This window comes from Thalassospira lucentensis MCCC 1A00383 = DSM 14000 (genome assembly GCF_000421265.1).
GTDB classification, from domain to species: Bacteria; Pseudomonadota; Alphaproteobacteria; order Rhodospirillales; family Thalassospiraceae; genus Thalassospira; species Thalassospira lucentensis.
In genome coordinates, this window is sequence record NZ_ATWN01000001.1 from 749,361 (window position 1) to 807,031 (window position 57,671).

At 52.6% G+C, this 57,671-nt stretch carries 53 protein-coding genes, 3 tRNA genes and 1 riboswitch (2 of these 57 cut by a window edge); of the genes, 37 read left to right on the forward strand and 19 right to left on the reverse strand.

The annotated features are described in order from the left end of the window. Nucleotides 1–14 carry the beginning of a DUF4198 domain-containing protein gene (locus K355_RS0103575; RefSeq protein ID WP_022730742.1) on the reverse strand. The gene continues 772 nt to the left of window position 1, outside the view, so the window shows 14 of its 786 coding nt (coding positions 1–14); it begins with the start codon at nt 12–14; its stop codon lies beyond the left edge, outside the window. A gap of 213 nt (nt 15–227) precedes the next feature. On the opposite strand from K355_RS0103575, the gene K355_RS0103580 reads away from it, so the two are divergent. Continuing rightward, nucleotides 228–1,709 (forward strand): hypothetical protein, encoded by a 1,482-nt coding sequence (locus K355_RS0103580; protein ID WP_022730743.1) that lies wholly within the window; start codon nt 228–230, stop codon nt 1,707–1,709. 150 nt (nt 1,710–1,859) lie between these two features. Beyond that, complete coding sequence (locus K355_RS0103585; RefSeq protein ID WP_022730744.1) at nt 1,860–2,297, forward strand: MerR family transcriptional regulator; 438 nt, start codon at nt 1,860–1,862, stop codon at nt 2,295–2,297. 91 nt (nt 2,298–2,388) lie between these two features. On the opposite strand, the gene K355_RS0103590 is transcribed toward K355_RS0103585, so the two are convergent. From K355_RS0103590 to K355_RS23030, 6 genes are all read right to left on the reverse strand, one after another. Then, nucleotides 2,389–5,079: a bifunctional acetate--CoA ligase family protein/GNAT family N-acetyltransferase gene (locus tag K355_RS0103590; RefSeq protein WP_022730745.1), complete on the reverse strand. Its 2,691-nt coding sequence runs from the start codon at nt 5,077–5,079 to the stop codon at nt 2,389–2,391. Nucleotides 5,080–5,298: 219 nt separating this feature from the next. Further along, the gene (locus K355_RS0103595; RefSeq protein ID WP_022730746.1) at nt 5,299–5,616 is read right to left on the reverse strand and encodes a hypothetical protein; all 318 of its coding nucleotides are present in this window, start codon (nt 5,614–5,616) and stop codon (nt 5,299–5,301) included. Between the two features lie 73 nt (nt 5,617–5,689). Continuing rightward, nucleotides 5,690–5,765, reverse strand: a tRNA-Asn gene (locus tag K355_RS0103600). A gap of 451 nt (nt 5,766–6,216) precedes the next feature. After that, a tRNA-Asn gene (locus tag K355_RS0103605) sits at nt 6,217–6,292 on the reverse strand. A 4-nt stretch (nt 6,293–6,296) separates the two neighbouring features. Further along, nucleotides 6,297–6,370 (reverse strand) — tRNA-Cys (locus K355_RS0103610). Nucleotides 6,371–6,539: 169 nt separating this feature from the next. Beyond that, nucleotides 6,540–8,984, reverse strand: a complete 2,445-nt coding sequence (locus K355_RS23030; protein ID WP_022730748.1) for a methyl-accepting chemotaxis protein — start codon at nt 8,982–8,984, stop codon at nt 6,540–6,542. 501 nt (nt 8,985–9,485) lie between these two features. On the opposite strand from K355_RS23030, the gene K355_RS0103625 reads away from it, so the two are divergent. The 10 genes from K355_RS0103625 (at nt 9,486) to ribB (ending at nt 21,013) form a co-directional block, all read left to right on the forward strand. Beyond that, nucleotides 9,486–10,139 (forward strand): protein-L-isoaspartate O-methyltransferase family protein, encoded by a 654-nt coding sequence (locus K355_RS0103625; protein ID WP_022730749.1) that lies wholly within the window; start codon nt 9,486–9,488, stop codon nt 10,137–10,139. A gap of 68 nt (nt 10,140–10,207) precedes the next feature. After that, nucleotides 10,208–10,531, forward strand: coding sequence for a rhodanese-like domain-containing protein (locus tag K355_RS0103630; RefSeq protein WP_022730750.1), 324 nt, complete (start codon nt 10,208–10,210; stop codon nt 10,529–10,531). A gap of 144 nt (nt 10,532–10,675) precedes the next feature. Further along, nucleotides 10,676–12,028, forward strand: coding sequence for a TolC family outer membrane protein (locus tag K355_RS0103635; RefSeq protein WP_022730751.1), 1,353 nt, complete (start codon nt 10,676–10,678; stop codon nt 12,026–12,028). A gap of 93 nt (nt 12,029–12,121) precedes the next feature. After that, nucleotides 12,122–12,781, forward strand: coding sequence for a DUF2497 domain-containing protein (locus K355_RS0103640; RefSeq protein WP_022730752.1), 660 nt, complete (start codon nt 12,122–12,124; stop codon nt 12,779–12,781). 90 nt (nt 12,782–12,871) lie between these two features. Continuing rightward, nucleotides 12,872–15,538: a valine--tRNA ligase gene (locus K355_RS0103645; RefSeq protein ID WP_028791285.1), complete on the forward strand. Its 2,667-nt coding sequence runs from the start codon at nt 12,872–12,874 to the stop codon at nt 15,536–15,538. Nucleotides 15,539–15,761: 223 nt separating this feature from the next. Continuing rightward, nucleotides 15,762–17,150, forward strand: a complete 1,389-nt coding sequence (gene pabB / locus K355_RS0103650; protein WP_022730754.1) for an aminodeoxychorismate synthase component I — start codon at nt 15,762–15,764, stop codon at nt 17,148–17,150. Further along, on the forward strand, nt 17,147–17,755 hold the full coding sequence (locus K355_RS0103655; protein WP_022730755.1) for an anthranilate synthase component II: 609 nt from the start codon (nt 17,147–17,149) through the stop codon (nt 17,753–17,755). The genes pabB and K355_RS0103655 overlap by 4 nt, the downstream gene beginning before the upstream one ends. After that, nucleotides 17,740–18,603 carry an aminotransferase class IV gene (locus K355_RS0103660; protein ID WP_022730756.1) on the forward strand — a complete coding sequence of 288 codons (864 nt, stop codon included), beginning with the start codon at nt 17,740–17,742 and terminating at the stop codon, nt 18,601–18,603. The genes K355_RS0103655 and K355_RS0103660 overlap by 16 nt, the downstream gene beginning before the upstream one ends. 57 nt (nt 18,604–18,660) lie before the next feature. Beyond that, a complete protein-coding gene (locus K355_RS0103665; RefSeq protein WP_022730757.1) occupies nt 18,661–19,938 on the forward strand; it encodes an EAL domain-containing protein in 1,278 nt (425 codons plus the stop codon). 118 nt (nt 19,939–20,056) lie between these two features. Next, a riboswitch (FMN riboswitch) is annotated at nt 20,057–20,212 on the forward strand. 132 nt (nt 20,213–20,344) lie between these two features. Continuing rightward, nucleotides 20,345–21,013 (forward strand): 3,4-dihydroxy-2-butanone-4-phosphate synthase, encoded by a 669-nt coding sequence (ribB, locus tag K355_RS0103670; RefSeq protein ID WP_022730758.1) that lies wholly within the window; start codon nt 20,345–20,347, stop codon nt 21,011–21,013. A gap of 125 nt (nt 21,014–21,138) precedes the next feature. Here ribB and xth read toward each other — a convergent pair whose 3' ends face one another. Beyond that, nucleotides 21,139–21,918 carry an exodeoxyribonuclease III gene (gene xth / locus K355_RS0103675; RefSeq protein ID WP_022730759.1) on the reverse strand — a complete coding sequence of 260 codons (780 nt, stop codon included), beginning with the start codon at nt 21,916–21,918 and terminating at the stop codon, nt 21,139–21,141. A 97-nt stretch (nt 21,919–22,015) separates the two neighbouring features. Next, nucleotides 22,016–22,357: an iron-sulfur cluster insertion protein ErpA gene (erpA, locus tag K355_RS0103680; protein ID WP_022730760.1), complete on the reverse strand. Its 342-nt coding sequence runs from the start codon at nt 22,355–22,357 to the stop codon at nt 22,016–22,018. Nucleotides 22,358–22,597: 240 nt separating this feature from the next. On the opposite strand from erpA, the gene argS reads away from it, so the two are divergent. The 14 genes from argS to K355_RS0103750 all read left to right on the forward strand — a co-directional run bounded on the left by argS (nt 22,598) and on the right by K355_RS0103750 (nt 35,648). Further along, nucleotides 22,598–24,349 carry an arginine--tRNA ligase gene (argS, locus tag K355_RS0103685; RefSeq protein ID WP_028791287.1) on the forward strand — a complete coding sequence of 584 codons (1,752 nt, stop codon included), beginning with the start codon at nt 22,598–22,600 and terminating at the stop codon, nt 24,347–24,349. 3 nt (nt 24,350–24,352) lie between these two features. Next, the gene (locus tag K355_RS0103690) at nt 24,353–25,228 is read left to right on the forward strand and encodes an SPOR domain-containing protein (protein WP_022730762.1); all 876 of its coding nucleotides are present in this window, start codon (nt 24,353–24,355) and stop codon (nt 25,226–25,228) included. Beyond that, entirely contained in the window at nt 25,215–26,285 is a 1,071-nt protein-coding gene (gene nagZ / locus K355_RS0103695; protein ID WP_022730763.1) for a beta-N-acetylhexosaminidase, read from the forward strand. Before K355_RS0103690 ends, nagZ begins: the two co-directional genes overlap by 14 nt. After that, a complete protein-coding gene (locus K355_RS0103700) occupies nt 26,282–26,965 on the forward strand; it encodes a site-2 protease family protein (protein WP_022730764.1) in 684 nt (227 codons plus the stop codon). Before nagZ ends, K355_RS0103700 begins: the two co-directional genes overlap by 4 nt. Before the next feature lie 37 nt (nt 26,966–27,002). Beyond that, nucleotides 27,003–27,875: a segregation and condensation protein A gene (locus K355_RS0103705; RefSeq protein ID WP_022730765.1), complete on the forward strand. Its 873-nt coding sequence runs from the start codon at nt 27,003–27,005 to the stop codon at nt 27,873–27,875. 17 nt (nt 27,876–27,892) lie between these two features. After that, nucleotides 27,893–28,663: an SMC-Scp complex subunit ScpB gene (scpB, locus tag K355_RS23035; RefSeq protein ID WP_028791288.1), complete on the forward strand. Its 771-nt coding sequence runs from the start codon at nt 27,893–27,895 to the stop codon at nt 28,661–28,663. A 133-nt stretch (nt 28,664–28,796) separates the two neighbouring features. Beyond that, nucleotides 28,797–29,840 carry an ABC transporter ATP-binding protein gene (locus K355_RS0103715; RefSeq protein ID WP_022730860.1) on the forward strand — a complete coding sequence of 348 codons (1,044 nt, stop codon included), beginning with the start codon at nt 28,797–28,799 and terminating at the stop codon, nt 29,838–29,840. 164 nt (nt 29,841–30,004) lie between these two features. Then, on the forward strand, nt 30,005–30,241 hold the full coding sequence (tatA, locus tag K355_RS0103720; protein ID WP_022730766.1) for a twin-arginine translocase TatA/TatE family subunit: 237 nt from the start codon (nt 30,005–30,007) through the stop codon (nt 30,239–30,241). 35 nt (nt 30,242–30,276) lie between these two features. Next, nucleotides 30,277–30,690 carry a Sec-independent protein translocase protein TatB gene (gene tatB / locus K355_RS0103725; protein WP_022730767.1) on the forward strand — a complete coding sequence of 138 codons (414 nt, stop codon included), beginning with the start codon at nt 30,277–30,279 and terminating at the stop codon, nt 30,688–30,690. A gap of 2 nt (nt 30,691–30,692) precedes the next feature. Then, the gene (gene tatC, locus K355_RS23040) at nt 30,693–31,688 is read left to right on the forward strand and encodes a twin-arginine translocase subunit TatC (RefSeq protein WP_425425735.1); all 996 of its coding nucleotides are present in this window, start codon (nt 30,693–30,695) and stop codon (nt 31,686–31,688) included. 100 nt (nt 31,689–31,788) lie between these two features. Beyond that, nucleotides 31,789–33,066, forward strand: a complete 1,278-nt coding sequence (serS, locus tag K355_RS0103735; protein ID WP_022730769.1) for a serine--tRNA ligase — start codon at nt 31,789–31,791, stop codon at nt 33,064–33,066. A gap of 11 nt (nt 33,067–33,077) precedes the next feature. Further along, complete coding sequence (gene surE, locus K355_RS0103740; protein ID WP_022730770.1) at nt 33,078–33,845, forward strand: 5'/3'-nucleotidase SurE; 768 nt, start codon at nt 33,078–33,080, stop codon at nt 33,843–33,845. Then, nucleotides 33,842–34,495 carry a protein-L-isoaspartate(D-aspartate) O-methyltransferase gene (locus K355_RS0103745; RefSeq protein ID WP_022730771.1) on the forward strand — a complete coding sequence of 218 codons (654 nt, stop codon included), beginning with the start codon at nt 33,842–33,844 and terminating at the stop codon, nt 34,493–34,495. The genes surE and K355_RS0103745 overlap by 4 nt, the downstream gene beginning before the upstream one ends. 97 nt (nt 34,496–34,592) lie before the next feature. Then, a complete protein-coding gene (locus K355_RS0103750; RefSeq protein WP_022730772.1) occupies nt 34,593–35,648 on the forward strand; it encodes a M23 family metallopeptidase in 1,056 nt (351 codons plus the stop codon). Nucleotides 35,649–35,705: 57 nt separating this feature from the next. Here the strand turns inward: K355_RS0103750 and K355_RS0103755 are convergent, their stop codons facing one another. Beyond that, nucleotides 35,706–36,569 carry an ATP-binding protein gene (locus K355_RS0103755; RefSeq protein WP_022730773.1) on the reverse strand — a complete coding sequence of 288 codons (864 nt, stop codon included), beginning with the start codon at nt 36,567–36,569 and terminating at the stop codon, nt 35,706–35,708. A 235-nt stretch (nt 36,570–36,804) separates the two neighbouring features. Here K355_RS0103755 and yajC point away from each other — a divergent pair, with 235 nt between their 5' ends. From yajC to K355_RS0103780, 6 genes are all read left to right on the forward strand, one after another. Further along, nucleotides 36,805–37,185 carry a preprotein translocase subunit YajC gene (gene yajC, locus K355_RS0103760; protein ID WP_022730774.1) on the forward strand — a complete coding sequence of 127 codons (381 nt, stop codon included), beginning with the start codon at nt 36,805–36,807 and terminating at the stop codon, nt 37,183–37,185. 142 nt (nt 37,186–37,327) lie between these two features. Beyond that, entirely contained in the window at nt 37,328–38,902 is a 1,575-nt protein-coding gene (secD, locus tag K355_RS0103765) for a protein translocase subunit SecD (RefSeq protein ID WP_028791291.1), read from the forward strand. Nucleotides 38,903–38,921: 19 nt separating this feature from the next. Continuing rightward, nucleotides 38,922–39,851: a protein translocase subunit SecF gene (gene secF / locus K355_RS0103770; RefSeq protein WP_022730776.1), complete on the forward strand. Its 930-nt coding sequence runs from the start codon at nt 38,922–38,924 to the stop codon at nt 39,849–39,851. 136 nt (nt 39,852–39,987) lie between these two features. Then, the gene (locus tag K355_RS26020) at nt 39,988–40,245 is read left to right on the forward strand and encodes a hypothetical protein (protein ID WP_245562899.1); all 258 of its coding nucleotides are present in this window, start codon (nt 39,988–39,990) and stop codon (nt 40,243–40,245) included. Next, nucleotides 40,238–40,897, forward strand: a complete 660-nt coding sequence (locus K355_RS24825; RefSeq protein WP_245562900.1) for a DMT family transporter — start codon at nt 40,238–40,240, stop codon at nt 40,895–40,897. Before K355_RS26020 ends, K355_RS24825 begins: the two co-directional genes overlap by 8 nt. A 51-nt stretch (nt 40,898–40,948) precedes the next feature. Beyond that, entirely contained in the window at nt 40,949–41,329 is a 381-nt protein-coding gene (locus tag K355_RS0103780) for an Mth938-like domain-containing protein (RefSeq protein ID WP_022730777.1), read from the forward strand. Here the strand turns inward: K355_RS0103780 and K355_RS0103785 are convergent. Beyond that, nucleotides 41,326–42,684, reverse strand: a complete 1,359-nt coding sequence (locus K355_RS0103785) for an NAD(P)-binding protein (protein WP_022730778.1) — start codon at nt 42,682–42,684, stop codon at nt 41,326–41,328. The two genes, K355_RS0103780 and K355_RS0103785, sit on opposite strands and share 4 nt — an antisense overlap. Nucleotides 42,685–42,794: 110 nt before the next feature. Here K355_RS0103785 and K355_RS0103790 point away from each other — a divergent pair, with 110 nt between their 5' ends. The 3 genes from K355_RS0103790 (at nt 42,795) to K355_RS0103800 (ending at nt 45,538) form a co-directional block, all read left to right on the forward strand. Continuing rightward, nucleotides 42,795–43,967: a mechanosensitive ion channel family protein gene (locus K355_RS0103790; protein WP_022730779.1), complete on the forward strand. Its 1,173-nt coding sequence runs from the start codon at nt 42,795–42,797 to the stop codon at nt 43,965–43,967. Between the two features lie 5 nt (nt 43,968–43,972). After that, nucleotides 43,973–44,818, forward strand: coding sequence for a phytoene/squalene synthase family protein (locus K355_RS23050; protein ID WP_022730780.1), 846 nt, complete (start codon nt 43,973–43,975; stop codon nt 44,816–44,818). A gap of 147 nt (nt 44,819–44,965) precedes the next feature. Continuing rightward, nucleotides 44,966–45,538, forward strand: a complete 573-nt coding sequence (locus K355_RS0103800; RefSeq protein ID WP_022730781.1) for a hypothetical protein — start codon at nt 44,966–44,968, stop codon at nt 45,536–45,538. A gap of 60 nt (nt 45,539–45,598) precedes the next feature. On the opposite strand, the gene trmFO is transcribed toward K355_RS0103800, so the two are convergent. Further along, entirely contained in the window at nt 45,599–46,945 is a 1,347-nt protein-coding gene (gene trmFO, locus K355_RS0103805; RefSeq protein ID WP_022730782.1) for a methylenetetrahydrofolate--tRNA-(uracil(54)-C(5))-methyltransferase (FADH(2)-oxidizing) TrmFO, read from the reverse strand. Between the two features lie 197 nt (nt 46,946–47,142). Here trmFO and K355_RS0103810 point away from each other — a divergent pair, with 197 nt between their 5' ends. Continuing rightward, nucleotides 47,143–48,117 carry a hypothetical protein gene (locus K355_RS0103810; RefSeq protein WP_022730783.1) on the forward strand — a complete coding sequence of 325 codons (975 nt, stop codon included), beginning with the start codon at nt 47,143–47,145 and terminating at the stop codon, nt 48,115–48,117. A gap of 42 nt (nt 48,118–48,159) precedes the next feature. Here the strand turns inward: K355_RS0103810 and uvrA are convergent, their stop codons facing one another. From uvrA to K355_RS0103845, 7 genes are all read right to left on the reverse strand, one after another. Next, nucleotides 48,160–50,988, reverse strand: a complete 2,829-nt coding sequence (gene uvrA, locus K355_RS0103815; protein ID WP_022730784.1) for an excinuclease ABC subunit UvrA — start codon at nt 50,986–50,988, stop codon at nt 48,160–48,162. A 196-nt stretch (nt 50,989–51,184) separates the two neighbouring features. Next, on the reverse strand, nt 51,185–52,264 hold the full coding sequence (gene fbaA, locus K355_RS0103820) for a class II fructose-bisphosphate aldolase (protein ID WP_022730785.1): 1,080 nt from the start codon (nt 52,262–52,264) through the stop codon (nt 51,185–51,187). 20 nt (nt 52,265–52,284) lie between these two features. Further along, a complete protein-coding gene (locus K355_RS0103825) occupies nt 52,285–53,352 on the reverse strand; it encodes a Gfo/Idh/MocA family protein (protein ID WP_022730786.1) in 1,068 nt (355 codons plus the stop codon). Between the two features lie 42 nt (nt 53,353–53,394). Beyond that, on the reverse strand, nt 53,395–54,531 hold the full coding sequence (nagA, locus tag K355_RS0103830; RefSeq protein ID WP_022730787.1) for an N-acetylglucosamine-6-phosphate deacetylase: 1,137 nt from the start codon (nt 54,529–54,531) through the stop codon (nt 53,395–53,397). Continuing rightward, nucleotides 54,531–55,574, reverse strand: a complete 1,044-nt coding sequence (locus K355_RS0103835; protein ID WP_028791293.1) for an SIS domain-containing protein — start codon at nt 55,572–55,574, stop codon at nt 54,531–54,533. Before K355_RS0103835 ends, nagA begins: the two co-directional genes overlap by 1 nt. Nucleotides 55,575–55,617: 43 nt before the next feature. Continuing rightward, complete coding sequence (locus K355_RS0103840; protein ID WP_022730789.1) at nt 55,618–56,379, reverse strand: GntR family transcriptional regulator; 762 nt, start codon at nt 56,377–56,379, stop codon at nt 55,618–55,620. Then, nucleotides 56,376–57,272: a glucosamine kinase nucleotide-binding domain-containing protein gene (locus K355_RS0103845; RefSeq protein ID WP_022730790.1), complete on the reverse strand. Its 897-nt coding sequence runs from the start codon at nt 57,270–57,272 to the stop codon at nt 56,376–56,378. Before K355_RS0103845 ends, K355_RS0103840 begins: the two co-directional genes overlap by 4 nt. A 260-nt stretch (nt 57,273–57,532) precedes the next feature. Here K355_RS0103845 and K355_RS0103850 point away from each other — a divergent pair, with 260 nt between their 5' ends. After that, nucleotides 57,533–57,671, forward strand: partial view of an N-acetylmuramic acid 6-phosphate etherase gene (locus tag K355_RS0103850; RefSeq protein ID WP_022730791.1) — the 5' end (the start) only. Its footprint extends 749 nt past the window's final position; 139 of the gene's 888 nt are visible here — the first part of the coding sequence; the start codon lies at nt 57,533–57,535; its stop codon lies off the right edge, out of view.

The following is a 57,671-nucleotide window of genomic DNA, read 5'->3' on the forward strand; positions in this document are numbered from 1 at the left end:
CTGGGCAGGGACATTGTGCAATCCTTTGTTATGAAGTCTTTTACGCGAACAATTTCAGATCGTTCTATGCCCTTTGAAATAAAGTAAGTCATACAAAAACGCAAAAGGTATGAATCGTTATTTTGCAAGGTAGCCGTCATTGCCGCGCATCAATCACGCTTTGCATTCGGTGGTTTTACGGTATCGTGCTTGCAAAATCACAGGATGTGCTGCGAAAAGGGAATTGTATGAGGATTGTATATGTGTCGCCAAACGCGCAGGAATGCTGGATTGACGCCGCATGGCGACCGACCAAATCCCTTGATGTGGCGGTCAAGGACAGCATGCCGGGCGACCTGCTACGGCTTGTTGCAGGGGATTACCCCCTTTCCGAGCCATTGGTCTTCCCGCGAAGCGGTCACGAAGGTGCCCCGATCATCCTGCGCGGGGATACCGGATCGCAACTAAAAGTGAATAATCAGCCAGATTATTCAGTTTCAGCGAATAATCCCGGACGCGACCGGTTCGCGGCATTTAAGCTGATTGACGTGGCTCATATCCGGATCGAGAACCTGTCGATCATCCGCTCCTGGCCAAGTGCGGTCTATATCGAAAACAGCCATGATCTATGCTTCACCGGGCTTGATATCACGGCGGGCACCTATGCGGTGTATGCCAACGGTGCCACAACGCAAGCTATTGAAGTTACAGAATGTTGTTGGACACAAGATGAAACCATCTGGCGCAGCATTCGCTGGGATGACATCCATGACAGCGATATTCACCCGGATGGAAAAGCCCCGTTTCGCTATCTCAATGGCGCGTTTTTCGGGGCCGATGACATCACAGGCAACGTCCTGATCGCGCGCAATGACATCCGTGATTGTTATAATGGCGTCCGGATGGATGTGTCCGCCGAAAACCTTGCTGCCCCCATCGGCAGTTTTAACCGCGACGTTCGAATTTTTGATAATAATTTCAGTTATATACGCGACAATCCGGTCGAACCTGAAGCCACCGCAGTTGGCTGGTGGATTGGGCGCAACCGGTTTTACAATTGCCACAAACTGTTTTCACAAGACGGTGTGCACGGCGGATTCTGGTACTATTTTGGCAATATCTGCTGGTTTGATAGCCGCCCGGGACCCGAAGGCGATGAAAATAACGGCGGGGCGGTGTTTAAGCTGGGTAAGGGCGGTTCAGTGCCGCAGCCTGACTTCATATCCGCCTGTTTTCACAACAGCTTTTTCCTGCGTCAGAAATACATCAAGAAGGGCACAACACGCGGTTTGATCAATGCGCGCAACGCGATTGAACATGCCGATCCATCTGCCTTACCAACCGACTTCATGCCAGCCGATCAGCCGTTTTTTGGCGATGCCGATGGCCTTCAACTGTCTGCATTGGGTCCTTTGCCGGTAACATTTTCCGGCGATCTTGCGAACCATGCGACCTATCCGGCCGTTTTTGACAGCTATCCGGGCGTGCTTGCCGATCCAAGACGTGCGCAAACGCCGCTTTTTGAGGATGGTTTGGCCGGGCGGTTTGATCTGCGCCGCGCATATCAGACACCATATGACAGCAACCTTGCGATCCCGATGCCCGATGGAACCGTTTGGACAGGTCATCAGGATCAGTGGCCCGGCGCGATCACAGATCGGAAACGCTATGAAGGACCGGATTTTGTTACCGTCAATCTTGAATATGTTCGCGAACTTTTAAACACGTAGGATTAAGACAGCGCCATAGATGGCCAGAACCACGACGTTGCCGTTAGGGCCGTCATCGGGCGTGTCATGGTGACGTAAGCGTAAATAGGTTGACTGGCATGTCCGAATGTTGCGATGGTGTCGTATGGTCTTTAACAAACAAGAAAAATCATGAACGATAAGCTTTATAGTATTACCGAGCTGGCCGAAGAGTTTGACATCACGCCGCGCGCAATCCGTTTTTACGAAACCAAGAACTTGCTTGCCCCGCAGCGTGCAGGAGCCACCCGCGTATACAACTACCGTGACCGGGCGCGTTTGATGCTGGTTTTGCGCGGCAAACGGCTTGGCTTTTCGCTTGAGGACATCAAGGAATACATCGATCTTTATGATGCCGAGCGGAGCGGGACCGAGCAACTAGCGCATTTGATGCTGGTCGGGCGTCGCCGTATTTCCGAGCTTGAACAGCAGCTTGATGATGTTCAAACAACGCTGGGTGAACTCCGCAAGATTGAGCGTGAGGCGGCAGATGCCCTGACGCAAAAGGGCATCGATCCGGAAAAGGCGCTTTTGGATATCCGGTCTAAATTGGCGATGGAAACCGCATAAGCAGATCCAAGACAAACGCATTTAGCGATCTGTCCGATACGTAAAAAGCCCGGCATTTGAGCCGGGCTTTTATGTTTGGGCGGCAGTCTTTCTATTGCGGGTCACGCTGCAAGGGCAGGGTGACTTCAAAGACTTCTTCATCGGCCAGATACTTGCGGCTAAAGCCCAACTTTTCACACAGTGTCAGCATGCGCCGGTTGTTGGGGAGGACCTGACCAATAAAGGTTTCGGTACCCTTGCGGCGGCAAAACTCGATCATCTGTTCCATCAATACCCGGCCAAGACCACGCCCCTTGATGTCGGAGCGCACCATCACGGCGTATTCGGCATGTTCGTTGTTCGGATCAATCACAACCTGCACCATGCCGTGGATTTGGCCCTTTTCCGGGCCATCGGGTACGATGGCGAGAAACGCCATGTCACGGTCGTAATCAAGCTGTGTCTGGCGGGCCATTTCGGAATGGGGCAACTCACGCACCGACCCGAAGAAACGGAAATGAATGTCTTCGGGGGTGAGTTTTGACATGAACTCATAGTGCGCCGGTTCGTCTTCTGGTTTGATCGGACGCAGCAAATAGGTCGTGCCGTCATCAAGCACCAGTTCCTTTTTCAGGTGCCGTGGATAGGGATGAATGGCCAGACGCTTATCATCGCTGATGACTTTTGGTGTGACCTTAATCCGCGCATCAAGGGCGATGACACCGTCCTTATCAGCGAGCAACGGGTTCATATCAAGTTCGAGGACTTCGCCAAGGTGCACCACAAGCTGTGACAGCTTGACCAGCGTCATATAGAGGTCTTCAAGGTTGACCGCCGGGACGTCGCGGTAACCTTTCAGGAGGTTATAAATCCGTGTGCCTTCAACAAGTTCGCGGGCAAGCTTCATGTTTAACGGTGGCAGAGCCATCGCGCGGTCACGCACGACTTCGACTTCAACCCCACCATGACCAAACAGGATCACCGGGCCAAAAATCGGATCGGTGGTCATGCCAACAATCAATTCGCGCGCACCGGATCGCTTGACCATTTCCTGTACGGTAAAGCCGCGAACCCGCGCGGTCGGGAAGGTCTTTTCAACGGTACGCAGCATTTTGGTCGCCGCGGTTTTAACCTCGTCACTGCTGTCAAGGTTGAGCGCCACACCCCCGATATCTGATTTATGGCTGATGTCATCTGACAGGATTTTAAGGGCAACCGGGTAGCCAATGTCGTCGGCCGTTTTGACAGCATCTTCGACAGAGGTGGCCGCGAGTGTTTTAACCGTTGGGATGCCGTAGCATTCCAAGACAGCCTTGGCTTCGGGTTCGGTCAGCATGTCGCGCCCGGCGTGAATGGCGGCATGAATGATTTGCCGGGCCTTGTCGATTTGCGGGGTAAAGTCGCGCGGCATCGAGGGCGGCGTTTCCATCAGCAGGTCTTGCAGTTTGCGGTAATTGACCATGTGCTGGAAGGCGGCGACGGCATTTTCCGGCGTGCGATATGTTGGAATGCCCGCGGCATAGAACATGTTGCGGGCTTCGGCGACGGTGGCTTCGCCGACCCAGTTGGTCAGAATGTTTTTCTTGCTGGTTTTAATAACGTCAATTACGCCCTGCGCGACTTCCACCGGATCGGTAATCGCGGTTGGGGCATGCATGACCAAAAGGCTGTCGATGTTGCTGTCTTTTAAAACGCACTCAATTGTTTTGGCATAACGCTCGCCCGGTGCATCCCCAATGATATCGACCGGGTTGGCGTGCGACCATGTGCTGGGCAAAACACCATCAAGTGCGGTGATGGTGTCGTCACTCAACTGTGCCAGATGGCCATGGCGTTCAATCAGGGCATCGACGGCCAAAACCCCGATGCCGCCACCATTGGTGACAATGCCAAGTTTATCGCCCCGGAACGGGCGCATGCGCGACAGTGTCTCGGCGGCTGAGAACATTTCGCTGACGGTGTAAACACGCAAGACACCCGCACGCTTGATCGCAGCATCAAACACATCATCCGCCCCGGCCAGCGCGCCCGTATGAGATGCGGCAGCCGCCGCACCCTCGGCAAAGCGGCCAGACTTGATGCATAGGATCGGCTTGTTGCGGGATGCGGCACGGGCGGCCGAGATAAAGCTTCGGCGTTCATGAATGGATTCGATATAAAGCATGATCGCACGGGTTTGTGGATCAGACCCGAGATAGTCGATGACATCGCCAAAATCGACATCGTCGCATTCACCCAAAGATATGAAATGCGAAAAGCCAATGCCGCGCGCGGCCGCCCAGTCAAGCACAGCGGTACACAGCGCACCGGACTGTGACACAAAGGCGATTTTACCATTTTCAATGCTTTGGTGGCTGAAGCTGGCGTTTAGACCAATGCCCGGAACCATAAGGCCGAGACAGTTCGGGCCAAGAAGACGCATTTTGCGGCTTGCGGCAATGTCGAGCATTGCCTGTTTGATGCTGCGCGTCTCATCAAAGGGTTCCGCGCCAAGCCCTGCGGTCAGGACAATTGCCGCAAGGCATCCTTTGTCGGCAAGGCATTCCATCGTTGGCACAACGGCCTTTGGCGGTACGCAAATAACCGCAAGTTCCGGTGTCACCGGCAGGCTGTTGACATCAGGGTAGGCCAGAACACCGCCAATCGATTGACTGTGCGGATTGACCGGCATGATCGGCCCTTTAAACCCACCAGCCAAAAGATTCCGCATCATCACTTGTCCCACAGAATGGGGGCGGTTTGATGCGCCAATGACGGCAACAGATTTGGGTTTAAACAAATGGTCGAGGTTGATCGTGCTCATGGCCGTGTTCCCGCGTTATGTCTGGGGCCGGTTCAGTGCATCCGCCAATGCGTCTATGGTCGTGACGGCGTTTTGACCGATGCTATTGTTTCAGCTGCGAGAGATTATGTCAGGCCAAATTATATTGATTTGCTTTGCATCAATAAAGCACTGAAGTCACAAAGTTTTTATGGAGTTGTCACATATCTGTCCGAGCGGGTCAGGTGCTACGTGTGCTCATCAGTGCATATGACCACGATGGCTGTCGTCGTCATAACGTTCCGATTGCTCGATCCATTGTTCGACTTCATCGGCACTTTGCATCGCCAGTGCGATTTCAAGATCATTTTGAACATGGGCAAGATTGTCAAACATCGGGCACCAGCCAAAGGCCTGAATGCGGGGATCGGTATTGGATGAAATCGTAAAGAGTTCACCGTCAATCGGATGAACCATGCCATGAATGACGTCTTGTTCACCGATAATCAACCAGCCCTGACTGGCACCAGACAGCGTGCCGAGCTTGACTTCACGCAGTTCAATTTTCACTGTTTTCATGGTGATGCGTTCCCGTAAGATCAGACGGCTAAAAACAAAAGGGACCGAACATAAAGTTCGGTCCCTTTTTAATTGGCTCCGGCAGCAGGACTCGAACCTGCGACCCAATGATTAACAGTCATTTGCTCTACCAACTGAGCTATGCCGGATCAGGTACTCACCCCGTTTCAAGCGCGTGGCAGGTGTATAATCAAACGACCCAAACCCTGCAAGACCTTTTTTACGAAAAAAGGGCCAATTCTTTGTCTTTTTGCGATTCTTCACCCCTATGACGCGCCGGGGTTAATCCGCTGACATTTATATGTCGAAATATGGTTGAAACCAATTAAGGAGGCGATGGCGCGACATCGTATTAACGATGGCACTTAAGGCTGTTTTTGCCTGAAGGAAGTGCTGTTAAGCACGTACCCTATGAATGCGGTGCCAAAGGCCGGGCATCGGCCCACTGTAGTTCAATTTGATCAAACCTGAATGTATAACTCACGGGGATATGCAGCACACATGCGCACGAACAAAGTCGGGTAGGGTGTGTTTTGAAACAGCAAAGCGCTGTTTTGGTCCAGAATGCAAAAAACCCCGGAACAAAGTTCCAGGGTTTTTTGGCTCCGGCAGCAGGACTCGAACCTGCGACCCAATGATTAACAGTCATTTGCTCTACCAACTGAGCTATGCCGGATCAGTGGAGGCGCGAGCCGGAATCGAACCGGCGTGCAAGGATTTGCAGTCCTCTGCGTAACCACTCCGCCATCGCGCCTTAGCGTTGGCTGGCCGGTGTATAGCCCCATCGAATACGACCCGTCAAGCACCCAATTCCAGATTTTTCGACCAGCGTGTTGATTTCATGCTCAAAACAGAAAAAAGCGCCCGGAAAGCAATCCCGGGCGCCTTGAATGACATCGTCATCGTTGTTGGCGATTGCGTGTTTATTTTTCCGTGCTGCTGCCAAAACGTTGCTTTAGCCATGGGGCGAGCTTGTCTTCGCGGTCTTTGCTTGGCGCGAAATCAAGGTTGGCAATCGTATCAAGAACGTTTTCAGCTTCGAACGGAAGGGTGACATTCGGGCCGTCGATTTTGATCTGACCTTTCGCGCCTTGCGGGATCGTTTCAGCCAGACTGACTTTTGTCCCACCGTTGGAAAGATCGATTGTCTGACCTTTAATGGACTTACTGCCAACGGTCACTGTAACGGCAAGCTGAACATCGAACCGCGGGTCTTGACGACGGTTAACTTCCGGCGTTGCCGTGCGTACGATTCGAACAAGTGTTTCACGAAGTTCGGCGATGCTTTCTTCGACTTCCTCGGCAATCTTGTTCATTTGTGCTGCACGTTTGAGGTTTTCCTGGGCTTCGCTTGCGACGTGCCCAATCTTTTCGGTTACCTCGTTGGAGGCTTCGGCGGTCTGGACAACGTTGCGCGCAATTTCCTGGGTTGCATCATCTTGCTGACGCACATTAATCGCGACGTTTGAGGCAACCTCATCAACCCGGCGGATGCTTGCCGTCATTTGCTGAACTGTAGAGACAACAGATCCGGTGACATTCTGAATTTCACCCAGCTGACGGGTGATTTCATCGGTTGACTTGGCTGTTTGATTGGCAAGGTTTTTGACTTCCTGGGCAACCACGGCAAAACCCTTGCCGGCGTCACCGGCGCGGGCCGCTTCGATCGTTGCGTTCAGCGCAAGCAGATTGGTTTGTGCCGCGATATCACCGATAAGCTCGGCAACCTCACCAATGCGGTCAACACTGTCTTTGAGTGAGCTTACTGTTTGTTCGGCACTTTCACCCGCCGCGTTGGCCTCTGCGGTAAGGGATGTTGCTTCTTCGATCTGGCGGGTGATTTCGCGGATGGATGCGGCGAGTTCTTCGGACGCGCCTGATACAGTTTCCGCGTTCGCCAGTGCTTCGTGGGCTGCTGCGGCAACACTTTCAGAGTTTGCCGATACTTTTTCTGACGATCCGGCCATCTGACCTGCGGATTCATTCAGGCGCTGGGTTTGGTCGATAATGGCCTGTACGACTTTTTGCAGTTCTTTTTCAACTGTTTCAGCAAGACCGCGCAAGGCGCCAACCCGCTGGGTGGCTGCTTTGCTTTCATTTTCTTCACGTTCGAGTTTTGCATAGCAAAGTTTGGCGTGCAGCGCGCGCAGTTGCTGTGTGACAGGTTTAAAATCGGTCACGGTCGGGAGATCAATCAGATGAGAGGTATCTGTTCGGGCAATGGCATCGAAATGTACTTCCATTGCTTCGAGCGGCTGGCGAAGCTTTCTGATTAACCATGCACCATAAATGACAGCCAGCGCAATTGCGAAGCAGACCAATACGAGTTGCAGAACCACAGTAAAGACGAACTGTTCTCCAGCATCGTCAACGTTGGTTGAGGCAATATCGTTTTGCAGAATTGACAGGTTACCGATCAGTTCCGTTAGCGGATCAATTTTTTGATAGAGTTCGTCCTTCACCAGTGCATCAAGAGCTGTTGTGTCCTTGTCTTCAAAAATACCGCGCAGACGGGCAATCAATTCATCCGCGACGGGGAGCATCTGTTTGATGTCGTTAACGATCGGGGCTTCGGTAGGGCCAAGATCGTGGGCAAGATATTTATCAAGGTTTTCCTTGATGCGGTTTTCAGCCAGATCAAGGCTTTCAATGCCTTCTTGCCAAGTGAAGTTGCCGTTTCGAACCTTATGAGAGGCATCGACGACAAAAACAGCATAGTCATCCGATATCTGTTTGAGCATGTTCAGCGGACGAATACGATCACTGTATAAGCTTTCCAGTGACTGTTCCGTTTTATACTCACCCCAGATGCCATATCCGCCAATCACTGCAATGAGTAAAACCATGGTGCCGAACGCCAAGGTCAGACTTCCTTTGATGCCAGCAAAGAATGTCTTGAACCGCGCTGCGGGGCCGGTTTCAACAATTTCACCTTGTTCAAGGCCGATGTTCTGTGCCGTGCCGTTGCGCAAGTCTGCATAGACTTGTTCAGCGCGTTTCTTGTCGGCTTCGGATGGTTTGGTCCGGATTGACACGTAACCCGAGACAGCACCATTTTCGATCATTGGGGTAACGTTGGCGCGGACCCAGTAATGGTCGCCATTTTTTGATCGGTTTTTGACGAGGCCCTGCCAGGGAAGGCCGGACTTGATGGTTTCCCAAAGGTTAGCGAATGCCTCTTTGGGCATGTCGCGATGGCGAACAGTGTTGTGTGGTGCGCCAATAAGTTCGTCTTCGTCAAAGCCGCTGATATCAACAAATGGTTTATTCGCAAATTGGATGCGACCGCCTGTATCTGTACCCGAAACAAGGATATCCTTGTCTTTCATCAGGACTTCGCGGTTTGTCACCTGCCCATTGTCACGCATGGTGTGGATGCCCCCTACAAAAATTATCAAGCGTCCCAACGGCACATCGTGGGAAACGTGATTGTGTCGTCGTTTGGCTGCTGTCACCAAACCTTGATTGGTATGGTGGTCAGTATATAATTACTATACTAACGGTTATTTTTATCAAGTGTAAGATCAGTTGCAAATTGTCATGTTGTTGCACGCAAATCGCTTTACAAGTCTGACATTCCTATATTTTGCAGCAAAACCGATGTGATTGAAGTTGGATGTAGGCCGCCAAAATTTCGAAATTTCGGCATCGGCTAAATTTTCGAAATTTGATGGGGTTGAATGCATGTTAGGCGCGCCGCGACGTACGTATATTGTGGTTTTTATTGCGCAATCGCTGCTTTGCCATTGATCGGATGTTGTCAGGTGCTTATGTGCTGACTATAAACAGGGCAATGATCGCAAGCGGCTTTGGGGACGATAAAGACGGTTGCGGTGTTTTTCTCGCGAGAATTTTCAGGTCAGATAAACATGGATTACCAAATCGCGCGCCATAACATGGTGGAAAATCAGGTTCGGACCAACAAGGTCACCGATCCCTTGGTCATTGCTGCGATGGAGGAAGTTCCTCGCGAACTGTTCCTGCCCGAAGCAAAACGCGGCGTTGCTTATGTCGACGAAGATATTGCCGTTGGCCGCGGTCGTTATGCAATGGAGCCGATGGTTATCGCGCGCCTGATGCAGTGTGCCGAAATTGCCGAGACGGATGTCGCCCTTATTATTGGTGCAGGCTACGGTTATGGCGCGGCACTTCTTTCACGTGTCGCAGAAACGGTTGTTGCTGTTGAAAGCGACAAGGATATGACCGCTTCGGCCGAGGCGACCTTCCAGAGTGCCAACTATGACAATGTCATTGTTGTCGAAGGCGATCTGGCTGCAGGGTACCCTAAGCAGGCACCTTATAACGTGATCGTGTTTGACGGTGCGGTAACGGAAGTTCCAGCAGGCGTTCTTGAGCAGGTTTCAGAAGGCGGTCGTCTTCTGGCGGTTGTGCGCGCCGAAGGAAAAGTCGGGATTGCGCGTCTTTATGAGCGCGAGAACGGTGTTATTGGTCATCGTGATTTGTTTGATGCCAACATCCCGTATCTTCCGGGATTTGAGCCGACCGAGAGCTTTGTGTTCTAATTTGATATTCGGAATGCCCGGCTTTGGTCGGGCATCTCTTTTTGCGTATGTACAACAGGTTGTCGTAAATGGTCCGAGACATAAGTTGTCGTGAACTTGCTGCCAGCCTTTCGGGTGAACAGCCTTTGGACGTGTTGGATGTACGTGAAGAGTGGGAAGTTGAAATTTGCATGATTGACCGTGCCCGGCATATTCCACTATCGGAGTTGCAGGTCAGGGTCGGGGAGTTGTCGCCAGAAAAACCACTGGCGGTGATTTGTCATCATGGCGTTCGCAGTCGCCATGCAGGCATGCTCCTTGAAGAATGTGGATTTAAAGATGTTTTTAATGTTAGTGGCGGTATAGATATCTGGGCGCTTGAAGTAGAGCCGGATATGACACGCTACGATTGATGGTCGTGACGACGGAAAAAAGAGGCAAAATACTTTTTTTGGGTACAAGCGCCTCTTTTGTTGGAAATTTTTCGTTCCGTCGTTACCATACGTGAAACTGCGCCGGGGTCGGGACTTGGTGTTGGATTTTACAAGGGTAGATAAATGATAAAACGGTTCTTGCTGACCTGCAGTATTTTGGCAACCGGGGGACTGGTTGCGCATGGCGCATCTGCAGAAAGCCTCGAGGACGCTCTTATTAAGGCATACCAGAGCAACCCGACACTTGAATCCGGTCGTGCTGCCTTGCGCTCGACCGATGAAGAAATTTCGCAGGCGCTGTCGAACTGGCGTCCCAGCGTGTCGCTGAATGGTGATGCCGGTCTTCGTGAAAACGAAACGGAAGTCAACGGGACGGAGACGGATAACAGTCTCACACCTTATACCGTTGGTCTGAATGTGACGCAGCCGCTGTATCGTGGTGGGCGGACGACTGCTGAAACCGACCGTGCAGAATCGCGTATTCAAGCGCAACGTGCGTCGCTTCGCTCGACCGAGCAGGATGTGATGTTGCAGGTCTCAACGGCGTATTTCAATGTGCTGCGTGATACTGCTGTTGTTGAACTGAACCAGAACAATACGCGCGTTCTTGATCGTCAGCTTGAGGCGACCCGTGATCGTTTTGAAGTTGGTGAAGTGACACGTACGGACGTATCGCAGGCCGAGGCACGTCTTGCCGGGTCCAAAGCCGATCTGATTTCCGCACAGGGTGCATTGGCAAATACGCGCGCGCAGTATGAGCGTCTGGTGGGGAACCCGCCGTCCAATCTTGAAATTCCAAACTCGCTTGCGGGCTTGCCGACCAGTGTTGCCGATGTTTTGGCAATTGCACAGGATCAGCATCCTGATGTGTTGCAGGCCATTTATACCGAAGAAGCAGCAAAATCAGATATCAGTTTGAGCGAAGGTTCGCTGTATCCGGAAGTCAGTCTTTCGGCTGGTGTCGAACGTGCATATGAATCCTCGACCGAGGATATGACCGTTGACAGTGCGGACATCATCGCATCGGTTTCGGTTCCGCTGTATCAGCAGGGGGCTGTTTATTCTTCTGTCCGTGCCGCCAAGCAGACCGCTGGTCAGGCGCGTGTGCAGGTGGATGAAGCCCGCCGGGCTGTGATTGAAAATGCGACCAGTGCGTGGGAAACGCTTGTGACTGCGCGTGCACGGATCGAGTCCCAGCAGGCGCAGGTTTCTTCGGCTGAAGTTGCTCTTGATGGTGTTCAGCGCGAAGCCTCTGTTGGGTCGCGTACGGTTCTTGATGTCCTTGATCAGGAACAGGAACTTTTGCAGGCACGTGTTGATCTTGTTGGATCGCGCCGTGATGCGGCCGTTGCCGAATTCCAGGTTAAGGCAGCCATGGGCGCATTGAATGCGCAGGTGCTTGGCTTGCCTGTGGATGTTTATGACACTGAGTCCAACTATAATAAAGTCAAGGACCAGTGGTGGGGAACAGACTGACCTGTTAGGGCGCCAGGACGGGATGCTTCTGTATCCCGTCCGCACCAGGGGACGGATTGGTCTGGGTAATGACACTAGTGCGGAAGTTTAATTATGAGTGACGGGCAACAAGAACCTTCAATGGAGGACATCCTCCAGTCCATCCGCAAAATTCTTGCCGATGAGGGGGATGAAGAAAAACAGGAAGCCGCTCCTGAACCCGAACCAACGCCAGAGCCGGAACCAGAACCGGAGCCCGAACCCGCGCCAGAACCCGAACCTGAGCCGGAAGAAGAAATTGACGAGCTCGTGCTTGATGAAGAGCCCGAAGAGCTTGAGTTTGACGAAGAGCCCGAAGAACTTGAACTTGACGAGCCCGAAGAAGAGCTTGAACTTGATGATATGCTCGATTTCGATGAGACTCCGCTTGATGACGAGCCGGAGCCTGATCCCTTCGAAGACGAGTTTGAAGAACCAGAGCCAGAGCCATCGATCCCGGCTGTCTATGATGACGAAGACGATGAAGAGCCGCTTATTTCCAATTTGACGGAATCAACGGCCACCGGGACCATTTCGGAACTGGCGCAAGCTGTTGCAAAGAAACGCGCAGTTGCTCTTGGGCTTAACGCAGGTCACATCACGCTTGAAGATTTGGTGCGCGATATGCTGCGCCCGCTTCTTAAGGAATGGCTTGACGAAAACCTGCCCTATATGATCGAACGCCTTGTGAAAAAAGAAATCGAGCGGATTGTGAACCGCGCCGAAGACTTGTAGGCGAGCCGATATTCGAATTTAAGCGGCGCGCCCAAGGTGCGCCGCTTTTTCTTTGTAAGATTGATGAAAACCCGCAGCGGACAAAAGACCATGTTGGAGAAGACCTACAGCCCGGCCGACGTTGAAGGCAGACTTTACGATAAATGGGAAAAATCGGGGGCGTTTGCCAGCGATTCGGCGTCAAAAGCCGATCCCTATGTCATCATGATGCCGCCGCCCAACGTGACCGGTAGCCTCCATATGGGGCATGCGCTGACCTTTACGCTTCAGGACATTCTTGTGCGTTATAACCGTATGAACGGTAAAGATACCCTGTGGCAGCCCGGCACCGACCACGCAGGCATCGCAACCCAGATGGTTGTTGAGCGCCAGCTTGGCGAACAGAACGTGACGCGCCATGATCTTGGCCGTGAAAAGTTCATCGAAAAAGTCTGGGAATGGAAAGAACAGTCGGGTGGCACCATCACCAATCAGCTGCGCCGCCTTGGCGCGTCGCCTGATTGGCAGCGTGAACGTTTCACCATGGACGAAGGCCTTTCGGCGGCTGTGCGCAAAGTGTTCGTGACTTTGCACAAACAGGACCTGATTTACCGTGACAAGCGTCTGGTGAACTGGGATCCGAAGCTTCTGACGGCGATTTCCGACCTTGAAGTCGTTCAGAAAGAGGTCAAAGGCCATTACTGGCACTTCAAATACCCGATCGAAGGCCGGGACGGTGAGTTTATCACTGTTGCCACCACGCGCCCGGAAACCATGCTCGGCGATACCGGTGTTGCGGTTCATCCCGATGATGAGCGTTATCAGGACCTGATTGGTCAGTATTGCATTCTGCCAATCGTTGGCCGCCGGATTAAAATCGTTGCCGACGAATATGCCGATCCTGAAAAAGGGTCCGGTGCGGTGAAAATCACCCCGGCGCACGATTTCAATGACTTTGAAGTTGGCAAGCGTTGTGGCCTGGAAAAGATCAACATCCTTGATGACCATGCGTGCATCAACGACGAAGCACCAGAGGAATATCGCGGTCTTGACCGGTTCGAAGCACGCAAGCTTCTTGTCGCGAAGATGGATGAGCTGGGCCTGCTTGAGAAAATCGAAGACACCGTTCACATGGTGCCCTATGGCGACCGTTCAAACGTTGTGATCGAGCCGTATCTGACCGACCAGTGGTTTGTGAATGCCGAAGTTCTGGCCAAGCCGGCGACCGAAGCAGTTGAAGACGGACGTATTCGGTTTGTGCCGAAAAACTGGGAAAACACCTATTTCGAATGGATGCGCAACATCCAGCCGTGGTGTATTTCGCGTCAATTGTGGTGGGGACATCGTATCCCGGCATGGTTTGGCCCGGACGGCGAATTCTTTGTTGAAGAAACCGAAGAAGAAGCGATTGCGGCAGCCAAGGCCCATTACGGCAAAGACGTTGAACTGACCCAGGAAACCGACGTTCTTGATACGTGGTTCTCATCCGCCTTGTGGCCATATTCGACGCTTGGCTGGCCGGATAAAACCCCGGAGCTTGATAAATATTATCCGGGTGACGTTTTGGTGACCGGGTTTGACATCATCTTCTTCTGGGTTGCCCGCATGATCATGATGGGCATGCATTTCATGGATGGGAAAATCCCGTTCAAGGATATCTATATCCATGCGCTGGTGCGCGATGAAAACGGCCAGAAGATGTCCAAATCCAAGGGCAACGTCATCGACCCGCTGGAACTCATTGACGAATATGGCTGTGATGCACTGCGCTTTACCCTGACGGCTTTGGCCGCACAGGGGCGTGATATCAAGCTTGCGGCATCGCGGGTTGAGGGATACCGCAACTTTGCGACCAAGCTTTGGAATGCCGCACGCTTTGCCGAGATGAATGAATGCAAGCCGGTGGATGGTTTTGATCCGGCGAACGTGAAATCGACCCTTGGCCGCTGGATCGTTGGTAAAACGGTTGAAGCATCCAAATCGGTTGGTGCAGGTATTGAAGCCTACCGCTTTAACGAAGCAGCCAGCAGTGCCTATCAGTTCGTCTGGGGTTCTTTCTGTGACTGGTATCTGGAACTGGCCAAGCCGGTTCTGATGGGCGATGACGAAGAGGCCAAGGCCGAAATCCGTGCGGTCACCGCATGGGTTCTTGATCAGATCCTTCTGATTTTGCATCCGGTCATGCCCTATATCACTGAAGAACTGTGGGACAAGATTTCTGATAACCGCAGCAGCATGCTGATGTCGGCAAGCTATCCGAAGTTTGACGAGACCCTGATTGATCGGGCGGCCGAGGCCGAAGTTGATCTGTCGATCCGTCTGATCGGTGACATCCGTGGTGTGCGTTCTGAAATGAATGTACCCCCGGGGGCGGAGGTGCCGATCTATCTGGTGGATGCCACCGATGCGATGAAGGCTGCGGTAAGCGCGCAAGAAGCACAGGTTAAGCGTCTGGCGCGTGTTGCCGAAATCGGCTTCAAGGGGCAGGGCGATATCGAAGCCATCGCCAAGGGGGCCATCCAGACCGTGGTTGACGGTGTGACCGTGTTTGTTTCGGTTGCTGATTTCATTGATGTGGCGGCTGAAAAGTCCCGTCTGGAAAAAGAAATCCAGGGCAAGGCCAAATACATCAAGGGTCAGGAAGGCAAACTGTCGAATGAAAACTTCGTCAGCCGCGCGCCAGACCACATTGTTGCGACCGAAAAAGCCAAGCTTGAAGAAGCAAAAGATACGCTTGCCAAGCTGAACGAGGCATATGATCGTATTGCAGCAATGTAATGCGGCTTAAATAACGCGATGAAGAAGGGGCAGCCGAGTGGGGCTGGCCCTTTTTTCTTGGCTTGAATTGGCACCTTGCGCGCTGTGATAAAAATCTTCCCCTGTGCGGTGACGAATCGCATAGATTATCGCCAACGTTATGCAAACGGTCCCGCGTCTTGGCTGATTTTTGGCTTTGGGTGCTGATCGTTGTTCCATCACTCCCGCAAGACTGCCGCGTGCCATGCTGATTGAAGAATGTCCCTTTATTGAACCGGTTGATGCCTATGGGGCTTTTGCACCCTTTGCCGATAGCCATTTTCTCGATTCCGGAGACAGGGACCGCTATGCCTATATCGCGGTATCACCGTTTCATAAGCTGACAGCCAAAAACGGGCAGGTGACCCTTGATGGTTTTGCTGTGCCGGGCAACCCGTTTGATGTTTTGGGCGATCTCCTTGCACGGTATCGCCGCGAAAAGCAGGAAGACCTGCCTCCGTTTCAGGGCGGCGTGGTCGGGTACTTTGGCTATGAACTGGCCCATCAGACCGAAACGCTTCCTGTTGCCGATGACGACTGGCTGGAAATGCCCGATATGGCCGTTGGTATTTATGATCTTGTGATTTCATTTGATCTTCACCAGCGTCGCATGTGGTTGATTTCAACGGGGATGCCTGCACAAGGAAACCAAGCACGCGCCCAACGTGCAGCAGAGCGCATGACCATGTTGCGCAAGTATTTGCGGTTGGCCCGTCCGCTTTTTGATGTGCCTGATGTGCCGCATCAACCAGATATCACCACATGGGCGTCCAACTTTGATCAGGATGCATATCAGCATGCTGTGGGTAAAGTGATTGAGTATATCTTTGCCGGGGACATTTTTCAGGCAAATCTGTCGCAAAGTTTTCGGGCGGAATATGCCCAAGGTTCCATTCCGGAACGGTTCGGACTGTATCGCAGGTTATCGAGCATGAGTTCCGCGCCGTTTGGGGCCTTCCTGAATTTTGGCGATGTTGCGGTTCTGTCGAACTCGCCAGAACGGTTTTTAAAGGTGACGGACGGCGTTGTTGAAACGCGCCCGATCAAGGGAACCCGCGCGCGCGGGGATACCCCCATTTTAGATGCCGAACTGGCACAGGAATTAATGTTATCTGCCAAAGATCGTGCAGAGAACGTTATGATTGTTGATCTTCTAAGGAATGATGTTTCCAAGGTCTGTAAGCCGCATTCAGTCAAAACACCGACGATTTGCGCGCTTGAAAGCTATGCCAATGTGCATCATCTGGTATCGACTGTGACTGGCGAACTTGATGACGATGCAACGGCAATCGATCTTTTGGCTGCCTGTTTTCCCGGTGGCTCCATCACTGGTGCGCCAAAAATACGTGCGATGGAAATCATCACCGAACTTGAACAAACCACACGCGGTGCATACTGCGGGGCGATTGGCTATATCGGGTTTGATGGCAGCATGGATACCAACATCGCCATTCGAACCATTTGCATGAACAAGGGCAGAATGGCATTTAACGTTGGTGGCGGCATTGTTGCGGACAGCCAACCGGACCATGAATATGCCGAAACCATGGTCAAAGCCGCCAAAATGTTCGAAGCGCTGGGGATCGTCCGATGATCCTTTTGATCGACAATTATGACTCGTTTGTTTTCAATCTCGCCCGTTACCTGCGCGAGCTGGATCAGGAGGTTGAGGTCGTCCGCAACGATGAAATCACTACCGATATGGTACGCGAACGCTGTCCGGATGCGCTGGTGTTTTCGCCCGGTCCTTGTGGGCCAGATGAGGCAGGTAACAGCCTTGCGCTGATCCGGGATCTGGCCGGGGAGTTTGTCATGCTGGGCGTGTGTTTGGGGCACCAGTCGATTGCACAGGCGTTTGGCGGAAAGGTCACGCGCGCCAAAAGACCAGTACATGGCATGACATCGGATGTTGACCATGATGGTGATGGCATTTTTAACGGCTTAAAGCAGCCGTTGCGTGTGACGCGCTATCATTCCCTGATTGTCGATTTGCCAGATGATCGCAGTCTGGTGCAAACTGCGACAGGGCCGGACGGTGAGGTGATGGCGTTCGCCCATAGGGCGTTGCCAATTTATGGTGTTCAGTTCCATCCAGAAGCGGTCCTGACCGAACAGGGGCATGACTTGCTGGCCAATTTCCTTAAACTTGCGGCAGATCACAGAGCCACAAAGCGGAGTGCCATATGCAAGTCTGGTTGAATGGCGCATATTTAAACGCGCAAGATGCGGTTATTCCTGCAACGGATCGCGGGTTTCTTTTGGGGGATGGTTTTTTTGAAACCATGCGTGCCTATCGTGGCACGGTTGCCTGGCTTCATGCGCACATGGAACGGCTGGCAGCACATGCAAATGTGATCGGGCTGTCGTCACAGATGTTGCCATCTGGTGATGATATTGCCAAAATTATTGCCACGCTGTGTCAGGGCAATGGATTGCAAAGTGCGGTTGTTCGCCTGTCTTTGTCGCGCGGAAGTGGTCAACGCGGCTTGTTGCCGCCGGAAAACCCAACGCCAACCATCATGGTGACAACAGCACCCTTTACGCCAGCTCCGTCATCTGACGGGTTGACGTTGATAACGGCGCAAAAAATCCGCCGTAATCCGTGGTCGGTTGCCGGAACAATCAAGAGCCTGAATTATCTTGATAACATCGTTGCCAAACAGGAGGCCCAACAGGCCGGGGCAGATGACGCATTGATCATGTCGGTGGACGGTTCTGTGGCCGAAACCACGATTGCAAACCTGTTTGGGATCAAGGATGGGGCGCTTTGGACCCCGGACGGTACTACTGGTATTCTGTGCGGGCTGGCGCGTAGCTTTGTGATCAATTGTGCCAAGGCAAACGGCGTTGAAACCCGTTTTGACCCGAGAACACCACTTGAGCTGACCGAGATGGATATGCTGTTTACGGCCAATGCGTTGCAGGGAATGAGGCCGGTCATGGCCCTGGATGGGGCACCGATCGGGAATGCCAAACAGCCCCAAGATATCTTTGCCATGCTGACACGAATGGTGGAGGGCAATCTATGCAATGGTATAAGAGTTTAGAGTAAGTTAATAAACGGCTGTCAGTATCGCGTCCTTGCCTTAAGTTCAGGATTGCCGATGACCGCCCAAGCTGCCAAACCCGCCGTCCCCCTGAGTCGTTTTGTTGATAGCCTGCGCAAGCATGCGGCAAATGGAAAAAAGCTGCATCTCGGGATTCTTAATATCCCGATGGATTTGCGCTTGGGCACAGAAGATTATCGGGCGATTACCCGTGATGCATTTCACCATTTGCCAGAAAACACGCAGGTCCATCGTCTTGAAAACGGGATGGTTGCCTTTGTGCGTGGCGGGAAATGGGCGGAAGGTGACGATAACTTTGTCGACCATGTTCGTGAAACTCTTTCCGATGTCATTGAACGGCAAGGTCTTGGCCATATACCCGACACGCTTTGGAACCGGTTCCAGTGGCCAATTGACGAGAAACAGGTCTTGGAATTACTGGGGTTGCCAGCCATCGGGCATTTTTCAAACGAGCCTTCCCAACGATTTGATATGGCGGAAATGCTGCGTGGTGCCGTGACGGTAGATGCGGTTTTCGATTCCTGCCGTCGCCAAGCCATCGTTGGCGTCCACGACAACAGTCGCGAAATTCTCGGCCATGAACTTTATTGTTCGCTTGATTATTTGCGTCAGCACCACCTTGCAAGTTTTCTGCTTGAAGGTCCCGGAGAGCTTGAAATCCTGTCGCGGGTTCTCGATGAAAAGGTCATGGATGTGACGCAATCGATTGCGTCGTCGATTTTCCCGGACCGGCTGCATTTGAATATGCAGGTGCAAACGGTCTTGAGCGAAACATTCAGTGATTTTATCGGATCGGGGAATGGCAAGCTGATTGAGAATTTGGCAGTTGAGTTTTCGATGGAAAATGCGATTGCCAATTGGTGGGAGTTCGAAGATGCCTGCGCGTTTCTTAAATCAGTTGGGATTCGTGTTGGCCTAGATCGCATTACACTTCCGGCACTTGAATTTTTGTCGCCCAGAAAAATGAATGTCGATTTCGTCAAGGTGATCTGGGATCAGAACATTATCGGGTCACGCCGCACAGAAGTTACCGAGCGGCTGCGGGAATTTGCCAATCTGTTTGTTGATCAGAGCCTGATCCTGACGCGATGTGATAGCCGCACAGCCCTTCGTATGGGGCGCAGTCTTGGCGTTGAAGCGTTTCAGGGAACCTACATCGATGCGGTGCTTGGCCCGTATCTTAAGCAAGAATGCAAAACCCCAAAACGATCATCAGACAAACGCTGCGCGGTTTGCCAATGGGCACCGCGTGAGGCCCGTAAAAACGGATGCGATTTCCATTTCCGGCTGGGGAAGGTTCTCTCAGAAATCTAAACCGTGTGTTTAGGATGCGTTTGTTCGCATTTTAACAGGTTTGACAAGCGCGCAGAGCTTTTCTAAAGTGCGCGCGTGCATGATCAATTTTTGATCAGGTTTGTCGTTGAAACACGGCGCTTATTCTCAGGGCAGGGTGCAAGTCCCTACCGGCGGTAAATTCAGGAAACTGAAAAGCCCGCGAGCGCCTGTTGATCCATCTGGGTCAGCAGGGTCAGCAGATCCGGTGTAAATCCGGAGCCGACGGTAATAGTCCGGATGGGAGAGGATAAAGCGTGACAGGCAAGATCACCCGGTTGGGTGTGAATTGCTTTTTGTCTACGACCGGTATCTGGTGCAGTGTGCCAATATGCCGGGCCTTTCTTTTGTGCCCTGATTCGTAAGCCGCCATCCGAGGAGGACGGTTATGAATCAGAGTGTTCATCAGGAATCAGGTCTTTCGACCTTTGGCGATCCGCAAGAGCGTTTAGAACGCGCACTTGCTGACATCCGCCAAGGCAAAGGTGTTCTGGTTGTCGATGACGAAGATCGCGAAAACGAAGGCGATCTTATTTTTTCCGCAGAAAATCTGACAAACGAACAGATGGCGATGCTGATCCGCGATTGCAGCGGCATTGTGTGCCTGTGTCTGACAGACGAAAAGGCCACGGCACTTGATTTGCCGCCGATGGTTGCGGATAACACATCAAGCATGGGGACGGGCTTTACCGTCACGATTGAGGCCAAGGTCGGTGTAACGACCGGGGTTTCAGCGGCGGATCGTGTGACCACAGTGAAAACAGCAATTGCCGATGGTGCAAAGTCATCCGATCTTGCGCGTCCGGGCCATGTGTTTCCGCTGCGTGCGCGGGCAGGTGGTGTTTTGGAACGTCGTGGCCACACCGAAGGTACGGTTGACCTGATGCGTTTGGCCGGGCTTAAGCCATCCGGCGTGTTATGTGAGGTCACAAACCCTGACGGAACGATGGCGCGCCTGCCGGAGCTGATTTCCTATGCCAAACAGCATGACATGGTTGTGATCAGCATCGAAGATATCGTTGCCTATCGCACCGCCATGCAAAAGGCCGCGGAATAGAAGCTGCACGCCAGTCTGGCGATTGGCGAAGATAAAGACAAAACACAAAGGGCAGCCCGGTTTCGGTGCTGCCCTTTGTGATGTTTAACAGTGGTTTTGGCGCCGTATGGTGCCAGCCAAAGACGTCAATCGTCGATCATGCACCAGACCGGGGTGTGATCGGATGCCTTTTCCTTGCCACGTGGGTCACGGTCAATGTCCGACGCACTCAGGCGATCTGCGGCAGCCGGGGTCAGAAGCAGGTGATCAATGCGCAAACCATTGTCCTTGTTCCACGCACCCGCGCGGTAATCCCACCAGCTGTATTGATGGCCTTTTGGGTTGAAGGTTCTGAACGCGTCGGTGTAGCCCATGTTCATCATGGTGCGCAGACGTTTGCGCTCAGTTGTCGAACATAAGACCGCTTCATGCAGTTTTGCCGGATCATAAACATCCGAATCGTCCGGCGCGATATTGTAATCGCCCCCCATGACCGCAGCTTCGCCTTCTGCGCGAATTTTTTCAAACCGCGTGATCAGGCGATCAAGGAAGTTCAGTTTGTAGTGGAACTTTTCATCGCCAACAGCCGTTCCCATCGGGACATAGATGGACGCGACCCGCACCGGATGGGGGGAACTGATCGTCGCTTCGATGTAGCGGGCTTGTTCGTCGTCGTCATTGCCAGGCAGGCCGCGTTCAACATCCTCGATCGGATATTTCGACAGGATGGCAACCCCGTTATAGGTTTTTTGGCCGTGAATCGCGATGTTGTAGCCAAGATCCTCGATTTCCATTGCCGGAAAACCGTCATCAACCGTCTTGGTTTCCTGTAACAGGACAACATCGGGTTTGGCTTCTTGCAGCCACTCAATAACATTGGGCAGGCGGGCCTTGATTGAATTGACGTTCCAGGTAGCGATTTTCATTCAGGCCTCGATTCCAATGGGATCAGATGAGTTTGGTCAAACAAAACGGGGTTCGCAATAACGAACCCCGTTTTATAAATCGTTTTGTCGGTACGGATCAAATCGAGAAACTCGATCCGCAACCACATGATGACGTGGCGTTTGGATTGTTCACACGAAATGCGGACCCAACCAACTCGCGGACGTAATCAATTTCGGCACCGCCCAGAAGATCGAGCGAGACTTCGTCAATCACCATTTTCGCACCGTGATTTTCGAAAACGCAATCTTCGTCAGTGGTGTCAGCATCCAGTGAGAATTCGTACTGAAAACCGCTGCAACCGCCGCCGGAAACCTGCAAGCGGAGCATCGTGTTCGATGCACCTTCGCTTACGATCAGTTCCTGAATACGATTTGCAGCACTTTCGGTCATCTGGACTTGCTGTGAAGCTTCGGTCATTCAACACTCCTTGATCTTCAACCCGCCAGATTTATGGCGGGGGTCGTTATGATCCTTGGCGACATCATAGCACGGTCAGATCATAGTATTTAAGTCACTATTTAGCGTGCATGGCTGAAATGTCAAAACCTGTAGGCATTCGAAAGACCCGTTGCTTGCCTTTTGGTCGGAAATGTCCCAAAACAGCCGCAGTCACATGGTCCGATTGACCACAAACAAAAATATGCAAAGACCAAAGTTATGAATGTTTTCAGCCTGTTGAAAAGCGACATCGAGAAACAGCTTCTCGCCCTTGAGAATGATGGTGTTCTTCCGAAGGGAAGTGACACCGCGCGCGTGACGGTAGAGCCGCCGCGCGATGCGTCTCATGGGGATGCCGCGACCAATGCCGCCATGCTTCTGTCAAAGGCTGCGGGCATGAAGCCACGCGACCTTGCCGAAAAACTGGCTGAAAAACTTCGATTGCTTGATCACATCGACACGGTCGAAATCGCGGGGCCGGGCTTTATCAACTTGCGCATGGCCGATCAGTTCTGGCTGTCACAGGTGTCCGAAGTGCTGAAAGTTGGCACCGGATATGGCAGCAGCGATCTGGGCAAGGGCGAAAAAATCAACGTCGAGTATGTTTCAGCCAACCCGACGGGGCCGATGCATGTTGGTCATTGCCGTGGGGCTGTGGTCGGGGACGTTTTGGCCAATCTTCTGGCCAAGGCGGGCTATGCCGTTACCAAGGAATATTACACCAATGATGCCGGCGCACAGGTTGATGTTCTCGCACGGTCGCTTCATATGCGGTACCGCGAAGCACTTGGCGAAGACATTGGTGAAATTCCGCAAGGCCTGTATCCGGGCGATTATCTGGTGGCGCCGGGCAAAAAACTGGCCGAGCGCGAGGGTGATAAATGGGTCAATGCCGCCGAACAAGACTGGCTTGAGCAGTTTCGGGCCTTTGCCATTGTCGAAATGATGTTGCTGATCAAGGAAGATTTGCGTCTTCTGGGTGTCGCACATGATGTCTTTACGTCCGAAGATGGATTGGTCAAGGCGGGCAAGGTTCAATCGGCCTTTGAACACCTTGAGAAAAAGGGTGATATCTATGTCGGCGTCCTTGAGCCGCCAAAGGGCAAAACGCCTGAAGATTGGGAACCGCGCCCGCAAACCTTGTTCCGGGCAACCGATTTTGGTGACGATGTTGACCGGCCGTTGAAGAAATCCGACGGCAGCTGGACCTATTTTGCATCCGACATCGCGTATCACTTTGATAAGTATGAGCGCGGATTTAACCTGATGATCGACGTGTTTGGTGCCGATCACGGTGGTTATGTCAAACGCATGAAAGCAGCAACCAAGGCGATTACCGGTGGCGAAGGCGATCTGGACGTGAAGCTTTGTCAGCTTGTTAGCCTGTTTGATAAGGGCGAGCCGGTTAAGATGTCCAAGCGGGCCGGGACGTTTGTCACGCTGCGTGATGTTGTCGAACGTGTTGGTAAGGACGTTGTCCGTTTCATCATGCTGACGCGCAAAAATGATGCGTCGCTTGAATTTGATTTTGCCAAAGTGACCGAACAGTCCAAAGACAACCCGGTATTTTATGTTCAGTACGCGCATGCACGGGTAAGCTCGGTCTTCCGTCAGGCCAAAGAAGCCTTCCCGGGGCAGGATTTTTCAGTGGCAATGCTTGAGACGGCAGACCTGTCGTTGTTGTCTTCAGACGAGGAAAAGATTCTTGTGCGCCGGATGGCAGAATGGCCGCGTATTGTCGAGCAGGCCGCAACCGCGCATGAACCCCATCGCATTGCCTTTTTCCTGACAGAAATTGCAGCTGAATTCCATGCATTGTGGAACAAGGGACGCGACAATACCGAGCTTCGCTTTATCATCGCCGATGATTTGGCGACGACATTGGCGCGTCTTGCAATGATCCGTGCTGTGGCTACTGTCATTGCATCGGGTCTTGATGTGATTGGTGTCACGCCTGTCGAGGAGATGTAAAACATGAACGAAGAACACGGTAACAACCTTCATGCCGAGCGCGAAGCACACTACGACGCCGAGCCGGGTGCTGGCAAAAGCAAGTTGAAGGGAATTATGACCGTGTTCTTCGGGGCGGCTGTTGTGATCGGCGGCCTTGGCGGCGCAGGTTACTGGTTTTACAATCAGGGGCAACCCATTCAGGATGATGGGAAATTACCCATCCTTCTGCCTGATCCAGCGCCGATCAAGCTACGGCCCGAAGATCCGGGCGGTATGGAAGTACCCCACCGAAATACGACGGTCTATGACCAGCTCAGCGACGTTGATCCGGACGCGGATGTCGTGCTTCAGGAACTGCCAGATATGCCGCGCACGCCGGATGTGATGCCAACAGCACCGAAATCTTCGGATACGGTGGCATCGAATGATGGCGATTCTGGTGACGGAGAAGTCGAACCTGAAGCCGAGAGCCCTGCTGCTGATGTACCGGATGCGGCGGATACGTCTTCGGGCATGGCCGCGCCGGAAATTAAGGCCCCAGATACGATGAGTGACGCGCAAAAGGCGATTGCCGCGGTTGATGCGCGGGCCAAAGAAACACCGCAAGCAGCGTCCCCGGAAAAACCGCAAGAGAAACCCGCGGCAACCGGAGATTTCCGCATTCAGCTGGCATCGCTTCGTGAGGAAGACAAAGCATCGGCGGAATGGAAAAGATTGTCGTCGAAAAACAAAGACTTGTTGGGTAACCTTCAGATGTTCGTGCAGCGTACCGAGATTGAAGGCAAGGGGGTTTACTATCGCCTGCAGGCAGGCCCTATTCCCGATGCCTCGGCGGCAGAAAAGCTGTGTGGTGATTTGAAACAACGCAAAGTGGGGTGCCTGATTGTCCGGCCTTGAAGTTAAAAAGCCGCGCGCCTGTATCCTCGGGATTGGCGGAACGGAACTGAGTAATTGGGAAAAGGGCTTCTTTCGCGAAGCCGATCCTTATGGCTTTATCCTGTTTGCGCGAAATGTCGAAGACCACAATCAGATACGCACCCTGACCGATCAGCTGCGCGATGTTGTTGGCAAAAACAACGTCCCGATCCTTGTCGATCAGGAAGGTGGCCGTGTGATGCGGCTTAAGCCACCCCATTGGCGTAAAATCCCGGCGGCCGGTGTGTTTGGCGAGTTGGTTGATAAATCCCCCGAAGACGCCCGTGAAGCGGCCTATATCAATGCCCGTTTGATGGCGATGGATTTGCGCGAAGCCGGGTTTAACACCACCTGCGCGCCGGTTCTTGATCTACGTTTTCCGGGCATGAGCGATGTTGTCGGTGATCGTTCTTATGGGGCGGATGTGGCCCGCGTTGTGGTTTTGGCCAGTGCGGTTGCCGCCGGGTTGCTCGACGGCGGGATTGCACCGATCATTAAACATATCCCCGGACATGGCCGTGCTGCGGTCGACAGTCACAAGGACCTGCCGATTGTCAGTGCCACACGTGCCGAGCTGTCCGAGCTTGATTTCGCACCGTTCCGTCAGATGAAAGACGTTATGGCGGCGATGTCGGCCCATTTGCTGTTTACCGCGATTGATGATCAACGTCCCGGCACGGTGTCCGCGACGATTATCAATGATGTTATTCGGGGTGATATCGGCTTTGAAAACCTTTTGATCAGTGATGATCTGTCGATGGAGGCACTGGGTGGTTCGATTGCAAGCCGCACCCATGAATGCCTAAGTGCGGGCTGTGACATTGCGCTTCATTGCAATGGCAAACGCACCGAGATGGAAGAAGTTGTTTCCATGACGCCGTTGTTGAGCGGTGCGGCACTTCTGCGGTCGCAAAACTTTACCAATCAGATTTCCAGTTTCAAAATCGACAAACCATCATCAAGCCAACTGACAGATTGGCGGATGCGTCTTGCCGATCTTCTTGCGCCTGTTTGGCAGGCTGAGGATACCGGCACGTGAGTAACGCGATTGAATTTATTATCTCGGCATCAACGTGGGTTGTGCCGGTGCTGTTTGCTGTGACATTGCATGAAGCAGCCCACGGGTTTGCCGCGAAATTGTTTGGTGATGATACCGCCCAGCGTCTTGGCCGGTTAAGCCTGAACCCCATTCGCCATATCGATCCGGTTGGCACCATCCTGATCCCGGCATTGTTGTTGATCACCGCGGCACCGTTTTTGTTTGGCTATGCCAAACCTGTGCCCGTGGCGTTTCATCGTCTGCATCCCCAACGCCTTGGGGTTATTGGCGTTGCTGTTGCCGGACCGTTGACCAATGTTTTGTTGGCGATTGTATCGATCCTGCTTCTGGTTGGATTGCCAAGCTTCTCGCCGGCGGTCAATGACTGGCTTGGTACGATGCTCAACCAGTCGATCTGGCTGAACTGTATTCTTGCCGTATTTAACATGCTGCCGATCCCGCCACTTGATGGCGGGCGGGTTCTTACGGCGATTTCACCGCTTCCGGTTGCACGGGTCTTGGCGCGTATGGAAAAAACCGGCATGATCATTTTGATCGGTCTGGTATTCTTGTTGCCATATGTGACATCAAAGCTTGGCATTTACCTTCCGATCTTTCAGTGGTTGGTGATTGAACCGGCCAATGCGTTGGTCCATTTTCTGGCGGCGATATTTGCCTGATTTCCGCTGTGATACGCGGGTTTGGGCAGGGGGATAGATGGCAGACCAGTTCGAGTTGGAAATTCCAGATGAGGTGTTCGACAAGAAACCGGTCGACGATGATGAGCCGAGCCTTGCCGAACGCCTGATACTTGATCTGGACGGGTTTGAAGGCCCGCTTGATGTTCTGCTTGAACTGGCACGCGACCAAAAGGTCGATATCATCAAGATTTCGATCCTTGATCTTGCCGAACAATATCTTGAATTCATCAATACGGCAGAAGGGCTTCGGCTTGAACTGGCTGCGGATTATCTGGTGATGGCGGCGTGGCTGGCCTATCTGAAATCCAGATTGCTGTTGCCCAAGCAAGACAACGACGAGGACGAGCTCAGCGCCGAAGAAATGGCTGAGCTACTGGCCTTCCAGCTAAAACGTCTTGAAGCGATGAAGGCGGCCGGTGAAAAGTTGCTCGCACAGCCCAATCTGGGGCGTGATTTCTTTGCCCGGGGCGCGCCTGAGGACATTCGCGTGACAACGGCATCTGTCTATGACGCGTCGCTTTATGATCTTTTGAAATCCTATGCCCAGATCATGTTGACGTCAGAAGCCAAGACGCTTGAGATTGAGGCGTTTGACCTTTATGCGATGGATGATGCAATCCGGCGGTTACGCGATCTGTTTGGGCGGCGTGTTGTACCAACCTGGACCAAATTACTTGAGTTTATGCCCCATGGCTTGGGCTCCCCTTTAAAAGCCCGGTCGGCCTTGGCAGCCCATTTTGTTGCCAGCCTTGAGATGTGCCGGGATGGGGAGCTGGAAATCTCGCAGGAAGAAACATTTGGTCCGATCATGTTGCGGTCGCCCCAAAAACCGCGCGAGGGCGATTTGCCCCGCAATGATCGACCCTATGATAATTTGATCGAAGAATAAGGGGCAGGGGTAAATGAATGCCAAATGATGTAACCGGTGACGCACAGCTTAAAATCGATGGGGTCGAAACCGGCCCGCAAGTCGATTTTCAGCATGTCCGCATTGTCGAGGCTGTGTTGTTTGCATCCGCAGACCCGATCAGCGAACGCGTCATTGCCGCACGTTTGCCCGAAGGAACCAATATTTCAGACGTGCTGACGGTTTTGCAGGACACATACGCATCACGCGGCGTTAATCTGAACCGGGTTGGCGATAAATGGGCGTTTCGCACCGCTGTTGATCTTGCCGGTGATCTGCATATCGAGGTCGAAAAAGCCAAGAAAATGACGCGTGCAACGCTTGAGACGCTTGCGATCATTGCTTATCACGAGCCGGTCACCCGTTCCGAGGTTGAGGAAATTCGTGGTGTGGCGCTGTCCAAGGGCACGCTTGATATTCTGCTGGAGGCCAAATGGATCCGGCCACGTGGGCGTAAACGTGTGCCGGGACGCCCGGTTCTTTGGGCGACAACGGATGAATTTCTTGATCACTTTGGTCTTGAAGACCGTGATGATTTGCCCGGTCTTGCGGACCTTAAGGCAGCGGGCCTGCTTGATAGCCGTCCGGGAATGGGCCGGTATGGGGCGAATTCTGATGACGAAGCATTGCCTGACCTTGTTGATGACGGTGAGGTGACCGATTCTGTTGTCGAAGAAGCCCTGACGACGCGCAATCTCGAAGAACTCGACGAGACGATTTATTCCGACAATCCCAATCTTCTTGATGAAAAAGAGGTATCGGACACCTGATCGTTTAGGGTCCGGTAACCGAAGTTATTCTGCGCCTTGCAAGAAGGGCGGCGGGCGCTTAAGTTCTGTGAAAGATTTCGCTAATCATTTGCACCTTTGGTGCGTTGACCACGTCCAGATAAAGAGTTTGTTGATGCCCGACGGTTTGAGGATGTCGAATGTCAGTCACGAATTCGGTTCCAACCGGGTTCTGAACGACATTAGTTTCGATGTCGCCCCAGGAGAAATTGTCTGTTTGCTTGGTCCGTCTGGTTGCGGAAAAACAACTGCGCTGCGGCTGGCGGCGGGGCTTGAAAAACTTCAGTTCGGGCAAATTGCCATTGATGATCAGATCGTGGCCCATCCGGGTGACTATGTTGAACCGGAAAAACGCGGCGTTGGTATGGTTTTTCAGGACTATGCACTGTTTCCGCATTTAACGGTTGCCAAGAATATTGGCTTTGGCCTGAAGCATTTTAGCGACGCCCTGCGCCGTGAGGCGGTTGAACGTGCGCTGACACAGGTTGGCATGTCAGAATACCTTGATGCCTATCCGCACGAACTTTCAGGTGGTCAGCAGCAACGGATTGCATTGGCCCGCGCATTGGCACCAACCCCGCAAATCATGTTGCTTGATGAACCGTTTTCCGGACTGGATGTCGCACGGCGCGCAGATTTGCGCGATACGACCCTTCATGTTTTGAAAAATGCCGGTATTGCAACCATCATGGTGACCCATGATCCTCAGGAAGCGATGTATATGGGCGACCGTATTATCGTGATGAACGAAGGGCAGGTCATGCAGGATGGCACACCGGAATCGCTTTATTTCCAGCCGGAAAACCGTTTTGTCGCCTCGTTCTTTGGCGAAGTGAACCAATTTGCCTCAACCGTGCGCAATGGCATTATTGAAACACCGGTCGGTCAGATCACCACCGATGAATTTGCCGATGGAACCGAGGTTGACGTATTGGTGCGTCCCGAAGGACTTCATGTCGGAGATTCCGTGAATGGTCATGATATCATGGCCAATGTTGATGCCGTGCGGGCATTGGGTGAAGTCAACCTGATGCATTTGACGCTGGAAAAGGGCGGGCACATTCATGCACGCGTGCCACGGCGCTTTTCGACATTAAATCAGAATTCGGTCGCTATTACGCTTGATCCAGAGATGACCTTCGTGTTTCCTATGTCCTGATACGGCCAACTGTCCCTTGAAATCTAACCGGGACAGAATGCTAAATTACAATTGGATTGCAATCACGGGTATTAACCCATCCGTCGCATTGCACAGTGGGGGGCTTTCTGCCATTATCCGTGCATAACGCCGGAAGGCAGAACGGATCTTTGGAGAAAGAAGTTATGGGTATTGGCGTTTGGCAAATTGTTCTTATTCTGGCGATTGTCCTGATCATCTTTGGCGCAGGTAAACTGCCGAAAGTGATGGGCGACATGGGTAAGGGCATCAAGAGCTTCAAAGCGGGCATTAACGAAAAAGAACAAGATGACGATGCTGGCGCTTCGGCCAAGACCATCGAAAACACGACCTCTGCATCGGTTTCGACCGAGAGCAAAGACAAGGATTCAGTGAAATCCTGATCGTCTGTCGGGTTTCCTTCAGATAGGCGTGTCATATGTTTGATATCGGCTGGACCGAATTGGCTCTTGTGGCCGTCGTGGCATTATTTGTCGTCGGCCCCAAGGAGCTTCCGCATCTTCTGTATAAGTTGGCGGGGTACTGGAAAAAAGTGCGCGGAATGGCGCGCGAATTCCAAAGTGGTATTGATGACATCATCCGCGAAGCGGAACTTGATGATCTGCGCAAGCAGGTGAGCAGTACCAGTACCAACCCGACCGATTTTATGGAAAAGACGATTGGCGCACCCAAAGCCGACGGCAAAGCAAAAGATGCGAAGGCATCTGATGCAAAGCCGACGGACAGTGGTGGCTCGGACGAAAAACCGGCTGCTACCGAAAGCAAGTCGTCAGATACCAAATCGTCAGCTGCTAATAGCAAAAAGAAAGACCACCCGGAGAGCCAGGCGTGAACATGCAATCGCATGACGAGCAGATGCCGATTATGGAGCATCTGATAGAGCTAAGAAATCGCCTGACATGGGCTGTCTTGGCGCTGTTTCTGACCTTTGGGATCTGCTATTATTTCGTCGAGGATATCTATGGTTTCCTCGTGCGACCGCTGGCAGAAATCATGGGGCCGGATCGGCGCATGATCTATACGGCTTTGACCGAAGTATTCTTCACCTATGTCAAAGTATCGTTCTTTGCCGCTTGTTTCGTTTCAACCCCGGTGTTTTTGTCGCAGTTCTGGGCATTTGTTGCACCGGGTCTGTATAAAAACGAACGATCGGCCTTCATGCCGTTCCTGTTTGCGACACCTGTTCTGTTTTTGGCAGGCGGGGCTTTGGTTTATTACTTCATCATGCCGCTGGCGTGGAAGTTTTTCCTGAGTTTTGAGCAGGTCGGCGACGCATCCAACCTTGCAATTCAGCTTGAAGCCAAAGTCGATGAATATCTGTCTTTGGTGATGAAGCTTATCTTTGCGTTCGGTCTTTGTTTCCAGTTGCCGGTTTTGCTTACGCTGATGGCACGCGCAGGGATCGTGACGGCCGATAGCTTGGCGAAGAAACGCCGATATGCTGTTGTTATTGCCTTTGTTTTTGCCGCTGTTCTGACGCCGCCCGACCTGATTTCGCAGGTTGGGTTGGGGATTCCAATCATTATTCTCTATGAGATTTCCATCATCATGGCCCGGATTTCTGAACGCAAGCGCGCCAAGCGTGCTGCGGAATCCGAGGCAGAAGACGAAGACGATGGTGATGATCCGGAAGATGATCCTTCTGGCGGTAGTTCTGTTGCCAAAACCGATGATACGGTTGATCAACAAGGGGCTGCTGCGGCAGGTGCATCCTATGATGATGGCCAGACATCTCTGACCCGTTCATCCTCATCTGATGATGGTTCTCCGCGCTTGTCGGGACCGTCTCGCGATGATGACGGGGAAGACGATTTCAATAACGCACGTTAATTGAAATCATCGGCCTTCAAACGTCTGATTTGATGGGGTGGACCTTGTGTCCACCCCATCGTATAAAGCCACAAATAATTGACTGACAGGGTGCTGTTCGATGCACGACATTAAATGGATTCGGGACAACCCCGAGGCTTTCGACGCGGCGATGGCCGTACGCAAGCAGGAAATTACTGCGAAACGTCTGATGGATATCGACGTTGAGCGTCGCAAACTGATGACAGAACATCAGGAAATGCTGGCACGCCGCAAAACGATTTCCGGTGAAATCGGCAAGCTTCGTAAAAATGGCGAAGATGCTGACGAGTTGATGGCCGAAATGGGCACGCTCAAGGACAAGATCAAGGATGCGGAAGACGGTCAGGCCAGCCTGAACGAGCAGCTTGATCTTCTGCTATCATCGTTTGCCAACATTCTTGACCCTGAAGTGCCGGTCGGTGACGACGAGGACGATAATGTCGAGGTCAACCGTTGGGGGGAACCTGCGACGTTCGATTTCACGCCAATCGAACATTTCGAAATCGGCGAAAAGCTTGGCATGATGGACTTTGAAACCGCAGCCAAGCTGTCGGGTTCGCGGTTTGTCATCCTGCGCGGCGGGTTGGCCAAACTTGAACGTGCGTTGTCGCAGTTCATGATTGATTTGCACACCACTGAGCATGGGTATGAAGAAACCATCACCCCGATGCTGGTACGTGATGACGCCATGTTTGGCACGGGGCAATTGCCGAAGTTTTCCGAGGATTCGTTTAAGACCACCAATGATTACTGGCTGATCCCGACGTCTGAGGTCACCCTGACCAATCAGGTAGCCGGCGACATCATAGAGCAGGCAAAACTTCCGTTGCGCTTTACCGCATTGACGCAGTGTTTCCGGTCAGAAGCCGGTTCGGCCGGGCGCGATACCCGGGGCATGATCCGCCAACACCAGTTTTCCAAAGTGGAAATGGTGTCGGTGGTTGAAGCGGAAAAGTCCGACGAGGAACTTACCCGTAAAACACGTTGTGCCGAGACGGTTCTTGAACGTCTTGGTCTGCCGTATCGTACGGTTATCCTGTGCACGGGTGATATCGGGTTCTCGGCCTGCAAGACCTATGACATTGAAGTCTGGTTGCCAGGGCAGGGTAAATACCGCGAGATTTCGTCTTGCTCGAACACCCGAGATTTCCAGGCGCGTCGCATGAATGCGCGGTATCGTGCGGCTGGCGACAAAAAGACCAATTTCGTTCATACCCTGAACGGGTCGGGACTTGCTGTTGGCCGCTGCCTGATCGCGGTTATGGAAAACTATCAGCAGGCAGATGGCTCTATCCGTGTTCCGGATGCGCTGAAACCCTATATGGGCGGACTTGAGGTTATCTCACCGCGCGGTTAAGGCATTACGGTATGATTGATCTATCAAGCGCACGTATCCTGATCAGCAATGATGACGGCATTGACGCGCCGGGGATCAAGCTGCTTGAACGCTTGGCGCGTGAATTTTCCGATGATGTGTGGGTTATTGCACCATCGACGGAACAAAGTGGTGCAGGGCATTCATTGACCCTGCGCCGCCCGCTTCGCATTCATAAGCGTGATGAACGCCACTACGCGGTTGATGGCACCCCAACGGACTGCATCCTTTTGGGGCTGCAGCAGATCATGCGCGATACACCGCCGGACATTATTCTGTCGGGCATTAACCGGGGTGGAAACCTTGGCGAGGATGTGACCTATTCCGGGACGGTTGCTGCTGCGATGGAGGCAACGCTTCTTAATGTGCCCGCAATTGCGTTTTCGCAGTATTTTTCCGGTGACATGATCAATTGGACGGTTGCCGAAAAATACCTTTATGACGTGACAAAAACATTGGTGGAGACAACCTGGCCAAAGGGTGTTTTGATCAATGTGAACTTCCCCGAGCACGAGGCGGACGGCGGCGCGCGTGTGCGGATTTCCAAGCAGGGACAGCGTAAAATCGGTGATCACATTGCCGAACGTCATGATCCGCGCGGGGAGCCTTATTACTGGATTGGTGCAATCCTGTCGGAACTTCCCGAAGATCCAAATGCAGACTTGCGGGTGATCGAACAAGGCGATATCTCGGTAACACCGATTAGTCTTGATTTTACCCACTACGAAACGCACGAAAAATTGACGAAAGCATTTCCGTGAACGAGCCGGTCATTACCCGTGAAACAGAAATAGCCAATCTGCTAGAGGCGCTTCGTCATGATGGCATTCATGACGAGACTGTCTTGCAGGCATTGGCCGATGTCCCGCGCGAGACATTTGTTGCGGACCCCTTTGTTGAGCGTGCGTGGGAAAATGTCGCCTTGCCCATCAGTAAGGGGCAAACCATTTCCCAGCCCTATATCGTCGCACTCATGACGCAGGCACTTGAGCTTAATGATCGTATGAAGGTTCTTGAGGTCGGTACAGGGTCTGGGTATCAGGCGGCGATTTTGGCCAAACTTGCACGCCGGGTTTATACCCTCGAACGGCACAAACCGCTTTTGCGCGAGGCGGAGGAAAAATTCCGTGAGCTTGGCCTGCATACGATTTCGACTTTGCATGGCGATGGCGGGCTTGGCTGGAAAGCACAAGCGCCGTTTGACCGGATCATTGTGACCGCGGCAGCACAGGATGTGCCGCCGGTTCTGGTTGATCAGCTTGCGGTTGGCGGGATTATGGTCGTTCCGGTCGGCGAGGTGTCGCATACGCAGTTGCTGTTGCGTGTGTTAAGGACGCCAAGCGGGGTTGAGGTTACTGAACTGATGCCGGTCCGTTTTGTGCCGATGTTGCCGGGTACGGAAGAATTCTAGGCTTTCTGTCAAAACGCACCCCGAATTTACAGTAAAATTTTCCAAATGCGGTCGGTGCTTACTGATTGTTAACCGCTGATCATGGACACTAGGTCCCATGATGGAAAATTGTGTCACACAGGCTGTCCAACGCGGGAAAAGTCTGCTGCTTGTCTGTATGACAACTGCGGCCCTGAGCGGCTGTTTGCTGAACTCTGTTCCGGTGCCGGTCGTGTATGGCGATGGCGCAAGCTATAGCCCGTATAGCATGCCGGAACTCAAAAACGGCGAACGCGTTGTTACCGTTGAACCCGGTGATACGGTTTCACAGATCGCGGCACGTTACAGCACGGACTTTCGTCGATTTACATCCCGCAATGATTTGCGCGAACCTTATGTGATTTACCCGGGACAACGACTGGTGTTGCCGCCGTGGCAATCGGACTATAACAGCATGCCGCCGACCGCTGTTGCGTCGTCCACACCCAGTGCGCCAACAAAAACGGTAACCATTGGTGGTAAGCGGCAGGTGGTTAATGTTCCGACCAAAAGTACGCCGCCTTCAAGTACGCCTTCACGGCCAGAAACCGTTGTTGCACGTGTTGCGCCAACAGGGGGTGGAAGTATTCCCACACCCGGCATCAAGCCACGGGACTATGCCGCAGCCGCCGAACAGGAATTCGCCACAACGCGCAGTTGGCAATCAGATCGCCAGTCGACTCCCGAAGCCGGGCAGGGCAGTAATGTTCGCAAAGATGTTGTTCTGGCCGAACCAACAGGCCGAAAAGGCTTCATCTGGCCGGTTCAGGGCAAGGTTGTTTTGAAATACGGTGCGGGCAATGGCGGCTTGTTTAACGACGGCATCAATATTCAAGCCAACCGCGGGACACCAATTACAGCAGCGGAAAACGGTGTTGTGACCTATGTAGGTAATGAGTTGCGCGGGTTTGGTAACCTGATCCTGATCAAGCACGCCGATAACTATGTGACGGCCTATGCCCATACGGAAAACCCCATGGTGGCACGTGGTGATGTTGTGACTCGTGGCCAACACATTTCAAGTGTCGGGTCAACCGGGGCAGTGACCTTCCCGCAATTACACTTTGAAATACGGCGAGGACGGAAATCATCGGACCCGATGAAATTTTTACCAAGCGTTATGGTATCACGATAAAAAACACCCGGTGCGAAACCGGATGTTTTTGTATGATGATTTGATAAGTGTTTGAAATCAGTCGATTGATTTTCCAAGTTCGCCTGCAATTTCCTGAATGAACTGCCATGCGACACGACCCGACCGGCTGCCGCGCGTGACGGTCCATTCCTTTGCGCGGGCATGGAGTTCTTCGGTGGGAATGTCGAGGTTGAATTCCTTGGCGTATCCTTCGATGATTTCGAAATAGATATCCTGGGAAATATTGTGGAAGCCAAGCCACAGACCAAACCGGTCGGACAGGGAGACCTTTTCTTCGACGGCTTCTGACGGGTTGATTGCGGTTGATCGTTCATTTTCGATCATGTCGCGGGCCATCAAATGGCGACGGTTTGATGTCGCGTAAAAAATGACGTTTTTTGGCCGCCCTTCAACACCGCCTTCGAGTACTGCCTTGAGCGACTTATAGCTTTCATCATGTAAGTCAAACGACAGGTCGTCACAGAACAGCACGGTTTTTCGGCCACTTTCCTGAAGGATATGCAGCAAGTCGGGCAGGCTGGGGATGTCTTCGCGGTGAATTTCCACCAGTGCCAGTGCCGCAGGCGTTTCAGCGTTGATCTTGGCATGCATGGCTTTGACGATGGAGCTTTTACCGGTTCCACGTGCGCCCCACAAAAGGGCATTGTTGGCGGGCAGGCCATCGGTAAAGCGTTTGGTGTTATTATAAAGAATCTCTTTTTGTTGGCCGATGCCTTGCAACAGATCGATATCAATGCGGTTAACGTTGCGAACCGGCTGAAGATAGCTGTTTTCGGCCTGCCAGACGAAGGCATCTGCGGCACTTAAGTCGTTTTGCGTGCGTGCAGGTGGGGCCATGCGTTCAAGTGCGGACGCAATTCGTTCAAGGGTTGGCAATAATTTGTCGAAATCTGTGGTCATTGAGGCCTCTTGGATGTTTCTTGTTCTTGGTGACGGTGGTTTATGGCGCGAAAGCTAGCATACCCGTGGCGTAAAGGAATAGGATGTTGACGCCAGAAAGGCGAGAAAGCTGGTGAACAAGGCCACATAAATGGTGATTTAACCCGGAAAAATCCGGTTCTTCCTTGCTTTGACGTTTGACACCGTTATATTCCGGCAGTTGATATATTTTGTCCTGAGGGATTAGGAGTTACTAATGTTTATTTCGACTGCTTTTGCGCAGACCGCAGGTGGTTCTGATGGTGCCGGCGCACTTATGCAATTTGCACCGCTGATCCTTATTTTTGTTGTTTTCTATTTCCTGCTTATTCGTCCGCAGCAGAAAAAGCAGAAAGAACATAAAGCAATGCTCGGGGCGATCCGCCGTGGCGATAAAATCGTTACCGCAGGTGGTCTTATTGGCTCCGTTGCAAAAGTTATTGGTGACGACGAGCTGTCGGTTGAGATTGCCGATGGTGTAAAAGTCAAAGTCGCACGCGGCATGGTTTCGACGGTTCTGTCGAAAACTGAACCGGCCAAGGGCGACGCCAAAGAAGAAAAAGAAGAAAAAGACGAAGAAGAGACCAAAAAAGACTAATCTCTTCGAGCAAAGCAAGGCGGAGCATCTGGCTCCGCCTTCTTGCATTTTACCGGTGGCCTGAGCGGTACAAAATACCCGTTGTTCCAAGGACCTTGGAACCAGACCAAGGTTGATCCAGACAAATCCGGTCAAAGAACACATGCTTTATTTTACAAAATGGAAAGCAGCACTGGTTCTTTTGGTGTGTGCTTTGGGTGTGGTTTACGCCGCACCGAACTTCTTGCCTAAGGACGTTCTTCCGACAGAATCGAGCCTTCTGCCGAGCAAACAGGTCAATCTTGGCCTCGATCTGCGCGGCGGGTCACACATGTTGCTGGAGGTTGATACCGACAGCGTTGTGCGTGAACGCTATGATGCATTGGCAGATTCTATTCGATCAGAATTGCGTCAGGCACAGATCCGTAACCGTCCGCGCGAAGCGACTTTGCAGGGTGCGGAAGTTACCGTTCTCAAAGCCGAGGATGCCGAGAAGGCCCGCGAGCTGGTGCGTAATATCGAACCCAATACCGTCATGAGCGGCGAGGGGAACAATATCATTGTTTCCTATAACGATGTTGCGATGAAGGAATTGATCGATCGGGCGCTTAGCCAGTCGGTTGAGGTGGTGCGCCGCCGTGTCGATGAACTTGGCACAACTGAGCCATCCATTCAGCGTCAGGGCACAAACCGCATCGTGGTGCAGGTTCCCGGCCTTGATGACCCATCGCGTTTGCGTGCGATCCTTGGTCGTACGGCAAAGATGAACTTCCATCTGGTCAATGGCCAGAAAACGGCTGCTGATGCGCGGTCCAGCGGCTTGCCGCCCGGGACCATGATCCTTCCGTCTGCGGACGAAGGGGACAAGGCCGCAGGCATTCGGGAATATCTGATTGATCGCCGTATTGTTGTGTCGGGTGACAACCTTGTTGATTCCCAGCCAACCTTTAACGAAGGTCGTCCTGTGGTTTCGTTCCGCTTTGATGCGGCCGGCGGCGCACGGTTTGGTGACGTCACCAGCAAAAGTGCCGGACGGAGCCTTGCGATTGTTCTTGATGGCGAAGTGATTTCAGCGCCGCGGATCAATGAACCGATCCTTGGTGGCAGCGGCATCATTACCGGTCAGTTCAGTGTGCAGGAAGCAAATGACCTGGCACTGCTGCTGCGCGCGGGTGCATTGCCTGCACCGATGCAAATCCTTGAAGAACGCTCGGTTGGCCCGGGGCTTGGTCAGGATTCGGTTGAGGCAGGTGAAATCGCCGCAGTTCTCGGTCTGGTGTTTGTTATCGCGTTTATGGTCATCAGCTATGGCCGGTTTGGCATTTATGCCGATATCGCGCTTATGATGAACCTGATCCTTGTGCTGGCGGTGATGTCTGTGCTTCAGGCGACGTTGACGTTGCCCGGGATTGCGGGGATCGTCTTGACGGTTGGTATGGCGGTTGACGCCAATGTGCTGATCTTTGAGCGTATCCGTGAAGAACGGCGTAACGGGCGGACGATCATTAATGCGATTGATGCCGGGTATCGCAGCGCGATGTCGACCATTTTGGATGCCAATATCACCACGCTGATTGCGGCACTGGTGTTGTTTAGCTTCGGCTCTGGCCCGATCAAGGGCTTTGCCGTGACGCTGGCAATTGGCATCATCACATCCATGTTCTCGGCGATTTGGCTGACCCGACTACTGATTGCAGTCTGGATCAAGCGTCGTCGTCCGAACGAGCTGGTACTTTGAGGAAGGGAACAGGGAAGATATGAAACCTTTGCATCTTATCCCGGATGACGTGAACGTCCCGTTCCTCAAATTCCGGAAGATCTTTTACATCGTGTCCTTGGTGATGGTGCTGGCCTCTGTTGGCCTGTTCTTCACCAAGGGGCTTAACTTCGGCATTGATTTCCGCGGCGGTATTCTTGTGGAAATCAAAACGGACGGCCCGGCAAATATCGGCGCATTGCGTGATAATCTTGGCAGTCTTGGTCTTGGTGATGTGTCTATTCAGGAATTCGGCGAACCCGATGACGTCCTGATTCAGTTGCAGCGTCAGGACGGGGACGAGAAAGCCCAGATGACCGCCTTGGCTCAGGTGACTGAGGCCCTTGGCGACAGTGTCACCATTCGCCGAAGCGAACTTGTCGGCCCGAAGGTCGGTGACGAGCTTAAGGAAGCCGGTATTTATTCGGTCGTGATCTCTCTTTTGCTGATCATGGTCTATATCTGGTTCCGGTTCGAATGGCAGTTTGCAGTGGCATCCGTCATCGCACTTTTGCACGACGTTCTGATCACGATTGGCTTCTTTGTCATTACCGGTGTTCAGTTTGATCTTGCGACCTTGGCCGCCATTTTGACAGTTGCCGGGTATTCGATTAACGATACGGTTGTTGTGTTTGACCGCATTCGTGAATATCTGCGCAAGTTCCGCAAAATGGAACTCACGGATCTTTTGGATCTGTCGATCAATTCGACCCTGTCGCGTACGACAATGACGTCATTTACCACATTGTTGGCCTTGATTGCGTTGTTTGCATTTGGCGGGGAAGCGATCCGTGGCTTCACGATGGCGCTGATCTTTGGCATCGTTGTCGGCACATATTCATCGATTTGCGTCGCGTCGCCGTTGCTGGTTGTTTTGCGCCTTAAGCGTAAAATTCCAGAAGGCGAAGAAGGGCAGGAAGCCAACGCCTGATCAACCACAGTTGATTGATAGACGTTTACAGAAAGGCCGGGTTTGTGCGACAACAAACCCGGCCTTTCTTTTGGTTCGTTCCTAACGAGTGTTTTCTAAAGCTCGGCAAAAATCCTTCAAAAACAGGCTGCTGCACATGACGCCCCACGCAGATGCGCGCAACGTTCACCGCGCCAATTTGATCGGTAGCCTTTGGATGATGGCGGCCATGGTGGCGTTTTCCTTTGAAGATGCGTTTGTTAAAGCGGTCTCGGAAACGCATCCGGTTGGGCAGGTTCTTATTGTCTTTGGTCTTGGCGGAACACTTCTGTTTGCGGTTATCGCGCGGATCCAGAAGAAAAGTCTGCTGAACCCTGACGTTCTGTCCCGCGCCGGGGATACGGGTCGTGTTTGAAGTTATTGGCCGGTTGTTTTACGTGCTCGCATTGGCACTGACCCCGCTTTCCTCGACCACAGCGATTCTTCAGGCGACACCTATTATCGTTGTTCTTGGTGCGGCTATCCTGTTTGGCGAAAAGGTCCGCTGGCGGAGATGGGGCGCAATCCTGATTGGTTTGGTCGGTGTTTTAATTATTCTGCGCCCGACCACCGACAGCTTTTCGGCTTTGTCGTTACTGGCGGTGATTGGAACAATCGGTTTTGCCGGACGGGATCTGGCAAGCCGTGCTGCGCCAGTATCACTCAGCACATCGCTTTTGGGGTTTTATGGATTCGTTGCCATCATTCTGGCCGGTGTGTTGTTTTCGATTTGGGATGGGAAAGCGTTCACCTGGTTTGATGGGAAAAGTGTTTTCTTCTTCCTGGGCGCTGTGCTCATGGGGGCATTTGCCTATAGCGCCTTAATGAAGGCGATGCGCAGCGGCGATGTGTCCGCAGTTACGCCGTTTAGATATACGCGGCTTTTGTTTGGTATCGCTTTGGGGATGACCCTGTTTGGGGAAGAACCCGACATGATGATGATGATCGGATGTGGTATCGTCGTTCTATCGGGATTGTTCATTCTGTGGCGCGGAAAAGTTACGGCGCAACCGGTTGCCCCGCGCTGATATGTACCTAAATCCAGAGAAAATTTAGCGAACGACGAAAAGAGGGCCGGTATGGCTACTGAACTAAATCCGATGGTCGCCGAAGGCAGTAAAATGGTTACCAGTTATGGTGACGGTCTGTTTCGTTTTGGCGAAGATTCTGTTGCCGGATCAATCCTGATGTTTCCTGAAGCGGTTTATTCGTGGAATGTGACATCGGTTGATGACATTACGGTCGACTCGTTTGCCCGCGTTATTGATGCTGCCGATACTGTCGAAATCCTTCTGCTGGGCATGGGGAACCGCTTAACCCGCGTTCCAATGGAATGGCGCAGTGCTCTTAAAGAACATGGCATCGTCATTGAACCAATGGATACCGGTGCTGCGTGCCGGACCTATAATGTTCTTCTGTCTGAAGGACGTCGGGTTGCTGCGGCAATTATCGCCATTTAAACTGCGAAAAATGTTTGTAGTTGACGGCGGACTTGTTTGATGCTGGCAAAAACGGCGGCGGGGCCGGGCGCGTATTCTGCGGGAAACGAATCCCCACATAGAAACAGGTTCTTCCAAGGGGGCTGCAGCCGAAAGCGCAAAGCCGCCAAACCGGGTGTGAGTTCGGGAAACGGGGCTTCCGCGTCCACAAAACTGAACTTAGGGCAGCCCCGATTATTGGTGTTTTCCGACCGCGCACTAAGGTCGAGGTTCAAATACTGGTCACAAAGCCAGATGCACCGTTGCCAAATACGGTGGGCAAATTGATCCGCCGTGCCATCGGATGGCAGATGAACATTGCTGCCTAGGCTGACCTGAATATGGCGACGGTTGCAGTAAATCGCCCGAACAAGATCGTCAGACGTAAACAGGCAACGTGGTTCGGCAAATGGCCGACGCATTTCAAATGCCATTGTCTGGCGACGGGCCGGGGCCGGGGCAAAGCCGATGTCGGGAACCGTGTCACATAGTTGCTTTGGATGAAGCGCAAGCACGACCGCATCATCAGGTTTGAGAACGATCTGAGTATCTTCGCCAAACAGCAAATCCGTTGCGTATTCCGATGTACTGTCGATATCGCCTAGTGGCGCCCACGCCGCGACACTACCACCCGCACGGACAAACCGGTCGCGCAGGGTTGGTAGCGCAATATCATTTAGGATGATCGGGTCAATGGCTGAAAAAACCGGTTCATGATTTTTGGAAAACAGAGATTTTACCCGTGGCAACATAACCCGACCAAGCAGGGCGTTCGAACACCGGTGTGCCGGCATTGAAAACAGAACTTCGGCCAAAACCGCCAAACCGTCCCGGTGGTAAGTGCCCGGATTTTGGCGGTCATCGTCGGGATCTATGCCCGTATGGCCCATGCCTTTGGGTAATTCAACGCGACTGTCTTCACTGGCGTAACGTTTTTGCCAAAGACCAAAAGCCGTGATAGCACGCAGCAGTGGGCCGCTCCGCCGGTTGACCAAGGCATGTGCCAGGCCCTCGTCAAGGGTAACGATAGCTGGTTTGCGTCGACCGCGTTTCAGGCCAAGGACACCATGTGCCGGTCTGACAAGTTTTCGCGGAATTTCAGGGAAGCGGGCAAAAAAATCGGCGACGAGCCCTTCGGGATCGTAAAATATTTCCGGTTCAGAAACCTTGTGGCTTTCAGGAGATGTCTGCATGCCACGCGTCCAGCGGCTTTCAAACGGTTCGGCCTGGTCGTAAAGGGTAACGTCGACACCATCTTCTGCCATCAATGTTGCAAGGGCGGAACCGGCTAAGCCGCCGCCAATCACGTGTAGTCGGCCAGATGTCAATGATGCCATATGCCTGTGCCATTTTAATTGTTATACAAAGGCCTTCTAGGTGCAGGTCGCTGCTTTTGCGCGCAAGGCCTATCGTCAATAAACATTAACAGTAGAACGCTTTAGAAGTCATGGATGAAATTTCGACAGAACTCGACAGCCTGAATACCGAAGTCATTGGCCAACTGAATAACTGGGTCGATATGATTGGTGGCGGTGACATCGGAAGATGGATTGGTGCGTTTGTTGTCCTGATTGTGTTTTTCATCCTCAAACGGGTTTTGGCCGCCGCTATTCTGGGGGGCATGCGCCGATTGGCGCATCAGAACAAGCAAAGCACGGTTGCGAATGTACTTGATGCTTTTGCGTTGCCGCTCCAGGCCCTCGTGATGATTGTCGGCATTTATTTTGCCATTGAGCTGCTTGATCTTTCTCTGAACATCGAAACGGTGCTGTTTGATGCCACCAGCCTTGCAGCAGGCTTTAGCGTGTTCTGGGCGATGTTTCGCGCGGTCGAGCCGCTTGGACTGTCGTTTAACCGCCTGATTGGCCGGTTCGGTGCGGGGTTGGGCGATGATTTAAGGCAGTTCTTTATCCGTGGTATTAAAACCCTGATTGCCGTAATCGGGATTGTCATTTTGCTCGAAGGGTGGGGCATTGATGTTTCGGCGTTCCTCGGTGGTCTTGGCCTTGCGGGGATGGCTGTTGCATTGGCGGCAAAGGATTCTGTTGCCAACGTTTTCGGTGGCCTGACGATTTTCGCCGATAACCTTTACAAACGGGGGGACTGGGTCGAAACGCCGCATTTTGAAGGCACCATCGAAGTCGTCGGTCTACGTGCCACAAAGGTCCGGACCTTTGCCAAGGCACTTGTCACCATGCCAAATGCGCAAATCGTCGACTCACCGGTGATTAACTGGTCGCGCATGACGCATCGCCGTATCAAAATGTCGATTGGCCTAGAGTACCGGACCACTGCAAAGCAGATGGAAGCCATTGTTGATCAGTTACGTGATTTTCTGAAAAATGATGAAGACGTTGCACAAACCGCAGTCGCACAGATGGTGCATTTGTCTGATTTTGGGGCAAGTTCGATAAATATTGATCTGTACTATTTCACCACCACGACCGATTGGGTGACGTGGCGTGAAATTCGCAACCGTCATATCATTGCATTCAAGCGGATTGTCGAAGAAGCGGGGGCAGGATTTGCATTCCCGTCGCAGTCGCTGTATGTCGAAACCATGCCAGAAAATCCTTTAAGCAGCAGCGACGATCAGCGCGAAACGCGTAAGATCGGATGAAGACGATGACAGATACGCCGAAATTGCCTTACTGCGCGGACTATGTTCGTCGCCACGACCGGGATCGCTTTCTATGTGCGCTTTTCGCAAGTCCCGACAAGCGTGACGACCTTTTCACGCTGTATGCGTTTAATCAGGAAGTGTCGAAAACCCGCGAAATGGTCAGTGAAGTGATGCTGGGGCACATTCGTGTGCAATGGTGGCATGATGCCCTGTCTGATCTGGCAGAAGGCACTGTGCGCAAGCATGAGGTGATCGAGCCACTGGCAGAGCTGGTCAAATCTGGTGATCTGTTTGTTGAGGACCTTGGCGCACTGGTGACAGCACGCGAATTTGATCTTGAAGATCGTCAGCCGGAAAATCAGGTCGAGCTTGATCGCTATATCGATCAGACATCGGGTCATCTTTCTGTGCTTGCCGCCCGTTTGCTGGGCGCTAAGGGTGAGGATGCTGAATATGCCGCCCGGCTGGCCGGAAATGCATATGGTCTTGTCGGTATCATGCGCGCAATTGTTTTTCACGGTCGTGCAAAGCGCTTGTATCTGCCCAAAGATCAGATGGAACTCCATAACGTTGCCCAAGGTGATATTTTTGAGTTCCGCAAAAAAGATGAGGTTAAAACCTTTGTCCGTGCGCTGGCTGAGCTTGCACGTCAACGGATCAAGGATGCCCGTTCTGCCCGCAAAGCGTTGCCCAAAAGTGCCCTGGCCGTAGGACTGCCGGTTGTGCTGGCCGATGGGTATCTTCGCAAGTTGGTAAAGGCCGGGTATGATCCATTTTCTGCGGAGTTCGGGCTTGCCCGTCCGGCAAGTTTGCGCCTGACATTGAACGGGATGTTCAAGCGATACTGAATTAATTTCGCGGTGTTGCTGGATATTGCGAAAATGTCATCTAAATTAAGCAAAAGAATAAGGCAGTTCTGATCTGGCCGTGCTAGCGTTAAAACGCTTTGATAACAGGGCGCAAAGGCGGCTTGATCCTATTAGGCGAGGACCCGAATGGCACATAAGAACATCGGCAAAAGATATCAGTGGTTTGTTAGTTTGTTCATGCTGAGCTGGCTTTTTTTGCCAATTTCGGCGCAGGCAGCAAGCATTGAGCCGTTTTTGGGTGAGTATCATGGTGAAACCATTGAACACGCCGAAGGGGAATTGCAGGCCCGTGATCTTGATGTCAAAATCGTCAAAGCAGACCGCGGTTTTATCGTCGATTGGACCACAGTAATTCACAAATCCGACGGTCGCGAAAAGACCGCTTCACTGAACATCGAATTCTATGGCACGGATCGACCAGACATCTACGGAAGTGCCATGCGGTCCGGTTTGTTTGGTAAACGGGTTCCCAATGATCCGCTTAAGGGGGAACCGTTCTTTTGGGCACGGATTGTTGATCGTACATTGACGATCCATGCGCTTTATATCACCGATGACGGTGGGTACGAGATGCAGGTCTATGAACGCAAGCTCGATGATGAAGGCAATATGGAATTGATCTTCAAGCGGTTCCGCAATGGGGAGCCGATCCGCGATGTTACCGGAAAGCTCCTGCGTCAGGAAAAAAAGGGCTATTGATCAACGTTTCTCCTGCCCAACCAAAAAGCCGCTTCGGATGAAGCGGCTTTTGTCGTTTTATCAGGCAGCGGCGATTTCCGATAACCATGCGTCAAACAGCGGGATTGCGCGATCTGAATAAAGCTTCTTACGATCACGTCCCTTCACGCGCTTGGTCAACTCAAGGTCAGGGAATAGGCCGAAATTGACATTCATGGGTTGGAACGTACTTTCATCCGCACCGCCTGTGATGTGGTTGAGCAATGCACCCATTGCGGTTGCAAGCGGCGGGGTGGGAAGTGTTTTTCCGCTTTTTTCTGCGGCAGTGAACCGACCAACCATCAACCCGACAGCCGCACTTTCAACGTAGCCTTCGCAGCCGGTGATTTGACCGGCAAAGCGCACATCAGGACGTGATTTAAGGCGCAGGTTGCCGTCCAGAAGACGCGGTGAATTCAGGAACGTGTTGCGGTGAATGCCGCCAAGGCGGGCAAATTCAGCCTTTTCCAGCCCCGGAATGGTGCGCAGGACATCGGCCTGTGCCCCGTATTTTAGTTTGGTTTGGAAACCGACCATATTGTAAAGCGTACCAAGGGCATTATCCTGACGCAGTTGAACAATGGCGCGGGGCTTATTGGTCGGATCATGCGGGTTGGTCAGGCCAACCGGCTTCATCGGGCCATGACGCAGGGTTTCGCGGCCACGTTCAGCCATAACCTCTATCGGAAGGCAGCCATCAAAATAGGGCGTATCTTTTTCCCAGTCCTTGAATTCGGTTTTATCACCTTCGATCAGGGCATCGATGAAGGTGTTATATTCGGCCTCATTCATCGGGCAGTTGATGTAATCCTTGCCGTCGCCCTTGTCATAGCGCGACTGGAACCATGCCTTGTCGAAATCAATGCTTTCTTTATAGACAATCGGCGCAATCGCATCAAAGAAGGCGAGGCTTTCTTCGCCGGTTTCGGTCCGAATGGCTTCTGCGAGTGGGCCAGAGGTCAGCGGGCCGGTAGCAATGATGGTGTGTTCCCATTCCACGGGCGGTAGGCCATCAATCTCGCCACGTTCCATCGTGATCAGAGGATGATTTTCCAGTGCGACCGTCACTGCGGCAGAAAACCCCTCACGGTCAACGGCAAGCGCACCACCGGCGGGAACCTTGTGTTCGTCGGCACAGCGCATGATGATGGAACCGGCACGGCGCATTTCATCATGGATCAGGCCAACCGCATTGTATTCCTTGTCATCGGAGCGGAACGAGTTCGAACAGACCAGTTCGGCGCATTTGTCCGTATGGTGGGCATCGGTTGGTCGCACCGGGCGCATTTCATGAAGGGTGACGGGCAGGCCAGCCTCGGCCAGTTGCCAGGCGGCTTCACTACCGGCCAGACCGGCACCAATAATATGAACAGGTTTGACCGTACTCACGTGTGCGAACTCCTCGCGAAGAATGTGTTTTAAAACCTGGCACACACATAGCGGTGCAAAGGGGCAGATTTCAAGTCAATTGCGTAACTGTGGTGCCGGTTTCATGCATGTGGATATGAATTTTTCACAATGCCACATCAGGCGCGTCATTCAGGACAGAGCCGTTCTATCCCGAAACAGGCGAAAATGGCAGACATATGAGCTACCCGCATCATCCCTATGGATATGAACCGACCCATTGTCCGGTCATCGGTCTGGTGCCCAGTCGCCGTTGGCGTCGTGACCTCGACTGTCCGGACGTCCCAGATAAGGGCATGTCATCTGATGCCAGCCCCAAGCCATTGGTCATCGGCCATCATATCGGATTTCCCTTTGCCAGTTCCGGCGATGGCGTGTTTGCAACAGCAGATATCGACGCCATGATTGAATATATCATCACCACCCGTCAGGGATGGCGCGCGTCGCTGGTGATGCGGTCATTCTTGCGTTGGTGGCGCGCAAATGACGCGTTTTCCGACATTCCAGAAGAACGAAAACTGTCGGATGCCATGATCATGTTGCTGGCCCTTAATCAGGGACGGGAAGGGTTTGTGCAGGGGTACTTGCATGATCTGCAGGGTGATAGCCGTCACCCCGTACCGAAATCGCAACCTAATCCGGTCGAAGCGGCTTTTTATCGCAGTCTTCGGATTGCCGCCATCGCATTGGCGCTGTCGCCGATTTTTCTTGTGTTCGCCGTTTTGTTGTTTGTTCAGGTCGATACCCTGATCAGCGGCAGTTCCGGCAAGATATTTGGCTTTAGTTATGACCTGTTGTTCTTTGTTGGCAGTTTTGGCGCGATTGGGGCCCTGACCAGCATGATGATGCGGCTTGGCAAGGATGTGAAATGGAACGAGATGGAACCAGCCTCGGTGTTCTTTAATTTTCTGTTCCGGCCCTGCATGGGGTTCTGCTTTGCACTTCTGGTTTTGTTGGCACTACGGGCAGGGATATTGCCGATCCCGCTTGATCAATTGCACAATCTTGATGACTTGGACCAGATTGGCAACTCAGCGGCAGCCGGGCAGCAAATCTCGATTGTCTTGGTGTTTGCATTCCTGTCAGGATTTAGCGAGCGGCTCAGCACCGCATTGGTCAAGCGTGTTGAAGACCGGGTCGCCCGTACCGACTGATCACAGAAAAACGGGGCAGTGATATTCTGCCCCGTTTTGGTTCTACTTAAGCCCCAGATGACGCTTAAGGTAATGTCCGGTATAGCTTTTCTTATTGGCCATGATGTCTTCGGGCGTCCCGCATCCGACAAGCTTCCCGCCGCCATCACCACCCTCAGGCCCAATATCAATGATCCAGTCGGCCGTCTTGATGACATCAAGGTTGTGTTCAATCACAACAACTGTGTTGCCTTGATCGACAATGGTATGGAGCACTTCAAGCAGCTTGCGAATGTCATGGAAATGAAGCCCGGTGGTGGGTTCATCAAGGATGTAAATCGTACGACCCGTCGCACGTTTTGACAGCTCTTTGGCTAGCTTGACGCGCTGTGCTTCGCCACCCGACAGGGTGGTCGCCTGTTGACCGAGATGGATATAGGAAAGACCGACCTGTTTTAAGGTTTCCATCTTGTCGCGGATCGATGGAACAGCCTTAAAGAAATCCGCACCTTCTTCAACGGTCATATCAAGAACGTCAGATATCGATTTGCCTTTAAACGATATATCGAGCGTTTCACGATTATATCGTTTACCTTTGCACTGGTCACATTCGACATAAACGTCGGGCAGGAAGTGCATTTCAATCTTGATAACACCATCGCCCTGACAGGCTTCACAGCGACCGCCCTTGACGTTAAACGAAAAACGTCCCGGCTTATACCCGCGCGTTTTGGCCTCTGGCAGTTGGGCAAACCATTCACGGATTGGCGTGAAGGCCCCGGTGTAGGTCACCGGGTTGGATCGGGGGGTTCGGCCAATCGGGCTTTGGTCGATATCGATGATTTTATCGATATGCTCAACACCGGTGATGCTGTCATGGGCGCCGGGATGGTTGCGGGCATTATGCATCCGCTTGGCCAGCGCCTTATAGAGCGTTTCGATCACAAGGCTTGATTTGCCACCACCTGAAACACCGGTAACACAGATGAATTTGCCCAGTGGGAATTCAGCATCAACACCTTGCAGATTGTTGGCTGTGGCGCCTTTGATCGCAATCGATTTGCCATTGCCTTGGCGGCGTTCCTTTGGCACGGCAATCTGTTCGGTTCCGACAAGGTATTTGCCCGTCAGGCTGTTGGGGTTCTGTTGAATTTGCTCAGGCGTACCTTCGGCAACGATGCGTCCGCCGTGAATACCCGCGCCCGGACCCATGTCGACGACATAGTCCGCGGCACGAATGGCGTCTTCGTCATGTTCGACGACCAGAACCGTATTGCCAAGGTCCCGCAGGCGTTTAAGCGTCTCAAGCAACCGGTCATTGTCTCGTTGATGCAACCCAATAGAAGGTTCATCAAGGACGTAAAGAACTCCGGTCAAGCCAGAACCAATTTGCGATGCCAGTCGGATACGCTGGCTTTCACCGCCCGAAAGGGTACCCGATGTCCGCGACATCGACAGATAATCCAGACCAACATCACGCAGGAAACGCAGGCGATCATTGATTTCGCGCAATATTCGACGCGCAATTTCGGTTTCCTTGGGGTTGAGTTTGTCTTCAAGGGCCAGGAACCAATCGGCCGCCTTGGCGATTGAAAGGTCGGTAATACGCGATATTTCAGCCCCATCGACCTTAACGGCCAAGGCTTCGGGTTTGAGGCGCTGACCGTTACAGGTTGGGCAGTTTGACACCATCTGGTATTTGGAAAGTTCGTCACGGGCCCACTGGCTGTCGGTTTCGCGCCAACGACGCGACATGTTGGGAATAACGCCTTCAAACGGACGTGAAACCTTATAACTGCGAGATCCATCGTCATAGGTCACGGTGACGTCTTCGTCGCCAGAGCCAAACAGGATGGTGTCCTGTGCGGTTTTGGGCAGCTTTTCCCACGCAACGTTGGTTTTAAAACCAAAATGCTTGGCGACAGATTTCAGGGTTTGCAGATAATATTTCGATGTTGAGCTGGCCCAAGGGGCAACCGCGCCATCATCAAGCGTTTTGCTTTCATCGGGCACCACCAGCATCGGATCGAATTCCATCTGGGTGCCAAGGCCATCACAGGCCGGGCAGGCGCCAAACGGGTTATTAAACGAGAACAGACGTGGTTCAATTTCTTCAATCGTAAAGCCAGAAACCGGGCAGGCGAACTTGGCGGAAAATACGGTAGTCTCGCCGGTTTTGGCATCTTCGGCCAAAACAATGCCGTCGGTCAGTTCAAGGGCGGTTTCAAAACTATCCGCAAGGCGCGTTCCGATGCTGTCCTTGACGATCAGGCGGTCAACGACAACAGAAATATCGTGTTTGAGTTTCTTGTTGAGGTCAGGGGCATCGTCGATGTCATACATTTCGCCATCGATCTTGACGCGCTGGAAACCGCGCGACCGTAAATCACGCAGTTCCTTTTTGTATTCACCCTTGCGGCCACGCACGATGGGGGCCAGCAGATACAGGCGCGTGCCTTCTTCCATCTCCATTACACGGTCGACCATTTGAGATACGGTCTGACTGACAATCGGCAATCCGGTGGCCGGTGAATAGGGGATGCCAACGCGCGCCCAGAGAAGACGCATATAGTCATAAATCTCGGTGACAGTACCAACGGTCGAACGTGGATTGCGCGACGTTGTTTTCTGCTCAATCGAAATCGCCGGTGACAGGCCGTCGATGTATTCGACATCGGGCTTTTGCATCAATTCAAGAAACTGCCGCGCATAGGCCGACAGGCTTTCGACATAGCGACGCTGGCCTTCGGCATAGATTGTATCGAATGCCAGTGAACTTTTCCCCGATCCTGACAGGCCGGTAATCACAACCAAGGCGTCACGGGGCAGTTCAACGTCAATGTTCTGCAGATTGTGTTCTTTCGCACCGCGAACCGAAATTTTCGTCAGCATGTCGGGCCTTTTGTTCCTGAATTGTTCGGAAAGTGTATAGAGGAGGCAACCTGTATACGCAAGCATGCCCCTGACAGTTCCTGTCAGTATTTGTCAGGAGAGATCTTTTTCGCAACCAAGGCCGACATGGATTCATGAAAAAGCCCGCCGAACAAGTCCGGCGGGCTTCACAAATCTTTTGACCGTTTCAGGCGGACTAGCCTTTGGTCACCGAACGACCGGTCGCACCAAGATCCTTGAAGGCTTCTTCGAGGCGGGCGGCCATCGAGAGTTCGGCTTCGCGGATCCAGACACGCGGATCATATTGTTTTTTATACGGTTTGTCGGTTTCCGGATCGACCTGATATTTAAAGGCGCGATCGTTTGCTTCGACATATTCGCCAACTGGACGAGCATAAGCGAATTGGGTGTCGGTATCGATGTTCATTTTGAAAACACCATAGCCGACCGCTTCTTCAATTTTCGCTTTTTCTGAACCCGAACCACCGTGGAACACGAAGTCCAACGGGCTGTCGCCCAGACCATGCTTCTCGGCAACGAATTTCTGGCTTTCTAGAAGGATTTCAGGGCGCAGTTTGACGTTGCCCGGCTTGTAGACGCCGTGCACGTTACCGAAGGCTGCTGCGACCGAGAAATGGCCGAGTGGTGACAGGCGACGATAGGCTTCTTCGACTTCTTCGGGACGGGTATAAAGGCGCGGATCAATTTCCTCGATTGAGGTATCAAGTTCCGTGCCGATCCCGTCTTCTTCACCACCTGTGACACCCAGTTCGATTTCCAGGCTCATTTCGATGGCGGACATACGCTTGAGGAAGGTTTCACAGGTCGACAAGTTGTCTTCGAGTGGTTCTTCGGAAAGATCAAGCATGTGCGAGCTGTAAAGCGCTTTGCCTTCTTCGGCATAGGCCTTTTCGCTCCATTTCAGCATTTCATCGACCCATGGCACGAACTTGCGGTTCGCGTGATCGGTATGCAGGACAACGGCAACACCATAATACTCAGCCAGAAGCTGTGCATGGCGTGCGGCTGAAACGGCGCCCACAACGCGGGCAGCCGCGGCGTCCTTGATGCCCTTGCCGGCAAAGAACTGTGCACCACCATTCGAAAGCTGAATGATAATGTCAGAACCAGCATTTGCAGCGGCCTCAAGGGCGGCATTCATCGTGCTTGACGATGTGATATTGACAGCGGGTAAGGCGTAACCGTCCTGCTTACAGGCAGCAACAAGGTCACGATAGGCAGCACCGGTAACAACACCGGGTTTAACGGAAGGCATGTGGGTACTCCTCCTGGGGGTCAGAGTAAAACAGGTGCCCCCGTCCGAACCGACTGGTCCGCAGCAAGGGCAATCCGCAAAGAGCCCAATGCATCTTCCATATGCTGCGTAAGGTCAAGATTTTCCGTTATAGACTTTAGGAAAAATTGCTGTTCACGCAGACACAGACCGTCATGATCGGGCTCGTCATCAGTTTTGATGATCTCGTCCAATTGTGTAAATTCTCCGGCACTGTTTGTGGCAGCATGGTGAAGTTTGAGTGCATTTGTCTTGGTGTGGGTATCAATATCGGCTGAACCAGCGCCTTTTTCTTCGACATCGGTGATCGAAACGCTGCCCTTTGGTCCGATGACGTCTTTCACAAAAAAGGCGGTTTCGCTGATCATCGGGCCCCATCCGGCTTCGTACCAGCCGATGGATCCATCATCAAAGCGGACCTGAAGTTGGCCATAGTTATACATGTCTGGTGCGACATCTTCGGAAAGGCGCACGCCCATGGCATTGACCGACACCGGTTTGGCCGCCGTCATCAGACACATCATGTCAAGGTAATGAACCCCGCAATCGACAATCGGTGACACGCTGTTGAGTAACCGTTTATGGGTTTCCCAAAAGGCACCGCTGCTTTGCTGATTGAGGTTCATGCGCATAACAAGTGGTTTGCCCAGCGTTTTGGCGATTTCAACAAACTTTTCCCAAGACGGGTGATGGCGCAGGATATATCCAATCACCAGTTTGCGATCATGCTTCTTGGCTGCGGCAACAACCCGTTCGGCGTCCTCCACTGTGGCGGCAAGTGGCTTTTCGATAAACACATGCGCACCGGCCTCAAAGGCGGCAACGGCAAAGTCAGCATGGGTTTCGGTATAGGTGTTGATCGACACGGCATCGGGTTTGGTTTGGGCCAATGCGGTATAAAAATCGGTAAACTGCGGGTAATCAGCAAACCCATCGGGTAGTTTTTCCGCAGGAATGTTTGACCGGGCACAAATGCCAACAATTTCGTATCCATCAAGCGCATGATAGGCCTTTGCGTGCGACAGGCCCATATTGCCAAGACCGATAACCAGAATACGAACGGGCTTCATTTTGTGCCTCCTTAAAACCTGATAATATATTGATTGTTATGATTATTCCGCGCCATTAATCCAGCTGCGCGACACATTGAATGCATCATCAAACAGGATCATATCGGCCTGATATCCCGGTGCAATCCGGCCCATTTTGTCATCGAGTTTCAAAAATTCTGCCGGATAAAGGGACGCCATACGCAGTGCTTCGCCCAGATCAAGTCCGACCATTTCAACGCAGTTCTTCACCGCACTGATCATATCAAGGTCCGACCCGGCCAATGTTCCATCGGCCAACGCACAGCGACCATCAGCTGCAATGATTTCTTCGCCGCCAAGGGTAAAGCGTTTGTCATCGGCCCCCACGGTTGGCATGGCGTCGGTCACCAGCATGATCTTGCCGGTGGCCTTGGCATGAATGGCAACCTTAAGCACGGCGGGGTGAACATGATATCCGTCCGCGATCAGACCGCACCAGGTTGTGTCATCGGCCATTGCCGCCCCGGCAACACCCGGTTCCCGGTGGGTCATCGGGCTCATGGCGTTAAACAGGTGGGTGAAACCGCGCAGGCCTTCGTCAATGGCACTTTGAATATGAGCGTAATTTCCGGCTGTATGCCCGGCACAGACCAGAACACCTTTGTCCGCAAGGGCCTTGATAGTGCCTTTGGCGGCCTTTTCCGGGGCCATGGTGACCAGAATGCGACCGTTTGACAGCCGGGTCAGCAGCTCAATCGCGTCATCTTCCATCGGCCGGATGATATCTGCACTGTGAACACCTTTACGTTCAGGATTGAGATACGGTCCTTCAAGGTGAATGCCAACAATGCCCGGAACGCCTGCATCAATCGCATCTGTCACCGCCGCAATGGCGGCTTCCATCTTGCCTCGATGGTCAGTGATCAAGGTTGGCAGCATGGCGGTTGTGCCATATTTGCGATGCGCTTGCATGATGGCGCGCACGCCATCGACCGTAGGCTGATCGTTAAGCAACACACCGCCACCACCATTGACCTGAACATCAATCAGACCGGGCGCAAGCATCTGTCCGTTACCGTCAATAACGGTGAGGTCAGCTGGCAGGGCAGCCGCATCGACAATCTTATCAACATTGCCATCGCGCACGATGACCGACTTGCCGTCCAGAAAATCTGTGCCGTCAAAGATACGGGCATTGGTAATGGCAAATGCAGACATCAGTGGGTCTCCGTTACTTTCGAAAGATGCGGCGGCGCATCGGGATTGCAGCCGCGCGCGAGTGCCACGTTTTCAGCCAGCGTATAGAACGTCTGGATCATGGCAATCGGTGCCAGAAGCGGGTGAATATCCTCGACCACCGGAAGGTGTCCCTTGATATCGGCATAGCCGGTTTCGGCTGCAAACAGGTTATCTGTTTTTCCGCGCATTTCAGTCAGGAAATCTTCGACACTGTCACGCGATGCATCCTGCTGTGAAAACACCAGCATCGGAAATGTTTTAGAGACCAAGGCCATTGGGCCATGCTTTACCTCAGCAGCACTGAAAGCTTCGGCATGCAAGCTGCTGGTTTCCTTGAATTTCAGGGCAGCCTCCTGCGCAATCGCAAAGGCCGGGCCGCGCCCGATGACATACAGACCATCAGACTTGGCAATGGTATCAGACGCACCAAGCCAATCTTGATCAAGCGCGGACGTCAGCAGGTTCGGAAGTTTGCTTAGACCGTCGTTAAAGCTGGTGTCTTGCGTCCATGCGCCAACAATCTGAGCAATCGCCGACAGGGTCGCAATATAGGACTTGGTGGCGGCAACACTTGTTTCCGGTCCGGCAAGCAGCGGAATAACGTGATCAACCGTATCGGCCAACGGGGAATCGACAACATTAACCAAGGCCACAGTCCGCGCACCGGCATCCCGCGCAGCTTGGGCGTTTTTGACAAGATCCGGGCTCTTGCCAGATTGCGAGACAGCAATGAAAAGTGCGTCCTTGCTGGCAACGGTACGGTTATAGATCGACACAATCGACGGGGCCGCAGAAACAACCGGAATGCCAAGCTGGCTTTCAATCAGGTATTTCGCGTAAAGGGTGGCGTGATCTGAACTACCACGACCGCATGTAACAACGAATTTGGGTGGATTGGCGCGAAGTTCCTTTGCAAGGGCGTCAATTGCTTCCTTGTTGTGGGCGAGTTGTTTGGCAACAACATCCGGGGATTCTGCCAATTCGCGGCCCATCTGCGTTTTCGGGCGCCAGCTTGTTGTCATATCCAGTGTTCCCTCATTTTCTACAAGGTGCCCGATCTTTTGATCAGCGGGCATCTACCTGCATTTCAGCGATAAAGTCGTAACTGTCACCACGGTAGTAGGATCGTGTGAATTCGACTGGTGTTCCATTGGCAAGGAATGAACGGCGCTCGATATAAAGTGCTGCACTACCGTCCGGCACACCCAGAATTTTTGCGGTTTCACCGTCAAAAAGTTCAGCCCGAAGACGCTGCAGGGCGCGTTCTGGTTTCTTGTTGTATTTTGCCAGCGCGTCATAAAGTGATTTGTCCACTTCATCAGGACTTGGCAAAAATGCGCGCGGAATAACCGCATATTCCAGTGCCATTGGCTTGTCGTTGGCGGTACGCAGACGGCGCAAGCGCGTGACTTCGGTGCCAGGGGACAAGTTCAGAGCCATGGCTTCTTCCGGGGATGCGTGACCAACTGTTTTTTCAAGCCAAATCGCCCCCGGATCCATGCCACGTGTGATCATGTCTTCGGTAAAGGATGTCAGACGTGAAAGCGCCTGTTCAACACGCGGGGCTACGAACGTGCCCGCGCCATGGCGCTGAACCAGAACGCCTTCATCGACCAATGAACGCATGGCGTTACGTACCGTGACACGCGAAATGCCCAGTTCGTTGGCAAGGTCACGCTCGCTTGGCAGCGCATCATCAACTTGCAAAACCCCATCATCAATCACGGCCTTAAGTGCGGATTGAAGGCGGCGATAAAGCGGCCCATTTCCAGTGTTTTCGATGTCGCGCGTGCGTAGGTTCTCAATAATGTCCGGGGTTGTGATCATGCCGCCGTTCTTTCACGCTGTTTGGCCATCAGAATTGCGCCATACATTGCATCGTGCTTGGCCGAAACCAGTTGATCCGCAATGTCGCGGGGCATGCGGTTGGCCATTTGATCGGCCAGTCCGCCCATAAGAGTGATCTGCGATGCGCCAAACGCCGTCAGTTTGCGCAAAATCTGCAAATTCGCCTGAACCGCGATATCAATGATCGCGCCAGCCGCAGCGTCACCCTTTGCTTCGGCGTCAAACACCAGTGGACAGAAACTGCCATAGTCGGCCGGACGTGCCGTTTCGGCAAAGGTGACGATATCTTCGGGGTTGTGGTTAAATTTCCCCATAACCTGTTTTGTCAGATCGGTTTGACTGGTCAATCCATCATGGGCGAGTAGGGCTGTTTCGATCGCGGCACGGCCAATGCGTGCGCCACTTCCGATATCGGAAACCTCAAATCCCCAGCCCGCGACCGACAGCTCCCGGTTGCCAACGATTGCCTGACCACAGGTTCCTGTTCCGACAATCAGGATTGCGCCATCTGCACCATCATGGGCCCCAAGGCAGGCCGTATAGGCGTCGGTGGCAAAACATATGCTGGCGAAAGGATGAGGATAGGCATGGGCAAGTTTACGTTCACGTTCCAGTGGAAGTCCGGCAAGCCCCAAGCCAGCATGAAGATCGCCCAGTCTAGAGTCATCCATGCCTGCTTTTTCAAGCGCAAGGGAGGCGGCCGCGACAATTTCACCAAAGACGTGGTCCATACCAAGTCGGGTATTGGCTCCACCAGAAACGGCTTCTCCAAGTATATCGCCGGACGCATTTGCAATGCGCGCGCGGCAGCGGGTGCCGCCGCCATCAATACCAAGATAAAGCCGTTCATTTCGCATTGTTTGTGTAACCATCTTCTAGTTGATGTCCGAACCATACCAGAGTGGTATCTTAAAAATCAATACCAATATAACGCCACTGTAGATATGAATGGTCTGCCTTTGGAATCCGTAGATACACGTAGAATATGTAGCGAGAGATTTGAAAATCCTCGTAACAAATTGAATTATATTAAATATATGCCTCTATATAGTGATGTCGCATAAAATATTTACGAAGTGTCTTGCGTCGCTGGTATCACAATGGTATTTAATTTGGAGAGGGAGACGGAAAAATGGCATCACGCACCGAAGAATTTGATTTGCGATTTGCCGGGTTGGATCAATGGTCCGACGCCGATTTCCTTATGGCCTTGTGGGAGGGCCAGATTCGTGCTGTAGCCTCGGTTGGTCCAGTCCTTACGGATTTGGCGA

Bases quoted from the DNA above. Each gene is read 5' to 3' on its own strand.
- K355_RS0103585 (WP_022730744.1), top strand. From the start codon at position 1,860: ATGAACGATAAGCTTTATAGTATTACCGAGCTGGCCGAAGAGTTTGAC.
- K355_RS0103825 (WP_022730786.1), bottom strand. From the start codon at position 53,352: ATGAAGCCCGTTCGTATTCTGGTTATCGGTCTTGGCAATATGGGCCTG.
- K355_RS0103655 (WP_022730755.1), top strand. From the start codon at position 17,147: ATGATCCTTTTGATCGACAATTATGACTCGTTTGTTTTCAATCTCGCC.
- K355_RS0103595 (WP_022730746.1), bottom strand. From the start codon at position 5,616: ATGAAAACAGTGAAAATTGAACTGCGTGAAGTCAAGCTCGGCACGCTG.
- fbaA (WP_022730785.1), bottom strand. From the start codon at position 52,264: ATGCCTTCCGTTAAACCCGGTGTTGTTACCGGTGCTGCCTATCGTGAC.
- tatA (WP_022730766.1), top strand. From the start codon at position 30,005: ATGGGTATTGGCGTTTGGCAAATTGTTCTTATTCTGGCGATTGTCCTG.
- K355_RS0103590 (WP_022730745.1), bottom strand. From the start codon at position 5,079: ATGAGCACGATCAACCTCGACCATTTGTTTAAACCCAAATCTGTTGCC.
- secD (WP_028791291.1), top strand. From the start codon at position 37,328: ATGCTTTATTTTACAAAATGGAAAGCAGCACTGGTTCTTTTGGTGTGT.
- xth (WP_022730759.1), bottom strand. From the start codon at position 21,918: ATGAAAATCGCTACCTGGAACGTCAATTCAATCAAGGCCCGCCTGCCC.
- K355_RS0103750 (WP_022730772.1), top strand. From the start codon at position 34,593: ATGATGGAAAATTGTGTCACACAGGCTGTCCAACGCGGGAAAAGTCTG.
- surE (WP_022730770.1), top strand. From the start codon at position 33,078: ATGATTGATCTATCAAGCGCACGTATCCTGATCAGCAATGATGACGGC.
- K355_RS23030 (WP_022730748.1), bottom strand. From the start codon at position 8,984: ATGCGTGACAATGGGCAGGTGACAAACCGCGAAGTCCTGATGAAAGAC.
- argS (WP_028791287.1), top strand. From the start codon at position 22,598: ATGAATGTTTTCAGCCTGTTGAAAAGCGACATCGAGAAACAGCTTCTC.
- K355_RS0103580 (WP_022730743.1), top strand. From the start codon at position 228: ATGAGGATTGTATATGTGTCGCCAAACGCGCAGGAATGCTGGATTGAC.
- K355_RS0103665 (WP_022730757.1), top strand. From the start codon at position 18,661: ATGACCGCCCAAGCTGCCAAACCCGCCGTCCCCCTGAGTCGTTTTGTT.
- K355_RS26020 (WP_245562899.1), top strand. From the start codon at position 39,988: ATGACGCCCCACGCAGATGCGCGCAACGTTCACCGCGCCAATTTGATC.
- K355_RS0103625 (WP_022730749.1), top strand. From the start codon at position 9,486: ATGGATTACCAAATCGCGCGCCATAACATGGTGGAAAATCAGGTTCGG.
- K355_RS23050 (WP_022730780.1), top strand. From the start codon at position 43,973: ATGACAGATACGCCGAAATTGCCTTACTGCGCGGACTATGTTCGTCGC.
- K355_RS0103780 (WP_022730777.1), top strand. From the start codon at position 40,949: ATGGCTACTGAACTAAATCCGATGGTCGCCGAAGGCAGTAAAATGGTT.
- tatB (WP_022730767.1), top strand. From the start codon at position 30,277: ATGTTTGATATCGGCTGGACCGAATTGGCTCTTGTGGCCGTCGTGGCA.
- K355_RS0103690 (WP_022730762.1), top strand. From the start codon at position 24,353: ATGAACGAAGAACACGGTAACAACCTTCATGCCGAGCGCGAAGCACAC.
- K355_RS0103845 (WP_022730790.1), bottom strand. From the start codon at position 57,272: ATGGTTACACAAACAATGCGAAATGAACGGCTTTATCTTGGTATTGAT.
- yajC (WP_022730774.1), top strand. From the start codon at position 36,805: ATGTTTATTTCGACTGCTTTTGCGCAGACCGCAGGTGGTTCTGATGGT.
- K355_RS0103835 (WP_028791293.1), bottom strand. From the start codon at position 55,574: ATGACAACAAGCTGGCGCCCGAAAACGCAGATGGGCCGCGAATTGGCA.
- nagA (WP_022730787.1), bottom strand. From the start codon at position 54,531: ATGTCTGCATTTGCCATTACCAATGCCCGTATCTTTGACGGCACAGAT.
- K355_RS0103705 (WP_022730765.1), top strand. From the start codon at position 27,003: ATGGCAGACCAGTTCGAGTTGGAAATTCCAGATGAGGTGTTCGACAAG.
- secF (WP_022730776.1), top strand. From the start codon at position 38,922: ATGAAACCTTTGCATCTTATCCCGGATGACGTGAACGTCCCGTTCCTC.
- erpA (WP_022730760.1), bottom strand. From the start codon at position 22,357: ATGACCGAAGCTTCACAGCAAGTCCAGATGACCGAAAGTGCTGCAAAT.
- K355_RS0103660 (WP_022730756.1), top strand. From the start codon at position 17,740: ATGCAAGTCTGGTTGAATGGCGCATATTTAAACGCGCAAGATGCGGTT.
- uvrA (WP_022730784.1), bottom strand. From the start codon at position 50,988: ATGCTGACGAAAATTTCGGTTCGCGGTGCGAAAGAACACAATCTGCAG.
- K355_RS0103640 (WP_022730752.1), top strand. From the start codon at position 12,122: ATGAGTGACGGGCAACAAGAACCTTCAATGGAGGACATCCTCCAGTCC.
- K355_RS0103755 (WP_022730773.1), bottom strand. From the start codon at position 36,569: ATGACCACAGATTTCGACAAATTATTGCCAACCCTTGAACGAATTGCG.
- pabB (WP_022730754.1), top strand. From the start codon at position 15,762: ATGCTGATTGAAGAATGTCCCTTTATTGAACCGGTTGATGCCTATGGG.
- K355_RS0103800 (WP_022730781.1), top strand. From the start codon at position 44,966: ATGGCACATAAGAACATCGGCAAAAGATATCAGTGGTTTGTTAGTTTG.
- scpB (WP_028791288.1), top strand. From the start codon at position 27,893: ATGCCAAATGATGTAACCGGTGACGCACAGCTTAAAATCGATGGGGTC.
- tatC (WP_425425735.1), top strand. From the start codon at position 30,693: ATGCAATCGCATGACGAGCAGATGCCGATTATGGAGCATCTGATAGAG.
- K355_RS0103715 (WP_022730860.1), top strand. From the start codon at position 28,797: ATGCCCGACGGTTTGAGGATGTCGAATGTCAGTCACGAATTCGGTTCC.
- ribB (WP_022730758.1), top strand. From the start codon at position 20,345: ATGAATCAGAGTGTTCATCAGGAATCAGGTCTTTCGACCTTTGGCGAT.
- K355_RS0103645 (WP_028791285.1), top strand. From the start codon at position 12,872: ATGTTGGAGAAGACCTACAGCCCGGCCGACGTTGAAGGCAGACTTTAC.
- K355_RS0103790 (WP_022730779.1), top strand. From the start codon at position 42,795: ATGGATGAAATTTCGACAGAACTCGACAGCCTGAATACCGAAGTCATT.
- serS (WP_022730769.1), top strand. From the start codon at position 31,789: ATGCACGACATTAAATGGATTCGGGACAACCCCGAGGCTTTCGACGCG.
- K355_RS0103630 (WP_022730750.1), top strand. From the start codon at position 10,208: ATGGTCCGAGACATAAGTTGTCGTGAACTTGCTGCCAGCCTTTCGGGT.
- K355_RS0103840 (WP_022730789.1), bottom strand. From the start codon at position 56,379: ATGATCACAACCCCGGACATTATTGAGAACCTACGCACGCGCGACATC.
- K355_RS0103785 (WP_022730778.1), bottom strand. From the start codon at position 42,684: ATGGCATCATTGACATCTGGCCGACTACACGTGATTGGCGGCGGCTTA.
- K355_RS0103635 (WP_022730751.1), top strand. From the start codon at position 10,676: ATGATAAAACGGTTCTTGCTGACCTGCAGTATTTTGGCAACCGGGGGA.
- K355_RS0103810 (WP_022730783.1), top strand. From the start codon at position 47,143: ATGAGCTACCCGCATCATCCCTATGGATATGAACCGACCCATTGTCCG.